Below are 57671 nucleotides of genomic sequence, written 5' to 3' on the forward strand. Positions count from 1 at the left end.
TACGCCGCCGAATACCTGACTAATAACCCGGATGCCACGGACGAAGAAATTGCCGCCAATGCCGGTCCGACTTCCGGTTACTCCGGCGGTTTCCGCTTTGACCAGCTAACCTTTAATGCCGATGTTTCCGGTATCGTCGAAATCGGTTTTGATGAACCCCTCTATGTTTCCTTCGGCGCTGAATACCGGGAAGAAAACTATGAAATCGTCGCCGGTGAAGAAGCCTCTTACGCCTGTGGCCTTGCCAATAGCGATACCTCTTTCGCCTCGGTTATCGATCCAGATACCTTTGCCGAGTGTGGTTTTCAGGCCTACCCCGGCCTCAGACCCGATGCCTCAGGCGAGGCCGACCGCGACAGTTATGCCTTTTACCTGGATTTAGAGCTCCAGTTGACCGAACAATGGAATGTCGGCACCGCCTTTCGCTATGAAGACTTTTCCGATGCCGGCGATGACTTAGTCGCGAAACTGTCCAGCCGCTATGACTTTAGCGACGATTTCGCCCTGCGCGGCGCCGTCTCTACCGGCTTTAGGGCGCCGTCGTTGCAGCAAAGCGCCTATACCGCCTACACCACTAACTTAGGCGCCGGAGGGGTGTTATCTCCTTCATTCACCGCCACCGCAGGCTCCCCCTTCCCTTCGGCGCTTGGCGTAGACGGTTTGGATCTGGAAACATCAGAAAGCATCAGCTTAGGAGCGGTCTTTAATATTAACGATGAGATTTCTGTCACCTTAGACGGTTACCATATCGAAATAGAAGACAGGATCACCTTAGGCAGCATGTTGTCTCCTGAAGATGTTGCTTTTAACCAGGCCGCCGTCGATGCCTTAGCAGCAACAGGCGCAGATCAGGCGAACTATTTTGCCAACTCGGTCAATTCCACCACCAAAGGACTGGATTTGATCATCACCTATAACACAGATATCGCAGACGGCAGCCTGGCGGTCACCCTCGCCGGGAATATCAATGAAACTGAGATCGACAGCGTGAATGCCCCCGACGGTATTCCCAAGTCAGTAGCGCTGGATGATTTGCAACGCAGTTTCCTCACCGACGGCCAACCGCAAGAGCGTGCCACCCTGACCTTTGATTATTCACGGGATAAATGGGGCGCTATTGTCCGGGCGAACTACTATGGCGAAACCGATGTGATTTATTTCGGTAACGACCATATCGGATTGCCGGATTCAATATTGGTGAACGACACCTTCAAAGATACCAGTGTGGTGGAATCTGCGGTATTGATCGATATTAACTTCGATTACCAGATTAATGATAACTTCACCCTGGCCGCCGGCATCAATAACCTGTTTGATGTGACCCCGGATGAACTGGGGGAAAATGAAGCATTAGACTTTATCACCAACCAGGCATTTAAATATCCGGTGCGTGCCCTGCCCTACGGCTTTGACGGTATGAGTTATTATGCCCGGGTCAACTTCAGCTTTTAAGTGCTAGCAGCCATGTAAAACCAAGATTCAGCCAGGTCTTTTCCTGGCTGAATACCCTCCGGTCATACAGACTTTTGATTCTCATTTTAAATTACTTTTTTGAATGTAAAACAACAAGAAAATGAATTAATCTTTTCCTGTCGTAAACGTTATATTGGTGAGCGGAACAATACCGAAAAATAAAGATAATAAATGACCATGTACCGAGACTTTGATTTAGCCAGCTTAGAGCGGGAATACTCGCCCAGCAGCTGTATTGATGATATCAACCTGTATATCAAGCAATACATAGACTTAAGCCAGGCGGCAACAACAAAAGCACAAAAAGAGCAAAAACTGATCGCCGATATCCCCTATGGCCTGCTGCCGGATGAACGCCTGGATCTCTATTTGCCCACCCGAAAAAATCATAAAAAACTCTTTGTTTATATTCATGGCGGTTACTGGCAAGAGCTGAGCAAGGCCGAGTCTTCTTTTGCTGCCAGCAACTTCCAGCAACAAGGCTACAGCTTTGCCGCCGTTAATTACACCCTGGCCCCGGATGCCAGCCTCAGTGAAATCGTAAACCAAAACCGTAAAGCCATTGCCTACCTGATAACGTCGGCCGCCGAATTTGGTTATGAAGCGGATGAAATCTATCTGTGCGGCAGCTCAGCCGGCGCCCATCTGGCGATGATGATGTTATATACCCGCTGGCAGGATTTCATTCCCCAAAATCAACTGCCGCCGGGGGGCTTGCCGGAAAATCCCATCAAGGGCATATGCGCCGTCAGCGGCATTTATGATCTGACCCCTATTGCCGAAACCTACATCAATGAACCGCTGCAATTAACCGAGGCGGAAATCGAGCACAACAGTCCGTTATTTCACCTGCCAACCACCAAAATACCGGTGATCTTTGCCTACGGCGAGCAGGAAACGTCAGAATTTAAAAGGCAAAGCCATGAGATGTGTCAAAAGCTCGAACAGGCAGGCTTTCCCGTCACCCTAAAGGAAGTCAGCAAACGCAATCACTTCGATGTTATTTTGGACTTAGCGGACAGCAACAGCTGGTTATGTCGGCAGGTTTTTGCCCAGATGCAACTTGAGTCCCCGCTTAACGCAACGGCTGAAAGCATGGAGACTTAACTAACGTTGCAGGATTTTTGTCAGTAATTTTACCGGGCTATCTAAGTGCGGCTGTTTAACATACACCAGATGCCAGTATATTTTCACCCCTAATTTACCGAGGCGAACGGTTTGAATCTGCCCTTCGCCGTCAAGGGCATTGGTCCCCGTCTTACCGGCAAGGTGGGGCTCAATCAGGTTTTTCGACATTATGGTGACGCCGATATTCGCCTTTACCAGCTCCACTATCGCTTCATTAAAGCCCACCTGCAGCACTTTACGCGGCATGATATTTTCCGGCTGGAAAAAAAGCTCATATTCACGATCTTTTTCCGGTACAACAGAGTTGGTGATATAGGTTTCATCAACAAAGTCCTGCGCCGTTAAAAATGCCTGCCCGGCTTTGCTGTGTTTAGCCGACAAACAGGCCAGCAATTCGTCTTCGAGCAGAAACTCGCTGCCATAAAGGTTATTGTCCAGCGTCAGCTGCTGATTGGCGCTGGAGACGATGGCAATATCCACTTCCCCGTGAAATAACGCCGTTAACGGCTGTTTCGCGGCATTGGCGGTGATCTCCAGTTCAATGCCCGGCAAATGTTCGCTAAACTGGCGCATCACATCCGGCAGCCAGCGAAACGAGGCATAATGGGGCAAACCTAGACGTAATACCAGCTCGATGCCGCTGCTCAGCCTGGCAATGTCATGCTCGGCACGCGCCAGTTCTTCAAGAATTTTTTTCGCCGAATGCAGCAGGCGCTCACCGACGGTAGTAATGATCAACTTGCGGCCGCGGCGGTTAAATAACTTGGTCTTTAACCGCCGCTCGGCTTCACGGATACGGTTAGATAAGGCCGGCTGAGTAATAAACAGGCTCTCGGCCGCCTCTTTCACCGTTTCCGCCTGCGCTATGGTACAGATCATTTTCAGGTGGCTGATATTGAGCTGGCTTTTGCTAAAATCCATTAAAAACCCGTTAAAAGCATGAAAAAAACTACCTTAATCAAGCGATTCATGTCATGCAACTAAATTTCAAGGTTTAGCTATTATCACAGACAAGTATGACCGCCGGGTTATAAATGGGTGCGCAATTCAAATAACTCAGGGAAAAAGCTGATATCCAGGGCTTTTTTCAAAAACTCCACCCCGGAAGAGCCGCCGGTGCCCATCTTGTTGCCGATAATGCGCTGTACGGTATACATATGTTTAAACCGCCACTGCTGGAAAGCATCTTCAATATCAATGAGCTTTTCCGCCAGCTCATACAAATCGAAATGTTGCTCGGCATTTTGGTAAACATGAATCCAGGCTTTTAACACCGACTCATTACGGCTATAAGGCTGGCTGAAATCCCTGTCGGTGACCGCCGGATCGATTGCCATGCCGTTTTGGCTCAGTAAAATCAACACCTCATCATATAAGCTGGGTTTATGTAAAATATCAGACAGCTCCTGATGTACTTGCGGCTTGCTTTCATGCACCTGCAAAAACGAGGCATTTTTATTGCCCAATAAAAACTCCATTTTCCGGTAACCGTATGACTGGAACCCGGAAGAGTGCCCCAGGGCATCACGGAATTTCAGGTAATCCACCGGGGTTAAGGTGGAGAGCACATTCCACGACTGGGTCAGCTGATTTAAGATATGTTTAACCCGGGAAATCACCTTAAAGGCATGGCTGTAATTCGCCTCTTTGAGGTTATTGACCGCCGCCGTCAATTCATGTCCCGCTAGTTTCAGCCATAACTCGCTGGCCTGGTGGATAACAATAAACAGCATTTCATCGTGCTCACCGGTAAGCGGTGTTTGCGCCGATAAGATCTGATCAAGATTGAGATAATCCCCGTAAGACATATCATCATTAAAATCAGTATGAATGGAGCCTTCAAACTCCCTCTGGTTGTAATGGGGGCAACTCATGCTTTGACTTCCTTTTTCTTCGATAAGGTTGGTGATAGACCAGGTGATAAGGGATTAGATACCGTTTCAGGTAAGATGTTCGCCGTTAATTTTTCTTGTGCTAACTGATATAACAGCCGGTAAGTACAGTCCGCTTGCCAGTTCTGCTCGATATCCGGTAAATTCATGACCTCATCCATAATTTCTTTTTGCACTTCCCCTATGGCCAGTGCCTGGGCATAGGGCAGTTCGGGTGAGAAAGTTACCATAGAATACAAGGGGATCCAAAGCTCGGGATGCATTTCACTGAATTTGGCTTCTATTTTTTTCCTCAGCAAAAACCTGGCATCGCCGGCTAAATCACTCATTTCCACGAAATTACGTTTCGCCAGCTCGATAATGGCATCGCAATTTTCCTTACGCGCCTGCTGATAGGCGGGCAAGATCTCCCCCCAGTGATGTTGATGTTCTTCTACCAGCTCGGCTAAAACCCGGCAGTCCTCAAAACCGCAATTCATGCCCTGACCGTAAAAAGGCACCATGGCATGGGCGGCATCGCCGATAAGCGCAACTTTATCCCGGATCACCCAGGGATCTATATGCACCAGACACAGCGGCGACGGCGCTTTTGCCATAAAAGTCGCCACCGGATCTATTAATAAAGGCATGGCATCGGGAAAATATTCCCGGAAAAAATGACTGACCTTAACTTCATCATCCAGGGACTGAAAAGATAATTCCCCCTGCAAGTCCATAAACAAGGTACAAGTAAAAGAGCCATCGGGATTGGGCAAAGCAATCAGCATAAAGTTTTTCCGTGGCCAGATATGCAGGGCATTTTTCTCCATCATAAAACTGCCGTCGCTGTTTGCCGGGATCGTCAGTTCGATATAGGTCTGCGGCATATAATCCAGGCTGTAGCTGATCCGCTCTCCGGGCAGCTCCTGTGCCAGGCGCCTGACCTTGGAAAAGGTGCCGTCGGCGCCAAAGATCAATTCACGGTGATAATCAACACTCTCCTTCCCTGAAATATCAAAAGAGCAGGTGCCACTGTCAAAATCAAGCCCGGTAAGTTTATGCTCGAAATGTACCTCCACTCCGGCTTGCTGCTCTGCCAGGGTGATCAGCTGCTCATTGATACCGGCACGGGAGACCGACCAGATGGCCTGGTTGTCCCGGCCATAAGGCTGCCGGGTCAGGCTGCCGTCTAGTGCATGTATCATGCGACAGGTCATCGGGATGGCCTGCGCCCGTATCTCCTCATCCAACCCTATGGCTTTTAGGGCAAGCCAGCCGCGATCCGACAACGCCAGGTTAATGGATTTTCCCTGATAAAGCGCCTTGCTACGTGAGTCAGGCCTGGATTCAAACAAATCGATTTTATAACCTTTCCTGGCCAACATCACCGCCAGCAGCGACCCGACAGGACCGGCGCCGACAATAGCAATATCTTCTTTTACCTGATTTGTCATCTTTATCGCCCCCTAGTGATGGCTTTGTGAAAGTAAATTTCTTAAGGTTTCACCGAAACGATAGACATCTTCAAAGCTGTTATACAAAGGTGTCGGCGATAAACGAATAACATCCGGCTCACGGAAATCTGCAATCACCCCTGCTTGGGTTAAAGCTTCAAAGAATTTTTTATCACTGCCGATAAGCTTTATCGACAGCTGGCAACCGCGCTTTTCTGGCTCTGTAGGAGTAATAATTTGCAGCTGGTAGTCGGGAAACATGGCCACAACCTGATTGAAAATATATTCCAGGTAAGCGGTGAGTTTCAGGCTTTTTTCCCTCAGTCGTGCCATACCCGCCTCAGCGAAGATATCCAATGAGGCTTTTAATATCGCCATGCCCATCACGGGTGCATTGCTGATCTGCCAGCCCTCGGCCCCTGTCATCGGCTGAAAATTGTTTTCCATCAGAAAACGGCGTTCTTTATCATGGCCCCACCAGCCGCCGAAACGTTTAATATCGGTATTGTTACCATGGCGGTCATGAACAAAGATCCCGGCCACATTACCGGCGCTGCCGTTAAGGTATTTGTAACTGCACCAGGCGGCAAAATCGACATCCCAGTCGTGCAAATATAAAGGTACATTACCTGCTGCATGGGCGAGATCAAACCCCGCCATGGCCCCCGCCTGATGGGCGGCTTGTGTCAGGGTTTTCATATCAAACAGCTGACCAGTGAAATAGTTGACTCCGCCAAAAAACACTAATGCCAGTTCATCTTTGTGCTCTTCAATGGCCGCAAGGATATCCTCTTCCTGGATCAAAAACTCCCCTTCTCGCGGGGCAATTTCGATAATGGCTTCATCGGGGTCAAAGCCGTGATGTCGCACCTGGGTTTCCAGCAGATAACGATCGGAAGGGAACATTTTCGCTTCACTGATGATTTTAAAGCGTTTGCCGTCAGGCTGATAAAAAGAGACAAACAATAAATGCAGGTTGGTGGTCAGGGAGTTCATGCACACCACTTCAGACTCGTTCGCCCCGACCAGCTCGGCTGAAGCCGGCGTCAGAATTTCATGATAACTGACCCAGGGGTTTTTACCGTGAAAATGTCCTTCAACGCCCCACTTCGCCCACTCATCAAGCTCGCTGTTAATATAGTCTCTGGCAGATTTTGGCTGTAACCCCAAAGAATTGCCGGTAAAATACAGCACTTGCTGGCCGTTTATCACCGGATGATGAAACTGTTGCCGGTAATGGGCCAAGGGGTCGAGTTTGTCCTGCTCCTGGGCAAATGCCAGGGAATTTTCAAATGTCATGGTTATCCTTTTTAGCTCTAATTCTGTTGCTGTTTGCTCACCCTAAGGGGCTTTGTCTTCACCCGGGGTTAACTTTCACTGAAATTACCCGCCGAAGTTAGACACAAAAAAAACTTTCGGCATTATTTGCCAGCAACTTCTGCCGGGTATTGTCGGTTAATCCCGGAGTAGTTTTGATTAACTGCCCCATTTGTTGCTCGCCCAAGGGAAAGGGATAGTCGGTACCGAACATCAAGCGGTCCTCACCCATTTTTTTTATTAAAAATTGCAGGGCATCACCATCGAATACCGCGGTATCTAAATAAAAACGATCCAGGTAATGGCTGGGGGGATGTTCGGACTTTCCGCGGGCAATATCTCTGTGCAGCCAGGCATTTTCCAGCCGCCCCAATAAAAAGGCAAACGAGCCGCCACCATGGGCAAAACAGATTTTTAACTTATCACTTAAACGGTCAAAACCGCCGCCGAGGATCAGGGAAACAATCGACAGCTGGGTTTCAGCCGGCATGCCGACGGTCCAGCCCATCATATAATCTTTGGTGCGCTCACTCGCCATCATGTCCCAGGGGTGAACAAAAACCGCAATATCTTCTTCGGCGCAGTGCTGCAAAAAGGTCAGCACCGCGCTGTCATCCATGTTCTTTAAACCGACGTGATTGCCGATTTGCACCCCGACATGACCATTTTTCTTCGCCCGGCTCACTTCTTCACAGGCGGTATCGGCATCCTGAAGCGGTACCTGGGCCATGGCAAATAATTTTCCCTGACCAGCGGCGCATATCTCCAGGGCGGCATCATTAAATAACTGCGCGCAGTAAAGGGCCTGGGCAACGGGCTTTTCATAAGCAAATAAAATAGGCGTCGCGGAAATAATCTGCTTGTCTACGCCGTCACGTGCCATTTCTTCAAGACGTACCTGGGGGTCCCAGCAAGCAGAATAGATCGGCCGAAATTCCTGCTCTCCCTTCATCAACATCGCCTTGCCATCACCGGCATGTCTGAGCCAGGGCCAGTCGCCACCATGAGGCAAACCGCCGAATTTCAGGGATAAGTCTTCCCAAGATTTTGGAAAAAAATGTGAATGAATATCTACAACTTTCATTATGCGTGTTTCCTTTAAACTTTACTTTCCAGCGTTACCCAACCTTCGGGCGGCTCCTTGCCCGGATGCATTTCACCACACTCGGGACAGGTACGGGCCAGGTCATCCTGATAGAATCCCTGATACAGAGGCGGCAAATCGTCAACAATAGACTCAAGTCGCACCTCTTTACGGTGCACCAGCGCCTGGCAGTTAAAGCAATACCATTCAAAAGCATCCAGCTCGCCGGGGGGCCGTTTCGGCTCTATCACCAAGCCGATACTGCCCGCCATCGGCCGCTGCGGCGAATGACGCACATGTGCCGGCAAGAAAAAAATATCGCCTTCACGGATAAAAACATCCCTGTGCTCACCGTCTTCGATAACTTTTAACACCATATCGCCTTTGAGCTGGTAAAAAAACTCTTCTACCGGATCGTCATGGAAATCGGTACGCTTATTCGGACCGCCGACCACAGTGACCATCATATCGGTATCCTGCCAGATCTGGACATTCCCCACCGGAGGTTTAAGCAGGTGTTTGTGCTCTTCAATCCATTGATGAAAATTAAACGCGGCTAATTTACTCATGATTTGTTCCTTAGCTTTTCTTTCGCTATTTACTGGTGCTACGCCCGGACACTTTCCTGCTCAAGGCTGTTAATCGCTGCCTTTTTTCCCTATGCCGGGCTTATAGGCCACCGCCTTGCATTCAATCAATAAATGCGGGTGAGGCAGCTGGTGTACGGCAACGGTAGTGCGTGTTGGCCCGGTTTCATCAAAATATTCGCCATAAACCTGGTTATAACCACCAAAATCATTCATGTTCACCAAAAAACTGCTGATCTCAACCAAGTCACTTAACTCAGCGCCGACCGAATTGAGGATGTCGCCAATGTTCTCAATTACCGCCCGGGTTTGTGCTTGAATATCCAGGTTTGTGGTGCCCATTTCATCTACGTCAACACCGGCAAAGCTGTTATCCGGTAACCGTGAACTGGTGCCGGAAATAAAGATAAAATCACCGGCGACTTTCACATGGGGAAATGCTCCCCTGGGTTTTGCTTTTCCCGCCACCAATTTAGCTGTTGTGCTCATTTCGTTTATTCATCCTATTGATTGTGATGCTTATTTTTATGCCAATAAGTATTTAGCTTGCTTAATGTTTACAGCAGCAAGTTAATCATCAATTTTTATACAAATATTGCTGGGCTCACTGTAGAAGGCGAGTGAATGCTCTCCCCCTTCCCTGCCAATGCCAGATAATTTAACCCCGCCAAAGGGTGCGCGCAGATCCCGTAAGAACCAGGTGTTCACCCATACCAGGCCAACATCTATTTGTGCCGCCACCCTATGGGCCTGTGCCAGATGTTCGGTCCAGATAGAAGCCGCCAGGCCATAAGAGGTGTTATTGACCCGGTTAATCACTTCATCTTCATCGTCAAAAACCGATACATGACACACGGGACCGAATATCTCTTCCTGGTTTACCCTGGCTTCATCTTCCAGGCCGGTAAGTATGGTCGGCTGAATAAAACAGCCGCTGTCTCTTTCATCGTTGAACACAGGAACACCGCCGCCGGTGACAACCTCGGCTCCTTCATCCCGGGCCAGTTGATAATAGGCCAGGACTTTTTGCTGGTGCACCTTTGAGACCAAGGGGCCCATAAATACATCCTGCTCCAGCGGATAACCGATCTTGATGTTTTCTGCCGCCTGCTTCAGGCCTTCAAGGAAAGGGGGAAATAATGAACGGTGCACATAGACTTTTTCGGTACACAAACAAACCTGACCGCAGTTGGTAAAGGTTGACCGTGCAATGCCGGTAATGGCTTTTTCGAGATCCGCTTCGGCAAAAACGATGGCGGCATTTTTGCCGCCTAATTCAAAAGAAATAGGTTTGACCGTATCCGCCACAGATTTCATGATTTGTTTGCCGGTTGCCGATGCGCCGGTGAAAGTCACCGCATCGATACCGGGGGCCGAGGTGAGTTTGTCGCCAACGGCCTTACCACGTCCCAAAATAAGATTGAAGACGCCTTTGGGCACCCCTACTTCGTCCATTACCTGTGCCAGCAATACTGCGGTAGAGGAGGTTTCTTCAGAAGGTTTTAAGATCACGCAGTTACCACAGGCCAGTGCCGGGGCAACTTTCCAAGTGGCCAGCAATAAAGGGAGATTCCAGGGAGAGATCACCGCCACCACCCCCAGCGGTTTGTTCACGCTGTAATTAAGGGCTTTTTCCCCGTTGGCGGTTTCTGTGATAAAACTCTCACCTCCCTGGTATTTCACCTGGTCGGCAAAAAAGCGAAAATTAGCGGTACCGCGGGGAATATCTATGGTTTTAACCTGAAATAACGACTTACCGGTATCGGCAATTTCCGCATCAATGAACTCCTGCTCACGTTCAGCCATGCGATCCGCAACTTTATGCAGCAAAGCGCTACGTTCATTAACACTTAGCCGCCCCCAGGGGCCTTTGAGTGCCGCGCGTGCACTGCTGATGGCATGGTTGATCATGGCCTCATCGGCTTCAGAAATACCGGCGATGACCTCACCGTTAACCGGGTTGATATTGTCAAAGTATTCGCCGCTATCGACAAATTCACCGTTAATATATGATTGAAGTATATCCATTCTTGCCTGCGCTTATCCGTTATCGGCTTTAATATCATTAGCTTAAGTATTACTTAGCATGGCTGTTCCCTAACTTAACCTGCACTTTCTTAACTAACGTAAAAGCCTAAGTAAAAGTCAGGTTAAAGGGCTTAAAAGCAGCCGTTGATATTTCACTCTATCCCTATTATTTAGATAACAATAATTTTATTAATTTTACTTTTCAATAAAAAAAATGAATGTATATTCAGGGTGCTTAACTTTAAGTTAACTGCCTTAGTCATCTCAAGAGACAGATAAGCCAAAGAGACTGGAATTTTGTTTTTGGCATAAAGCTTAAACAGATAGTCAATCACTTGTTAAAATTGCTTCCCTATCCCGCCTTAACTCGGTAAGCTCGACGCAAATTAAAAAAATAAACCATTAAAAGATGTCCATAAGCAGAGATTCCTTTCATTCACGTATCGGCTTTGTCCTGTCGGCAGCCGGCTCGGCCATAGGCCTGGGTAATATCTGGGGTTTTCCCACCAATGCTGCCAATAACGGCGGCGGCGCCTTTTTATTTGTTTATCTGGTAGTCACCCTGCTGCTGGCATTGCCGGCCCTATTTGCCGAAATTTATATCGGTAACCAGGCACAAAAAAACCCGGTCAGCGCTTTGGGAGAAGCCTGTGCCAACCGTATGCCGCGAGTTGGCCGCACGGTAGGTAAAATAGGCCTGTGCGGCGCGATCATGATGTTAAGTTTTTATACCATAGTTGCCGGCTGGATGCTGGCCCATGCCTTGTCGGCTATCAGCGAATTAGCCGGTTTAGCCGAGCTATCTGCCTGGCTCTCCAGTGACAGCACAGTACGTAATATTATCTTTACCCCGGTATTTATCCTGCTAGGGGCTGCAATTGTTCATCAGGGGGTTCATGGCGGTATCGAAAAGTGGTCGGCCAGGCTAATGCCACTGTTACTGGTGATGCTCATCGGCCTGATTGTCTATATCCTGCAACAAGAAGGCGCAGGACAAGGACTGGCTGTGTACCTGATCCCGGATTTTAGCCAGGTTACCGACCCCAAACTGGTAATTTCTGCCATGGGCCAGGCATTTTTCTCCCTGTCCATCGGGGTCGGCGGCATGATGGTCTATGGCTCCTATATGCAAAAGGACAAAGACTTAGGTAAATTGGTGCTCTCTATCGGCGTGCTGGATACCATGATCGCCTTTTTAGCCGGTTTGTTGATCATTCCGGCGTTATTCGTCGCCCAGCACGCAGGTCATGAAATCTTTAATAACGAAGAGCTGATCGGGGAAGGCCAGCTGATCTTCCAAATTCTGCCGGCGTTATTTAATTCCATGGGCACGGTCGGGTTGATCGTTGCAGCCGGCTTTTTCTCGCTGCTCTCTATTGCCGCCCTGACCTCTACCATCTCTTCCACTGAAGTGCCGGTATCGTACCTGGTAGAAGAAAAAGCCTTATCCCGTAAAAAAGCCACCTGGCTGGTTTCCTTTATTGTCTTATGCAGCAGTATGTTGCTGGTGGCCTTTTTCGATACTTTATTCGGCCTGGTGATCCGGGTATTAACCACAATTTTCCAGCCGCTGAGCTGTTTATTTTATTTCTTCGTGGTCGGCTGGATCTGGAACCGGGGTAATAAACTCACCGATAAAGCCGTGCTGGATAATAATATTTACTTGAAACTCTGGGGTAATTACCTGCGCTTTGTTTGCCCGGTATTGCTAACCATAGTTTTCATCAATGTCGCCTTTATTGCCTGATTGACGGCGGCAAGATAAGTAACCCTTTTTTCACTCAAGTTAAAAAAGGGTTACTCTATTGTCAGTAATTTTTACATCAAAGATATTCCAGAAAACAAAAACAACATAACCATATGTTATGTAAGCCTTTATCTACCTTGGCACACCTTGTGCTAATAGCAGAATATATACAAACCACTTAATCATTATAAAAAGAATTCAAAAACTACCGTCTTTCTCCTTGCTTAAGCATCAGTTGCAGTAACCATTAAGCCAGGGAGCAGATCAAGGATTAGATAAACGCAGGACAGGAGTCAAGCAGGTCGTTCATTTGAACAGAGACTCTTTATGATAAAAATACTTATTAGCGCCATCCTCCTTTGTTTCACCATCACCAGTCAGGCAAGTATCATTACCTTTGATGATTGGCAATATAACAGCGATGATCACATCGACTGGCAGGTAACCATTGACGATGAAAGCCATGAAGATTATTTTACTTTTAACATCAGTATCGGCGAAGTAAACCCCAGCGGTGATATTTTAGGCTTTGCCTTTGACAGCTCGGCTGACTTTAACCTGAGCACAGATCTCATCAATTACTCAACTTATGAGCTGTCTTCATTTGCTAGCGACTCTTTAAGTTGCGGCCGAGGCTGTAATTTCAACGGTGCAATCCGCAACGATTTTGATTATATTTTCCGGGTAGGTCAGCAAGGTTCAGGTAGTGATTATGTCAGCGAATTCTCTTTTGGGCTGGCCAAAAACGGCTTAACTCTGGACGAAAACTTATTTACCCGTGTCGGTATACGGGCACAGTCAGTCGGCAACAACTGCGACAGCAGCAGTTGTAATGGTAGCGTAAAAGACTACTCACAAACTCCGGGTACAGATATCCCTACTCCCCCAAGTGACGACGTAACCCAAGTGCCCGAGCCGGGCACCGCCTTTTTATTCGCCCTGACGTTAATAGGTTTCACGGTAAGAAGACTGAAATAACCCTCATTTATCTACCCGGATGAAATACTTGCAGGCAAGTAAAATCATAACAGCCTGCAAGTAACAAACTCCGCCTTTCTGCAATCCTCTCTGTTGAGCTCACAAATGTCAGCTAAATTTACACACTAAACCTCCAGCCTCCCCGAAAAACACATAATCCAATGATATATAACAATAAAAGCTAACTGGCGTTATTTGTGCTTATGCTAGGCGCGAGATATGTTGACGCTCATACTAACGCTTTACCTGCTAGTGCAGATTAAAGCAAAACACAAATAAGCCGACGCAGGAAAAAGGCTTATAAATTAATAATAAAAACGAATACTCCACCGGGTAAGTCCTCCCGGAGAGTTGAGAAAGGAATCTACATGATAAAAGCACTACTCACCACACTTCTGCTATCTTTTACCGCCATCAGCCATGCCACGGTCATTACCTTCGAAGACTGGCAATATAACAGCGGTTACCAAATCGACTGGCGGGTCAGCATTGACGATGAAAGCAATGACGGCTTTTTTACCTTTAATATCGGCATAGGTACAGCAAACCCGACCGGTGACATTTTAGGTTTTGCTTTTGATACCACGGCCGATTTTGATATTCCTGCCGACCTGGTCAATTACTCCACCTATGATTTTTCAAATTACACCACGGATTCATTAAGCTGCGGTCCCGGTTGTAATTTTAACGGTGCGACCCGCTATAACTTTGACAACCTTTTTAAAGTAGGAGATCAAGGCTCGGGCGGTGACTATGTCACCTTATTTTCTTTCGGGCTGGCAAAAGGCGATCTGATCTTAGATGAAACTTTGTTTACCCGGGTGGCAATACGCGCCCAATCGGTAGGTTATGACTGCGACACCAACAACTGCAACGGCAGCGTTAAAGATATCTCTGAAGATCCGACAGTCCAGCCCCCTGTGTCTGTACCTGAGCCAAGCACCGCTATGTTGCTTGGATTGGCTTTACTGGGCATTTGCGCCAGAAGCAGAAAGCGTCAAAGCATTTAATAATAAAAACCGGCATCAATCTTAGGTGCTGGTTCAAAGATAAAATGGAAAGCGCAACTTCCCTTATTGCGGTTTCCATTTTTGCCCGCCAAGCGGCTCAGTAGCCATCACCTGATTACCTCTGTCTCAATAGCAAAATTCTGACGCTTTTCATGGCACGAATACTGCTAATTTTTTAAAGGAGTTCAAAAGCATTTTGAATGAATTCTGCGTTAGCCTCCATACCAACAGGAAACTAACTTGTAGTAATTAAGTATTAAAAAGGACAGACAATGACGTTAAGAATAATAATAGCCCTAACCACTTTTTTCATTAGCAGCCTCAGCATCCAGGCATCCCAGATAGTCTTTACCGATAACTTTAATTCCGGCGATTTAAGCCACTGGAACGTCCTTGGCGGCCAATGGGGCGTACAAGACGGAACATTACACCAAAGTGCCAGCTCAAGCTATTACACGGCAACCCCGGGACAAGTGATTGCGCTTAACGGGGAATATAGTGATGATTTCATTTTCAGAACGGCGCTGGGAGCACAAGACATCCGGGTCGGTTGGAGCGCTGTAGGGATCGCCTTTAACATCCAGGATGCGTCAAATTTTTATTCTATGCACTTTTTCCCCGGCTGGACCGGCGGCGCTTTTCGCTTTACCCGTTTTATTGATGGCCAGATTTCTTATGTCACCACAAGTGATGCCAATATAGGTTTTACACCGGCCACCGGCAGCAGCTATAGCATGCAGGTCCAAGGCCAGGGTAATGAGTTTACCGCCAGTATCTGGGACAACAGTGACTTTGAATCCTTGCCGGTTTTCGAGCAAAGCTACACTGATGATACCTTTAGCGGCGGTACGGCAGGCCTGTGGAGTCAGGAAGGCAAAGGCTACTTTGATAATGTCGGCGCCGATTTTCTTCCCTCAAGTACCGCTCCGGTGCCTGAGCCGGCAACCGCTATGCTGCTTGGCCTGGCATTAGTAGGGTTTGCCGTCAGAAAGAGAATCGGCAATTAAATCGCTTGCGATAAAACGAAAAGGTAACAGCATAATAAAGCCCAGCCCCAACTATCGACACTTGGGGCTGAAAAATCAAACATCACTGACTGACATTATTACGGCCGTTTTTCTTGGCCCGGTACAGGGCCTCATCGGCAAGCTTAAGCACCCGGTCAAAGTTTTGCTTACTGCCACGCATGGCAACCCCGATAGAAATCGTGATACTGACGGTTTTCATGCCCTTATTTTTACTGCCGTTACGCGCCTGTTTAGTTTGCCGGTTAGGATCGCGGATCACCATTTTGTAGTCCGCTATGCTCTGGCGTAATATTTCCAGTTCAGCCACGGCGTGGGCGGCGGATTTCCCGGGAAAAACCACAGTAAATTCTTCACCGCCATAACGGTAAACCTTACCGCCGCCGCGTACTTTTGACAGTTTTGACGCCACCAACTTTAACACCTGATCGCCGATATCATGGCCATAGGTATCATTGAATTTTTTAAAATGATCAATATCGAGCATGGCCACGGTATATTTACGTCCCAGGGACAAGGCCAGCTGGTTCAGCGCCCGGCGCGAGGGCAAAGCGGTGAGTTCATCCCGGTAGGCGAGAAAATAGGAGTCGATAACCACCACCAGCAGGTAATGACATACCAGTACCGTTAAAATCACCTCCCAGGGCAAGGCAATTAACTGGTAATATTGCACGCACCAGATAATAAAACTGACCAGCAAAGCGCTTAACAGCAAGTTTGCCTTCACCAGGCTTTGCCACAGCAACACCATACTGGCAAGCACCACGGGTACTTCCAGGGACAGCAGCTGGACATAATCGTAAGCGGGATCGGTTTTAGGCACCTGGGCAAGGATCAAATCACTGGCCCATAACCAGACATGGGCTACCAGACCGCACATGGCAATGATCAGCAAACGCCCCGGACCGTGCACGCTAAGCAGGCCGCGATCTTTGATCACGGAAAATAAGGCAAAAACCCCGACTCCGGTTAATAACATCCAGTCTTTGTGGCTTTTTAGCCAGGCGGACCAGGGCAAGGTATATTCTAAACTGAGGTAAAAAACCAGCCATAAGGCGGCCAACAGGGAGAAACGGCTACGGCTGAACTGGGCCGCAAAGATTATGGTAATACCGATCAGCGCATATAAGACATTCACCATAATATGCTGCCACGGCTGCCAAAATGCCTGAAAATGTATCATCAGAGCAAAAACCAGCACAGAGCCGGCAATACTCAATGCGGTAACATTAAAACCTTCTAACTTAAACAACTCACTACCCTACTTCTTTTTAAAGCATCCACTCAAAACAAGAGCGGTTAATCCGGATGGCGTTCTAAACACAGCGCCGGCAATAAATACAGTTATGTTTGCCGGGAGCTTATTCAAATCAAACACAGAATAACAGACTCTCAAGTTAGCAGGCGACCATTTCATGTATTTTCATTAAATTATCTTTGTTTTTATCGCAGAAAATAAAAATTCTCCGATAATTGCCTGTCATGACAAATAAAGCAGCTGTCCCTTTCTTGCTATGACTTATGGGCCAGACTCTGTCCCGGGGCCAACTCAAGTGATGGCTCATGCTGGCCTTCCTGTAAGTCCACCTGCTCTATTTTTTCAAAACGGTTAGTGATCTTATCGGCAGAGGTATGAATTTGTTTAACATCCGATGCCGCCTGATCGATATGTTTCGCCAGGTTGGCAAAGCGGCCCTTAAAGCGGCCAAAATCCTGCGACAACATGGAAAGATGCTGCTGGATCAGGTGAATTTGCTGCCTTGTGGCTTCATCTTTTAATACCGAACGCACGGTAGTTAAAATCGCCATCAAGGTGGTCGGGGATGCCAGCCATACCCGTTTCTTATTGGCAAATTCCACCAGTTCACTTTGGTGGGCATGGATTTCGGCAAAAATCGCCTCCGCCGGAATAAACATAATGGCGCCGTCGGAGGTTTCCCGGTCAATTAAATATTTGTCACTGATATCATTGATGTGTTTTTTAATATCGGCTTTAAACTGGCGCTCCGCCGCTTTGCGCTCGAGCTCCCCCAGTTCGTTGTCCATCATCTTACGGTAGCTTTCCAGCGGGAATTTGGAATCTATCACCACATCCCCGGTCGGCGGCGGTAAAAACAACACGCAATCGGCAATCTTGCCATTGGATAAAGTATGTTGCAGTGAAAAATGCTGCTCAGGCAATACATTCCTAATGAGTGCATTGAGCTGTACCTCACCAAAAGCCCCACGCGAGCGTTTATCCGCCAGCACTTCCTGCAGGCTGACCACATTGGTAGATAATTCGGTAATTTTCTTCTGAGCATCATCGATTAACGCCAGCCTTTGCAAGATATCGTTAAAGGTCTTGGTGGTTTTATCAAAGCCGTCGCTTAAACGTTTTTCCACCTGGACACTGATATCAGCCAGGCGTTTATCGGTGGCGCCGGTCAGCTCATTCATTTTAACCGACATTTGTTCGCTGCTGCTCGCCAGGGTCTTAGACAACTCTTCGCGGTTTTCCCGGGTGGTTTTCGTTAAATGCTCAATCAGCTGATCCACCGCTTTTAGCTGGTTGTGGTTAAACTGCTCTTTTTGCTCATTAAGCGACTGGGATAATTCCTGGAAAAACTGCCGGTTGCTGTATTCCTGTTTGCTGTTTTGCTCACTGATCTGGCGCAGCAGCTTAATGCGTAAATCGGCAATTTGCTGCTCAAAATACACTTTCACCTCTCCCAGTTGTTTCACCTGGTGCTGGTGCGAATACTGGAGTTGTTGCTGAAATTTATCAAAGGCTTTTTCCTGCGCCCGTCCCCATTGCGTCAGCTGGTTGTTTAAGGACTCGGTTCCATTTTCTTGCTGGCTTAACTGCTGCAACAAAGCAATTTGTGCAAGTTTTCGCCACAACAGCAAAAAAGCGATCAGAAAAAGACCAGCGAAAATAAGGAGAAAAATAAACAGGGGATGTTGAAAAAATGGCTCAGGTAAAAGGGAAGTTTCCATATTAGGGCTTTATCACTGTTTTTATTTACAGTTATTAAACCATATATAAGGCTAAGAGGTAACTCCTGTTTGCGATTTTCTTCCCGGTTTGAATAAGTATTGAATAAATAAATGAATTTATCTGATAACAGCTTTGTCCGGGCCAGAAAGATTTTTTAGCCCTCGGCAGATGCCTTAATCAACTGCTCTTTATAAATGCAATTACCCGCCAGCGTATCTTTAATCTCCTGTTTAAAAGCCTGTAACCTGGCTATTTTTTTATCTATTTCCACTTCTTTCTTTTTCAGATAATCATTCATTGCCTGCGGCGGCAGTTTTTTTGACAAAAACAGCCCCGCCAGCTCCTTGATTTCATTGAGGGTAAAGCCCAATTCCTTAGCGTGTTTGAGTAATTTCAACTGTTCGACATGGCCTTGAGAATAATCTTTATAACCGTTGGCTTTACGTTTAATGTCCCCCAACAGACCGATTTTTTCATAAAACCGTATAGTGTCTTTGCTCATACCTGTGCTTTGGCACAATGCCCCTATTTGCATCATTTCCTCTTGACCGTGGAGTATAGTCCAGGGTTTATGATAGGGAAGAGGTGAATTTATGACAATCAAATTTAATGTAAAATGCAAGGATGGCCGGGTGCTGTCTGCCACTCAATATCTCCCGGCAACGGCTGCGAATAACCGCTTTATCATCATTAACTCGGCCCTGGGAATAAAGCAGGACTTTTACCGGGCACTGGCACAATACCTGACCGAACACGGCTGCAGTGTTATCACCTGGGATCCCAGAGGCATAGGCGGTTCACAAAGTGAAAATATCAAAACCGACCCGGCGCAATTAAGGGATTGGGGCAGTTTAGATCTTGATGCCCTACTGCATCATGTCACTGATAATCAATGGGCCCGCTGGCAGGATATCACCCTGATAGGCCACAGCGCCGGCGGTCATCTAACCGGCTTATGCCAGTCGCTTGATAAAATAAAACAGATCATCTTGATCAGCTCCGGCACCTGCAGCTGGAAATTATATCCCTTAAGCCAATGGCCAAAAATGTTGCTGACCTGGTATTTACTGCTACCTGCAGTGGTAAAAACCCTGAATTATCTTCCCGGCAAACTGGGTATAGGCCATGACTTGCCCAAAGGAATAGCCCTGGAATGGCGCAACTGGAGCACAAACCAGGAATATTTATTTTCAGATAAGACGCTAAAGCAAACCTATTATCATGAATATCAAGGAAGTATCCATGCAGTCGGCTTTACTGATGATGTCAGTTTTTCTCCCAGAAAAACCATAGAAGATCTAATAGCACGTTTTCCCAAGGCAAAAAAGCAACTGCAGATATTTCATCCCAGTGAATTCAGGCAAAAGCACATTGGCCACTTTGGCTTTTTCAAACAGGATCAGCAACAGCTCTGGCAGCAAATCATTTTAGAGCAACTGCCCAAGGTGATAGCCGAAGGCAACATAACCGCGGATAACCATGAGCAGCAAAAAGACTCTGCTTAACGCATCTTTTTCTAAGCTGCTGCTATCGAGCAAACAGCAGCTTAACTCCTGGTTAGCGTGCTATGGTGCTCACCTGTTCAAACTCACCACCGATGCCGCAGTTACCTTCGCCGTTTACGCCAATATTAATGCCATCACGTTTGGACTCAAGCGCCGTCTGGTACATGATTTGTGCGGTAGCTTTAGTGTTAAAGTCAATAACAAAGTTCAGGGTTTGGCCGTTACAGCTTTCATCCCTGATATCGATACCGTTAGTGGTATCCAGTTGAAACGTCACCCTGTCGCCTTCGGTAATTAATTCGCTTACCTTACCGTACTGGTAACTTCCCGCCATTGCGGCAGAAGATAAAGACATAGCACAAAGCATAATAACTGACTTGAGTTTCATTAATACATCCTTCTTTTTATAAGTAAATAGAGCTTACGGGCTCAGCCATGATTATATTGAGTTTATTGAGCAGCCGCAAACTAGCTTATTGATATAGCGAGGGTTTTGATAAAAAGCAGATCAGTTTTGCTCTCTTAGGACCGATAAAGATCAACTGAAGTGAGATAAAAGCAGCTCTGGCAGCACAGTAATAGCAACAACTGCGAATAGAGCAAATTTACCCACACAGTTTGGAGAGTCGTGATGAAGCTAAACCAACGTATTGCTTTAGGGGCGATAGGCGGCATTACCCCCTACCTGGTGACTTTGCTGTCAATTGATTTTAAAACAGCCGTAGTCAACTATGAAATTCTCGATTGGGTAGGTCTTATTGTCAGGTGTATCATACTGATTTTCCTGGGAGCTTTTGTTGCCTACCTGCATAAAACCGAAAACGAACCCTTTAAAGTTTTCCAACTGGGATTGGCGGCGCCGGCTTTATTGGCAACCTTTATCAATGGCGGCATCGGTAGCAATGAAAGCCTCCCCGTATCCCCGCTGGCAAATCAATACTCAATCTCTATTTTCCCGCAAGCTTTTGCCGCCAACCCCTCAGCGGAAAGCACCAAGAAAAAACAATATCAAAATGAGCAGATGCTAAAAGAGCCCAAGATCAGCGGCTGGTCACGGTTTCTAAGGGGAGTTGCCGGAACAAAGCTGCAAACGTCGCAGCAGAACAGCTACTTTGTTATTGTTGGCTCACACAATAGCTACAAACAGGCAAAAGCACAGGCCAAAAGCCTGGAAAAGAAAAATTATAAGGCCAAAGTATATAACCCCCAGGGCTTTGCTAAACCTTATGCCGTGGCCATTGCCAGTAATATCTCTAAAAAAGAAGCTTTGCAGCTCAGGAACAAAGCTATCGCTGATGGTTTAACAGCAGAGAGTTATATTTGGTCATACGGCAAATAAGGCTCATAGCCTGAACTTACTATCAAGGATTGTTTATGGAAACGCCCTGAAGCTTGCCATGCCCGGTTTGCCGGTCATAATCTTCATCCTGGCGATGATGGCTATTGATTATTGCTGTTATTGCCTTATTGACGGCAGTATCGAGTGCCTGGCAATGGCTAAAGCCATTAAAATTTAATAACGCCTGTTCAACCGCTGTTGCCGCCTGAATGCCTATTTTTGTATGGCCCTGCTCATGATTAAGCAAGGCTTGATAATAACTGTCGAAGGCATCCCTTACTTTTGGCTTAACGCTGAACTCAGGCGCAATTGCCGGCATGGTATAAAGGACTTTCAAGGTGATTTCATTCTTTGTTATATGGCAAAGGTCATCACTTTTTTTTCGGTAATATTGCCATGCAACCTGCCATAAGGTGCGTCCGTCAAATCTGCTGCCTTGGTTGATGAGCGGAGTTCTTTGTTTAATTTCGCTGCGAATGTCTTCCTTTGATACAGGATAAATATCGTAAAATTCAAAGCGCTCCTCTATTGCCGGCTTTGCCTGGACAACATTTACAAAAAGCCAAAAAAGCAACATAAACCTGACGTTCAAATTAATCCCTTTGATATTGGTGGGCTAAAAACCCGGGTTGGCAACATAAACTAAAAACAACCCGAAAATAAAAGCCCCGACACCGGCCCCCCTGAAGACAGGTCTAAATTTTTTTGCCGACCAGACGGCGAAATTACGATGTTTCTCTGAGCCATAAATAACCAAGCCAAAAGCAACCGCGATAAGTAAAGTGCCCAGGCCAAGTATTAACTTTGGATATAAGCTTACCTGGTGATAACTTATCAAAAAACCTCCACCAACCAGTCGGCTAATCACTTCGAACCAGTGAAAATAAGGCTTTTGGCTAAACTTTACAATGCCGTCAGACCAATACTGGGGGCTGGCAACCATCACGCTACTTAACAACATCAATAACAAGCCAAATCCCGCGATAAAGTACATCAATGACTCCCAAGCTCGCAGCGCAAAACGCTAAGTTACACCTTAGTAACCTAAAAGCCTATAGTTTTTCTGCTATTTGAACTATCTGCCTGGTATTATTGCCATGTTAAATTGCCCGAGCATAAAACACCTCCCGAAGTTCAAGCTTTTTAAAACACGGCTTCCTCCGTGAAACCGCGCGGTTTAGCCAAACTCAAAGGTATTAATGGGCATGACCATGGTCTGATTTAAAATTCGCAGGCTCAGCCACTTCCATCACTTGTCCCTGCTTGCTAATGGTAAAATACAGGGTCTGATGGGACTCGGTATTGACCCCTTTGATAATGTAAACGTCGCCGCTTTGTTCAAGTAAGGTAAAATTCTCTTTTGTAACCTTATTCCATGACTTATCTATTTTGCCAACAGCCATACCGTGATCTTTAAAGGTCAGCATTTTGGCCGAGGTTTGCGCAATGGTAACCGCTTTGTCTGCGCTTACCTGACCATGTCCGCCGGTATGGGCAAAGACAGAGCCTGAAATGGAAATTGTAGCGATGAGTATTAACTTTAATAACATTTTCACTGGTTTATCCTTATAAATGGTGTCGTTAATTTTTGTTAGTGAAGTTTATTTCAGCCCTTCAATGACATAATCGCCATCGAAAAGCAGTTGAATTTGCATGTCTTTTGAAGAAGTGTTTTTCCAGTACCAGCCATGGGAGCCGTCAAAGGGTGCGGTAAAACTGCCCTTCATTTCAGGCAAAGTAGCAATGGCATAACTTTCAAAGTATCCGCTGGTATCCCCGGCGGGTTCACCGTGAAGGTCGACATAAACCTCACCGCCGTCAGTCAGCCATTCATAATTCACCTTCTTGAACTGCTTCACCGACAATTTGTACTCTATGCCCTTACCCGCAGGTACAGTCAACACCACAGAGTTTTGTTCACCCGGGGCCTTTTCACTTGAACCTTGCGCGCCGGTATTGGCAGCAGCCTGGTTATCATTAAAAACCGTCAGGCCAAGCTGCTTGCCGACACCGGTCGGGTCCAGGTTGTATTCTGCGGGTAAAATAAAGAATACAAGGGCAAGTATGGCGGTGCTAAAGGCGATAACTGACGCTTTAATAAGGGAGCGGCTTTCTTGATTTGATTCCATAAATAAATATCTCTTAGTTTTTGGTTACTGATTTTTCGTTGTTAGTTTTTGGTTATAAAGGGGTAATTAGTTAATGAAGTATCCGGTTAACTGCATACCGACCAGCATAAAGCCGGCGCTCATCAAGGCGGTGTTGGTGGTTTTGGCAAACCTGTTGAAGCTTTCGTGCTTGCGCCAGTAATTGATGGTCAACAAAATAAACAGCAACGCCATAAACTGCCCCAGTTCCACGCCAACGTTGAATGCCAGCAGGTTGGCCACCAGGCCTTCCCCCGGCAGCTGAAATTCCTGAATCTTGGTTGCCAAACCAAATCCGTGGAATAAACCGAAAATAAGCACCGCCGCTTTGGGATTAGGTTGTTTGCCAAAAAAGTGTTTAAAGCCGCCTAAATTATCAAAGCCTTTATAAACCACCGACAAACCAATAATGGCATCTATCAGATAGGCATTAATCTGGACATTGGCGAGTACGCCGGTCATCAGGGTGACACTGTGGCCGATAGTGAACATACTGACATAAAGTAAAACGTCCCGACTGCGGTGAAGGAAAAATAATACCCCCACCAGGAAAAGCAGATGATCATATCCGGTCACCATATGTTTCGCGCCGATATACATGAAGGGAATGATCTGTACACCTGAGTTCGTTTCTAAAAAATTACGGGTACTGCTATCCACCCCGTGGGCAAAGGCTTCTATTGAAGCCATTGCCATCAGCAGCATTAACGGATACAGCAAATAGCTGAGTTTAAATTTTACTGACATTTATATTTGTCCTTGTGATTGAAGTGTTGATGTATTCAGGTGCTCCGCCTGCCGTGCTGCTTTACCATGAAGCAAACGGTACAGTGCCGGCAGCACAAACAAAGTTAAAATAGTGGAAGAAATGACACCGCCGATCACCACAGTCGCTAACGGGCGTTGTACTTCAGAGCCAATGCCGGTGTTTATCGCCATAGGAATAAAGCCCAAAGAAGCTACCAGGGCGGTAGTCAGTACCGGCCTTAAGCGGGTCAGCGCTCCTTTGATAATGGCCTCATCCAAGCCTATCTTGTCTTTACGCAGCTCGCGGATAAAGGACACCATTACCAGGCCGTTTAAGATGGCGATCCCCGACAGGGCAATAAAGCCAACGGCAGCAGATATAGAAAAAGGAATATCCCTTAATATCAGGGCAAAAATGCCGCCGGTAAGGGCCAAAGGCACACCGGTGAAAATAATCATGGCATCCTTAAAGGATGACAGGGCAAGCAATAACAGGCCGATGATCAATAATAAAGTGACCGGCACAACTATGCTCAGGCGCTTCGATGCCGACTCTAGTTTTTGGTAGGTACCGCCGTATTCCACCCAATAACCGGACGGTAACAATACCTTATCATCGATAGCCGATTTAATGTCATTAACAAAACTGCCGAGATCCCGGCCGCGCACATTGGCGGTCACCACCACGCGGCGTTTGCCGTTTTCCCGGTTTACCTGGTTGGCACCGGCAATCAGCTCAATGCGGGCAACTTCCTGTAAGGGGACAAAGCCACCTGTGCTTAAATGGATCGGCAACTGGTTAAGGTTTCGCACATCACTTCTTTGCTGCTCGGGCAGCCTGACAACAATGTCAAAGCGTCTGTCCCCCTGATAGAACTTGCCAACGGATTCACCGCCTAAGGCAATGGCTACCTGCTGCTGCAAGTCTGCTTTTGACAAGGCATAAGCCGCCAGTCGTTCATCTTTAGGGAGCAGGGTTAATATCGGCAAGCCCGTGGTTTGCTCTACCTGTACATCGGCAATACCGTCAACACCGACAATGGCCGATTCGATTTCTTTGCCAAGACCTGCCAGGGTATCAAAATCATCACCAAAAACCTTGATCGCCAGCTCGGCACGCACCCCGGCCAATAACTCGTTAAAGCGCATTTGAATGGGTTGCAAAAACTCATAGCGGTTACCCGGTACCGGGGTCACCAGGGCTTCAAGCTCGCGCACCAGCTCTGCCTTAAGTTTATCCGGGTCGGGCCACTCTTGCCGTGGTTTGATAATAATAAAATTATCGGCAACACTCGGCGGTACCGCATCGGTTGCCACGTCGGCGGTACCGACTTTGGCAAATACCCGTTCAACTTCAGGTAGCTGCTGGATACGGGCCTCCAGTGCTTTTTGCATCTCAATGGACTGGCTTAACGAAGTGCCGGGTATGCGCAGCGCGTGCATAGCGATATCCCCCTCGTCAAGGTTAGGCACAAACTCACTGCCCATTTTAGTCGCCATAAAACCGGCGCTGGAGACCAGCATTACGGCAACGGCAATAATCAAGTAGCGTCCTTTAAGGGCAAAGATCAGTACCGGCTTATAAAATGCCTCGCACGCCTTCATGATGATATTCTCTTTTTCAAGGACAGGGCCTTTAAACATCAAGGCAATGGCGGCCGGGACAAAAGTAATCGACAGTATCATGGCGCTTACCAGGGCGATCACCACAGTAATGGCCATAGGATGGAACATTTTTCCTTCTACCCCGGAAAGGGCGAAAATAGGCAGGTAAACCGCGGTGATAATAAAGACCCCGAATAATGCCGGGCGTATCACTTCCCTGGTGGCGTCAAACACTAACGACAAGCGTTCATTTAGCGGCAACACCTTGCTCTTGTTGCTCTGGGATGCCTGGCTTAAACGGCGCATACAGTTTTCAACAATAATAATGGCGCCATCCACCAAAAGGCCAAAATCGAGTGCGCCTAAACTCATCAAGTTGGCACTGACCCCGGCTTGTACCATGCCGGTTACCGTCATCAACATGGCAAAGGGAATAACCGCCGCCGTTAATAATGCCGCCCTGAAGTTACCCAGTAACAGGAACAGGATAACAATCACCAGGATCGCCCCTTCCGTCAGGTTGGTTTCCACGGTAGTTAAGGTTTTATTGACCAGTTTGGTCCTGTCATAAACGGCGGTGGCCACTATGCCTTGCGGCAGACTTTTATTAACTTCCTTAAGCCTTTCCCCGACATCCTTGGCCACCTTCTGGCTATTCTCACCGATAAGCATAAACACGGTACTCATCACCACTTCCCGGCCATTTTGCGTGGCGGCGCCGGATCTCAGCTCTTTGCCTTCTTTCACCTCGGCAACATCTTTTACCTTTAAACCCAGTCCTGTTTTCGTGGCAATCGGCACATTGGCCAATTGCTCAAGATCGGCTAACTGCCCGGGCAAACGCACCAGCCACTGAGCGCCGTTTCGTTCGATAAAACCCGCTCCCCGGTTTTGGTTGTGCTCGCCGACGGCGCGGATCACATCCTGCTGGCTTAAGCCATGGGCGAGTAATTTTTCCGGTTTGATGGCAATAAGAATTTCTCTTTTGAAGCCGCCGATTGGATTGACTTCGACAACCCCTTCCACCTGCATCAGCTGGGGACGGATGATCCAGTCATGCACAGTACGCAGATCGGTAGGCGTGATCAAACTGCCATCTTCATTGGTAGCGCCGGGCACGGAGTCGACGGTAAACATAAAGATCTCCCCCAAGCCGGTTGAAATTGGTCCCAGCTCAGGCTCTATACCTTTTGGCAGATCCGCTTTTGCCCCGTTGAGTTTTTCCCCCACCAGCTGGCGGGCAAAATAAACATCGGTGTCGTCGGTAAAAATGGCCACTACCTGAGACAAACCATAGCGGGACACAGAGCGGGTATTGACCAAACCAGGTACACCCGCCAATGCCGTTTCCAGCGGGAAAGTCACCCTTTGTTCAACTTCCAGCGGCGTATAACCGGGCGCTTCGGTATTAATCACTACCTGGACATTGGTAATGTCAGGCACGGCATCAATAGGCAACTTGGTAAAATTCCAGGCCCCCAAAGCCGCAAGCGCCAGCACAAATATCAGGATAAGCTTACTGCGCTGTATCGAAAATTTTAAAATAGCTTCTAACATAGGGCTTCCTTAGTGATCGTGCGAGGCGCCCGATTTGTCGATATCGGCTTTAATGAGATAACTGTTCTGGGCCACATACTCAGTACCTTGAGGCAAGCCCCCCAGTACTTCTACCCAGGGACCGGCTTCCCGGCCAAGTTCCAGCATTCTGACTTCGTATTGCTGCCCGACTTTGGCATACACTACGGTGAAATCCCGAAACGCCTGTAATCCGGTAGACTTAACCGCCAGCGGCACAGGGTAACTGGCCAGAGAAATCTCGGCGCTGACAAACTGGCCGACACTGAGTGCGCCGTTGGTATTATTCACTTCTGCCCTGAAAATTTTCGCCTGCTGGCGGTTAAGGGCGAACAAGGCATCAAACAATTGCGAGTTAATCACCTGCTCGCTGCCGGGAATGAAAATTTTGACCGGGGCGCCCAGCTTGACTTTGGCTTTATCCATAGGGAAAACGCCAAGCTCGGCAATCAGTTTACTGGTGTCTGTGATAGTCAATAAGGTTCTGCCATTAGCTTGTTCACCAACGGCAATATTCTGCGCCGTGATCACACCACTCACAGGGGCGTAAACAGGGTAAGTTTGCAGGCTTTCATTGCTTTCTATGGTAAACAATACCTGGCCTTTTTTGACATGCTGCCCTAATACCGCAGCGAGTTTTTTCACTTCTCCCGGGTAACGGGCGCTGACATCACGGGTCGCATTTGGGGCAAGTTTGAGTTCGCCGAACACTTTTAAGATTTCATTGAACATCTGGCTGCCGGCCGTTTCGGTTTTTATATTCATCACCTGCGCCATTTCATCGCTAATGGCGGTACGGCCTTCAAAGTTGTCATAAGACCATGAATAGCTTTTACCTTTATGGCTGGCGCTTAAGGTAACAACAAAAGAATGAGGTTCATAGATTTCCATATCGCCGCGCAGGTAATCATTTTCAACAAAGAAATTAATATCGTCGATAACATCCCCCAACCGGGTTAATTTAACATTCACCTCAACGTCTTGTGCGGCAATTTTTTTACCGGCCTTTGTCGCGAAAATCCTGAACTCGGGAGGAACCCCGTCTTCAAAAATAGCCAGTTCGATGGCAAAATCACCATCACGTAACATACGGCCATTGTTTGGTCCTTTTTCCACGGCTTCTTTTACCGCCTCAGGATTAAATTGGGCAAACACACCCTGGCTGCTCAGTGCGCCGCTCAAGGCTAATTGACCGATAAGCATAGCGCTCACTATTGATTTAAGTTTCATATTTGTCTCGCTTTCTCTGACTAACAGTGCATTAGTGTGAAATGGATGCACCGGTTAAGCGCTCCAGTTCAATCTTATTTAAATGAATATTGGTATAGGCGGTTATCAGTTCAGTCTGAGCCGCAAGCAACTCCTGCTGTACCGCGTACCAGTCTGTGTAGCTATAGCTGCCAGTGCGATAGGCCTGACCTGCTTTTACACTCGCCAGCTCCAAGGTGGGTATGGTTTCTGACCCCAGCCCCTGAATAACGTGCCGGTTGTGCTTAAGCTTATGAGTTAGCAACAGCAAGCGGGTAGAGGTCTCCTGATACCAGGCATCCGCTTGTGCCTGTTGTTCATTCTGCTGTGCCTGCAATGCCAATATTTTTCCCTGATTGCGGTTTTCACTGCCAAAAGGAATCGAGATACCGGCGGTAAAGGCAAAGTCATCAAGCTGCTCATTGCGTTTAAACCCTGTATTGATTTTCCAGGCAGGTTTTTCTGTCGCTTTGGCCAGGCTGATCTCTGATTGTGCAAGACGCTGCCTGGCAGCAAAAGCTTTTAATCTCGGATGGTTTTTGAGTTTTTTATCAGCAGCATTTAGCGCTTCAATTGAAGGGATATCTTGCAAGCTGCCGTTAATTTGAATATTTGCATCCCCCTGCCATTGCGCGACTAAGCGGGCCCGGCTCGCTTTGATCTCATGATTAAGATCTTCCACCACCAAAGCTTTTTGCGAAAGCGCTGCTTTTGCCCGCAGCTGATCAACAAGATTTGATTTTCCCGCCTTCACCCTGACGGTGATATTCTCCAGCACTTTTTTCGCTTGCGCCTCGGCCAGTTTAGCCAGTTTTAATTGCTCTTTTTGAGCAAGTAACGTGATAAAGATACCAGCAGTTTCAGCGGCTAAATCCAAGGCTTCCCCCTGACGGGCAAGTTCACTGGTCTGTGCTTGTTCACCTGCCACCTTTACCCGCGATTTTATGATTTCATCTTCAAGCAACCAGGAAATACTCAGCGTGGTTTGCATTGCCGACAAGCCGGAATAATTACCGGTTCCGATCACATCTTCAACATCCAGGTTAATATTCATAGGGGTCGAGATACCCGCTTGCTGCACCATGCCCTTTACCGCCTCGCTCTGATAGGCATATTTTTTTAACTGCGGATGCTGAGCCAGCGTAAGCCTGATGGCATCATTAAGGGATAGACTTGTTTGCGCAAAAGCACCGGATGAGACAGCAACTAACCCCAACAGGACCAGTTTCATCTTGGCTTTAAACCGATTGCTAGTCGGTTTTTTTCTTATGTAGCTACGAATGGGCATAGCACCTCTTCCTTAGATCAAATTAAGGGATAATATTGTAAATCCGATCGCCGATCGGTTTTTCGGTTAAAAATAAACAGCCGCCGGCTGTTATGGTTTACCTGAATTCAGGCTATATCTATTAGTGGCTAAAGATTGTTTCCATCAGGTGGTGAACGCTGTCAATGGCAGATAAACTGGCAGCAATAATAAGCACAATAAATATCAGGGTTAGCAGCTTATTTACCGGCTTTAACTCCAGCTGGCCAAGCAGAAAAAATACCCGCTGCTCTAAGACATCGGCGCCAAAATTGGCTACCAGCTCATTATTCACCAGCGGCGCTTCGGCAGCATTTAACCGGGCGACTTTGACCAAAGTCGCCGCTACCATAGTCGATGAAATATTCTCCTCACTTAAAACCGCGTTATCTGCCGCCTGCTCCATGGCCAGTGTCATATGAAGTTTTAACCTCGCCGTCAGTGAGGGAAGAAAAAATGTCGCCAAAATACTGAACAGCCATTTTTTTAACGGATCATTACGTTTGGCATGGGCTTTTTCATGTCCCAAAATAACCGCCTGCTCCTGCACTGTTGTCGCTTTAAGCATGCCAGAGGTGATATAACAATGTTTAGTCAAAAAGCCACTGGTAAAGGCGCAGGCTTGCGGCAGCTCCAACTCATATACCTGGTGCCCTATTTTCCTGGCAAAGCCGGATAAAAGCGACAATTCATTTTTATGCTTTAGCAAAAGACTGACTTTGCGGATCAGCACATAAGCAATCCCGAGTAAGGCCAAAAGCAAGGTAATGCTGTGCCAGCTAAAAACAGCATAGACATCCATATGATGCCAGTGGGCATAAGCCGTGCTCCAGCTAAAAGGATCCAGGCTACTGAATTTATATAAAAAATAACCAGAAACCAGCACAGCCACGCACCAGGGAATCACCACCAGTAACCATAAAATGTTTTTGCGCGGCTCAACCTCCATACCAAGAAATCGCTGGTCTAAAACAGAAATAATCAGGGATACGGCAAGATTGGCAATAAAAAAAGTGATCACTGCAATAGCAAGTGTATTGAGCCAAATAGCCAATGCCCCCTCAATCATTACTTACTTTCCTGCCCTAGCTTAAGACGTTGCTGTTCAATCAGGCTCTCTAATTTAAGCAGCTGCTCTTCGTTAAACTCTTTTGAAATGGAAGAAAAGGCAGCCACTAAGCTACTGTCGTCTTCGGTAATGAAATCACTGGTCACCGACTTGATTAACTGGCCGATAAGTTCATGTCTTTCTACTTTCGCCTGATAGACAAATGCATGCCCCTCTTTATGGCGCGTTAATAAATCTTTTTTATACAAGCGATCCAGGGTACTTTGAATGGTATTTAAACTACCGCCACGCGTTTTTTCAAAATGGCCAAAGACCTGCTTCACGTCGGCAGAGTCGTTTTGCCAAAGGTATTGCAGCACCAGTTTTTCCAGCTCACCAAGTTTCATGAAGTTACCTCTTTTGTCATAAAATTTTGCCAGAGTAAATAAAAACCGACCGACAATAGGTTTATTGTTTACCATATAAAACCGACTGTCAATAGGTTTTATATTTATACATAATATCAAGCTATTAACACTAATAAATCTTAAAAGTTATTCTCCGCAACAATAACAAGCTTGAATAAGCTTACATCGGTAATACACAAATACTCACATCAAAAACATTGATCACCACCAGTTTGTCACGGCAAAGACGTCGACAATTTTTACAAACCGGTATGCTCTCATACCGGTCACGACTCACTTCGACAATCCCGGGGAAAAAATAATAATTGTTAATCAAAAGTAATCATTAAGTACCCCCAAAAAATCACTTCAGTAGCTCATTAAAAAATAAGATGAGTTTCTCTCGGGCGAAATATTTGTAAATAAGCCTGCCAATATTTGATTTACATTTATCTGAAACCAGCTGGTTGTAAATTCAATCTTGGTACACAAAATGCTGAACTAGCCGCGCCCACTTTTAGCGGTAGTTAGTGGACTAAAATCGTATTTTCACATTGTCGCAGTTTGGTATTACAAAGTGAATCAAGCGGGATTGCATCAGTATCTGCATCTCCCTTTTAGAAATTTTTGTAGTAGGAAAAACTAATGAAAAAGATAATGAAATTTATTATTTTGGTTTTATCTTTTAACCTTTGGGTAAATCTTGCCTGGGCTTGTGGTCATCCGCCACCACCACCACCGGTACCTGATCCTCCTCCTCCTGAAGTCTGGATGATAGACCATGGCATCGACCCGACCACAGGAATGAGCAATATGTGGTTTGGGGTTGAGATTGACCCGGAACTCTTTCCCATCACCGAACCCACAGTGTGCACCTGTGGCATAGGTCTTGGCGGAGCAAACCTGCCTTTTGTTCCTTCTCTTAATGTTACCAGCGCCATGCTTGCGGTAACCAATATGATGACACATGAAGTCGAACGTGTGGATGGCTTTGACTTTGAACCCGACTCCGCCATAGCCGGCAACTCAGCCGGCAATGCCCTGATACCGGGCCAGCAGTGGAACGGCTTTTCAGCGCTGGTGACAAATTTTGTCCAGCCAATATTAGAGGATAACGAAGTATTAAAGCTTTGGTTTAACCTTGAAATTGATCCCGATGACATCGAAACCTTACATGAAGCCACCGACGGTCAGCTGCTGGGCTTTAGCATAGGCGGCTCTCCAGACGATCCGGAGCACCAGCCCCAGCAATTTATTGGCCACAAAACTTCAGTGCCAGAGCCCGCCTCTGCGCTCCTGTTGGCCATGGGACTTGTGTTATTTGTTGCAGGCCGGAAAAAGCGGCTCAGCTAATCACTTATTAAGTCAATAAAAAAGGCAGCTATGTTGCCTTTTTTAACCAATCCGCCTGATATTCCAGCTCAAATTTGTTAGAGGAATAACAATGACAAACAAATGTAACTTTAGCCGCTATGAAAGTAACTTACGGTTAGCAGTATTAAAAAAATGTCTGCTGATCTCTCTTGTCATCTTAGCATTATTGCTCCTGGCCATGTTTAAAGCTTCGGCAACCGTTATAGAAGTTTTGCCAAAACTGGAGCAGATGATCGAGAACCAGCAATTGCCTCAAGACAATAACAACCAGCTACAGTTGGGGGCTGTAACTGCTCTGATGGTAGATAAACAATATCAGGAAGCAATAACACTTTTACAGCAACACCAAAAGCAATATCCCGCCAACAAAAGCGTGTGTTACCTGCTGGCTTTATCCTACGTGGGCCAGGAAAATTGGCAAAAGGCCGACTTGGCAAGCCAGGAGTGCATAAAAATAGATAACAGATGGCCGGTCATATATAGCTTAAGAGGCCCGATACTCTCGGCCCTCGGCAAAAAGAAACAAGCCCTGCAACAGTATAATTTTGTTATCGCCCTAACACCTGATGAACCCGGCAGCTATCTGCAAAGAGCCAAATTCCTTTATGCAAACCGAAAAAATGACAAACAAGCCCTGAATAAAGCAACAAAAGATATCGCTAAATACCTCCAGCTTAACGGTGATGCCAGCAATAGTTATGGCTTGCAAGGCCTGGTTCATTTGGCTTTAAACCAACCCCGCCAGGCAAAACCCTATTTACTTAAAACAATAAAAGCTCAGCCCGGAAACCTGACGATACTCGCCGAACTCTTACCCCTTTATTATCAGGAAGGCAAAACAAACCAGGCAAAGGAGTTACTCCTTAGCAGTAGTAAATCCTTCAATAAACTGGATAAGAAAAAAAGCAGCCTGTTCCAATATTTACAGGCAAAACACGCCATAGCTACCAAAGAAAAAAACAAGGTGGAAGGTTATTTTCAGGCTGCACTTAAGCTCAAGCCGGATAATTTGGCGGCGCGCAAAGCACTTATCTACTGGCTCGACAAACAGGAAAGATTGCCCGAAACTATTCCCCTGGCGAAAAAAGGCCTAGTTTTTTCACCCAAAGACAGTTATTTCACCTCCTACTTAGCCTGGGCCCTGACAGATGAAGGCACAGATTTAGCTCAGGCACAAAGTTGGATAGACAAAGCCAAAGCCTTAACACCTGGTAACGTGTTTCTCAGCGATACCCAGGCCTGGCTGGATGTACAACAAGGCAATTACCAGCAGGCACTAAAACACATTCAACCCAGCATCAGTTACGCACCGCAGGTGCCTGAAATTGCCTATCACCTCGGGGTGATCCACTATAACCTTGGGTCAAAAAATAAAGCCATCGAGTATTTGCAGCTGGCCCTGAAATTACCCGAGTCATTTAACGGCAGAACCCAGGCCAAAGCCCTGTTAAATAACTTAACGAGCAGCAGTTAACTTAACACTGCGACAACATACTTTTTATAAACAATCGCCGGCAGGGTATATCACTCCCTGCCAAATCAAACGATATGATTGAATGTCATGTAAAGCTGAGCATTTTCCCGGTGACTTACGCTAAACCCGGCTCTTTGATAGGTTTTTAAGGCACTTGTATTATCTTCAAAAACGCTCAGCACCAAAGACCGGGCGTGAAAGCTGTTCAAACGTTGCTTGGCCAGTGACAATAATTTTGCTCCCACCCCGGTGCGCCGGTGCGCCGCAGCAACATACATCTGGATGATCTCAACAGTGCCGGGAGACGAAACAATCAGGCCACATAGCCCCACTAACTCACTTTCATGAAAAGCCCCAAGCATTAAACCTTTCGGGCTAGCGTTTTCTATTAATTGTTCAAAATAGAGTTTGCCAGTTTGCATTTCTCTTTCATAATTTGAACCAAAGCATTCAGGATGAAGTTTTAAACTTTCAAGCCGTACTCTGCGGTAATCAAGGCTGTCTTTCGCCGTTAACACTCTACAACTGATATCCGTCATTTCTTCTTAAATTTCCCTTTACCTTGCTGATGTGAAAAATGATCCGTTAACTTATCAAAGGCATCACACTTTAAACAACAATAAATGACCTTATCCGGAAAATGTCGACCAATTCCCGGCTTCTGGCTAAATGCTAAAAACACCGCTCTGCCGCCGTTCAACAATATTAACTCTGCTAGACTAGTAACAAGCATTTTGGAATGCCTGCCAAAATGGCCGCCAAGGGAGTTCTCTCTTCAACCTAAAAGGAATTTGTTATGTCACGCTTAGTTACTTATTTCAACAACGGCAGTATTGAACTAAATCATGCCGTCAACCAGCCTTATACCGATATCAACCTGGCTTTTTTACTGCCCAATGCAGACAACCCCCTCGATCTTGAACTGGCCGGGGCAATCGCAGCAAGCCCCTCGACACTGACGCAAACCACTAAACAGGCGATATCCGCCCTGCAGGCAAGTGGTAAAAAGGTTTTATTGTCCTTTGGCGGCGGCACGGTTTCCTCTGAAACTTATCACCAGCTGGCAGGAAACGAAACAGAGTTGGCACAAAATATTGCCTGTTTTATAACCGAAAACCAGTTAAACGGCGTGGATATCGACTTTGAAGATACCGGTGCTTTTACCGGCAGTGCCGGGTATAACGGCGTTGATTTTTTGGTCAATTTAACCAGAGCACTACGAGCAACATTACCCGCCGCTAACTCCCTGATCACCCATGCGCCACAGCCCCCCTATTTAGAGTGCGGCAATCCCATGGGGGGTTATGTACAAGTGATGGCAGAGGCCGGCGAGGATATAGATTGGCTCAATGTTCAGTTTTATAATAACCCGCCCTGGAGCAGTAACCCGCAAGAAATTGTCAGCTCCTATAAAAAATATGCACAGTTACCCGGATTAAATGCAGAAAAATTATTGATAGGTTTGCCCGTTACCGAACATGATGCCGGCAGCGGCTATATGCCGGTAGATGAGATAATTTCTGATGTCATCCAGCCGGTGCAAGCAAACGGCGCTTTAGGCGGCATGATGAACTGGCAATTTTCCAGTGATAAAGGCGGCGCCTGGACCGAACAAATTGGCGCGGCGATAGGTTTGTAAAGCGCCCATTATCGGGGCCGGGTTTGTTAAAGCCGGTAAAAAACGGCCCCAGCTGCTTCTGTTTACGGTTACCCGGCACCCGTTCGAACCTTTTCAAACAAGATCACAAAACACTCCGTTTACGGCGCCTTTTATACCTTTATCTTACTTCACCGGAGGAATGGAATATGTGCCGACCGCATGGGCCACCGGCTCCGGCGAATCTCCGGAATAGATGGACACCTCGCCAATCGCCAGTACCTTACCCAGTTTGATTAAGGTGCACTTGGCAATAATGTCTTTTTCAGCCGAAGGTTTGCGCAAAAAGTTAATATTTAAATTTGTGGTTACCGCATGGGCCACCAGGCCAATTTCACTCAAGATGGCCACATATAAAGCCGCATCTGCCAGCTCCATCAACACAGGCCCCGATACCGTACCGCCGGGGCGTAAATGTCCCTGGTTGATCTTTTTCCTTATCGTTGCCGATTTTTCACCGACATTGTCGATAATGAAATCAGCCTGCGGAAAATCCGTTTGAAAAAAATGGGTAAGTTCTGCTTTGGTTGCCATACTCTCTCCTGAAACATGGTTTATCGCTCACTCATCATACCAGTTGGCTAAAATAACTAAACGGTTAATTGCCGTTTGCGCTAAAACCGCTGTAGACTCGCCACTGACCGGCACTTGCCCCCGGTTAGCACAAAGGAGCGCTATCCAAGCGGGCAAGAGAGCAGGAAAGCGTACATTCGCAGGAGCGCCGCTTACCTTAGCAACTCAAAACGCCCCTTACTTTGGTGTTATTCCTTTAACCACATCCTTGCCTGGCGGGCGGGTAAATAGAATTTATGCCAGGTACTGGAAATATTTTGTACATCTGCATTGCCGATAGTATCGCGGTAATTGGCGTGCCACCACAAATTATGGTTAGCGGTATTTACCCAGACATCCTGTCCGCTGCCGCATTTATTAATGCCGACAATACCAACTTCTTCCCGCTGAAACAGCAAAATACAATCATTATTGCTCATTACCTGCATACTGCGTCCCTGGGTGGCATTATGAAATTTCAGCATGCCTTGAATATCGGATCGTTTGTATAAGTCCTGCCAGCGACCGCCGTCATTACTCTCATTGTGATCGGAATAAATCAGGGGTGAACCGCCGTCACGCCCCATAATATAAGCGTTGGCCAGGTACTCATCGGTGGGATCCATAATTTGATAACGAAAGCCGTCATTAGTGGGAATATCATGGGTAATAGAAAAGGTAATTGCCCTGCTGCCTGCTAACGCCTGGCCATAAGCTCCGGGATCCACCAACTGATTCATCGAGCCGCCAAAACCTAAGGCACGACGCAAACTGGCGAACAAGGGAAAATCATAAGCACCATGCTCGGTATCACGTAAGTAGGGCGCCAAAAAATTATCATAACTGCCGTCCCCTGCTCCACCCGAGGTAATGATTTCACCAAAAACATGCACACCGCTGCGAATGTCAGCGCTGAACACCTGGTTAATATGATAACTGCTCATGTGTTTAGCGGCATCGACCCGAAAACCTTTGACCCCTAAAGTTTTAAGCGCCCGCAAGTAGGCTTGCTGCTGGCTCACCACCCAGTTATTGGAATCAAGATCCGGTAAACCGGTATCACCGTTACCGCCGCATAAACGCCAGTATTGCACATGCCCGGGATCGCCCCAGTTGGTAATACAACCGGGGGGATGAAAATCCCCGGCAGCATACTGGTTTTCACTGAGATCACCAAAGAGTTTTATCCCGTTATAATAGGCGCTGTCTGCAGCATAAGTACTTAAAACCGCCGCCCCCGGATAATTCAGATCCGAACGTTGGTACGACTCGTTAGCCATATGGTTAAAAACGATATCGGCATAGGTTTCAACCCCCTGGCTTTGCAAGGCTGCAATCATCTGCTTAAAGTCTGTGGTATCCCCCAAAGGGCTGTGAATGACCCGTAAATCCTGAGGCTGATAACGCGCCCACCACTCATTACCTGCTGATTTATAGGCGGGTGACACCAGCACCTTTTTATAACCTAATGCGGCTATTTCAGAGGCTTTGCCGGCGACATCGTCATAGGTCCAGTTAAAGGCATGCAAGATCGCATCTGCCGAGGCATTATTTGTTGTCAACAGGGCCGCCAGGATAATGCCGGCGCTACCAAGCTGGCGTTTACTCTTTGGGCTGACCGACGGGAATTCCGATTTCTGCTCGTTGTTTTTTTGCATAATATTCTCTTATTGTTTTTTTAAGTGTTGAATTGGCACACCCGCTGTTTTTTTGTACTGGCGGGCATAAAAATGAGCGTAGAACAGGAGGTTTTTAATAGATAGCAGGCTGCATACGTATTCATTTGTTCAACTTTTATGCAGCGGCTGTGATGCCGGTGGCAAGGGTTGTGCAGAAAAAAATTTTTCTGCACATGAGACATAAAAAAACCGCGGTTAAGCGGTTTTTTTAAAAGATGAGTCTTACCGGACCTGCTGCCGGTGCAGGTCTATCACCACAGTGGCCGATATTTTATCGTGTATCGCCTGGCGGTTGGGATCCCAATAAACCTGTAAAAATCCCAGCAAACCGGTGGCAATCCCGGCGCCATATCCCCCGTAGCGGCCGAAGCTGTCCCACATGGACAAAGGCGTGCCGTCAAGTTGCAACACTTTTATACCAAAAAGTTTTTTCCCCGGAGTTTGCCCCTTCCACATAGCGGTAAAGCAGGTGAAATAAAACGCCGCCCAGCCAAAGCCTAGCCCGAGGTCATCAACAATACCTTTAACCAGTTCCAGGATGGAATAGACAGATTTTTCGGCTTTGCTCTCCTGTGCCTTTTTTACCGGCTCAGCAGGTTCGACTACCGCCTCAGGCACAGGTTTTTCCCCGGTATTATCAGCACCTCTTCTTGTTTCCTTTGCTCCAACAAACTCTCCTTGATAGAGGGTGAGCAAATTCAATACCAGCTGCTTTTGCTGCGCTTCATTTAAGTCGGTATTGGCAGCCAGGCCGGTTAAACTTTGTTTAAAGAGTTCATCGTTAACGGCCAATTCATGTATAGCTGCGGTCGTCTCACTAAGCTCCCTTTGCCAGCAATCAAGGCTCTGACATTCACTTAAGGCAATGTCTGCACTGCCGGCAAGCACGACAGCACTCATCGCCAGCGACTTATCTTTCGGTACCGGCACACCGCCAATATTGACCAGGGTGGTTTCTTGCTTGCTGGCATCCTTAGTAAATTGACTTTTTTGCTCGTCAAATTGCCCTATCAACTCGGGCAAACTGCCCGCCAGTACAACAAAGAGAATAAAGACCCCGATAAAACGGGCCAGGGAGCGGGTTTTGCGCCATTTTATTTGCCCGCCGGCCTGAGCCTGTTTTTTGCTGCCTAAACGGTAGAGCATCACGGAAACCACCAATGCCAGTATTTCCCCCGGCATGACACTTAATGCGCCCACCAGCAAGAAATCCAGGGCGATCGCCAGCAGACGCTTTTTCGGTGTCGCCAGCGGCAAACCAAATAAAGAATGATCCATTTTAAAGGCAAAAGGCGTTAATACCTGCCGGGTTTCACTGTCGGTCATGGCATGCGTACCGGCAAGCTGCAGGTTTGCTTCCCCGTCGGGTTGTTGTTCTTGTTCTTGTTTCATAGATGAAGTTTTATCGACTGTATTTAATTTGCCCGTTTAACCGTGTCGGTGTGCTAAGCCGGTGACAATAACATCAGCCGGGCCTGGCAATACTCACCTGTGATTAAAGCAGTTCCTTGATCCCTTCGGTCAAACCTTCCAGGGTGAGGGGAAACATTTTGTCTTTAGTGATCTCCTGCATGATCTGTATCGAGGCATGATAAGGCCAGTGCGCCTGCGGCTGCGGATTTAGCCAGATACTGTGGTCAAAATGATCCAATATCCGCTGCATCCAGACACTGCCCGCTTCCTGGTTCCAGTGCTCGACACTGCCGCCGGGATAAGTGATTTCATAAGGGCCCATAGTGGCATCACCGACAAAAATCACCTTGTAATCCCTACTATAGGTATGCAGCAACTGATGTAAGTCCATACCCTCGTTATAACGCCTGGCATTATCTTTCCATACCTGCTCGTACACACAGTTATGGAAATAGAAAAACTCCAGGTGTTTAAACTCGGTATGCACCGCGGAAAACAGCTGTTCGCAGACCTTGATATGATCGTCCATAGAGCCGCCGACATCAAAAAACATCAACACCTTAACCGCATTATGGCGCTCGGGTTTCATCTTGATATCCAGGTAACCGGCATTTCTGGCGGTAGCGGCAATGGTATCGTCCAGGGCAAGTTCTTCCCCGGCGCCGGTGCGGGCAAACTGGCGTAATTTCCTTAACGCCACCTTGATATTACGGGTGCCGATTTCCACCTGGTTATCCAGATTACGGAACTGGCGTTTATCCCAGATCTTCACCGCGCGGCGATGACGCGAGCCGTCCTGCCCTATCCTGACCCCTTCCGGGTTATAACCATAGGCGCCAAATGGCGAGGTACCGCCGGTCCCTATCCATTTATTGCCCCCCTGGTGGCGTTTTTCCTGCTCTTTCAAGCGCTTCGCCAGGGTTTCCATGATTTTATCCAGGCCGCCGAGGGCTTCAATTTTCGCTTTTTCTTCTTCGCTGAGCTGCTTTTCAAACTGCTTTCTCAGCCAGTCTTCGGGTACGCCGCTTAAGTCCAGCTCCAGCGAAGAAACCCCTTTGAAATAATCGGCAAAGGCCCGGTCAAATTTATCGAAATAACTTTCGTCCTTGACCAAAAGAGTACGGCTGAGCAGGTAGAATTCTTCCATATCGGCAAACACCACCCGCTGCTCCAGCGCGCGGATCAAATCCAGCAGTTCCCGGATGGTACAAGGCACCTTGTAGTCCCGTACCTTACAAAAAAAATCAATCAGCACCTTTTATTCCCCATAAAAAGACCGGCTTTCGCGTTTGCTTGTTTTAGCTGCCGGCATCTATCGGCCGCCGCGCTGCATAAAAGCCAGTTTTTCGAATAAGTGCACGTCCTGTTCGTTTTTCAGCAAAGCGCCATGTAGCGGCGGGATCACTTTTTTCGTTCTGCTTTCCTGTAAAACTTCCGGGTCGATATCTTCCGCCAGCAGCAGTTTTAGCCAGTCAATCAGCTCAGAGGTGGACGGTTTTTTCTTTAACCCCGGGATTTCCCGTAAATCAAAAAACAGCGCCAGCGCTTCATCAAGTAACTTCTGTTTGATTTGCGGAAAATGCACATCGACAATTTGCTTCATTTCCTGTGCTTCCGGGAAGCGGATATAGTGGAAGAAACAGCGGCGCAGGAAGGCATCCGGCAGCTCTTTTTCATTGTTGGAAGTGATGATGATCACCGGTCTCTGTTTTGCTACCACCTTTTCCTGGGTCTCGTAAACGAAGAACTCCATTTTATCGAGCTCTAGCAGCAAATCATTGGGGAACTCTATATCCGCCTTATCAATTTCATCAATCAACAGTACCGGGCGCTGATCGGCGGTAAAGGCATGCCATAACTTGCCCTTGACGATATAGTTACCGATATCTTTTACTTTTTCATCACCTAGCTGACTGTCACGCAATCTGGAAACTGCATCATATTCATACAGGCCCTGCTGCGCCTTGGTGGTTGATTTGATATGCCAGGGAATTAATTGGGTACCTAAACTCTCGGCCAGTTCCTGTGCCAGCAAGGTTTTTCCCGTGCCCGGCTCCCCTTTAATTAATAACGGCCGCTCCAGGGCAATTGCCGCATTTACCGCAAGTTGTAAGTCTTTTGAGGCAATATAATTTGTTGTACCATTAAATGAAGTCATTAAGTTTCCAATTGATTTGTACTATAACAATCTTTAGTTATTCCATTTTCGTATATATGATATAACTAAATGTCACTTCTTTTTCTGCTATAAATGGCTAATCTTAACGAGTAAATAAAAATAATCCACAGGATTTAATAATGTCAGCAATATTCACAGATAATTCTACCTCTATAGGTAACACCCCCCTGGTTAAACTGAACCGGGTAACAGGTGGCAACGTATACGCAAAAATTGAAGCAAGAAACCCGAGCTTCAGCGTTAAATGCCGTATCGGCGCCAGCATGGTGTGGGACGCGGAAGAGAAAGGTTTACTCGGCCCGGGCAAAGAGATCATTGAGCCTACCAGCGGCAATACCGGGATCGCTTTAGCCTTTGTTGCTGCAGCCCGTGGCTACGGCATTACCTTGACCATGCCAAATACCATGAGTTTAGAACGCCGTAAGTTACTGACCGCCCTGGGCGCTAAAGTAGAGCTAACCGAAGGCGCCAAAGGCATGAAAGGCGCCATCGAAAAAGCGCAGGAAATTAAAGACTCCAACCCGGATAAATATGTTTTATTGGGTCAGTTCGAAAACCCTGCCAACCCTAAAATCCACGAAGAAACCACAGGCCCGGAAATCTGGAAAGATACCGAAGGCAAGGTTGATATCTTTGTGGCGGGTGTCGGTACCGGCGGTACCATTACCGGTGTCAGCCGTTATATTAAACTGACAGAAGGTAAGAAGATTCTTTCTGTTGCCGTTGAACCGACAGATTCTCCGGTGATCAGCCAGACTCTGGCGGGTCAGGAAGTTAAACCGGGCCCTCATAAAATCCAGGGCATAGGTGCAGGCTTTATCCCGGGCAACCTGGATCTGGAAATGATCGACCAGGTTGAACAGGTAAGCAATGACGATGCCATGGCAATGGCCCACCGCTTAATGAAGGAAGAAGGCATTCTCGCCGGTATTTCTTCAGGCGCCGCCGTAGTTGCCGCCAAACGCCTGGCCGAACTGCCGGAAAATGCCGATAAAAATATTGTCGTTATTTTACCAAGCTCTGCCGAGCGTTATCTGTCCAGCCCGCTGTTTAGCGACAGCTTCAGCGATAAAGAACTGGTACAGTAAAACTGCCGGTCTTACCGCGAAAATAAATAGCAGATACAAAACTCAAAAGGCGCTTTAGGCGCCTTTTTTCGTATATAAAACATAGCAATTACGTCTACAGTTGCGCTATGATGGAACCAAGATCCCGGTATATTGTTTATTAAACAGATGATGAAGTTTCTTAGTTTTCTACTCCTTGGTTTTGCCTTTTTGCTCAGTGGCTGTAGTGAAGACGCCAACGTTATTGAAGTTGAACATCCTGAAAAAGTCACCGTTGCCTTTTTTGAAGCCCTGTATAACGAAAAAAATATCGAAAAAGCCGCCTCCGCCTGCAGCCCTGCCCTGGCCCGCATTATTCGTCATTACCGCTCCCCCCAGGCCGTGGCCCGACATATGTTTAATATGTCTTATGATAAGGTTGAAATAAAACCCGATGACAGTGGCGTCAAGGTTCGGGAACAATTTAAAAACAAAGCAGTGATTACCGTTTATTTCGACGGTTATTACCAGGAAAATCGTATCAAGGATGTCAAACGCCTGTCACTGATCCAACAAGATAATAAATGGTTCATAGATAAAATCCTTAAAGACCCGTTTTAATCATCATCTGCCTGTTCACTTTTATATCTCCGGACACAGACAAACCTCTGTGTTCCGCCCAAAATCAAACATTCCCTCTATAAACAAGTTCCTAAGCAGCAAATGCACCGCGATAAAAGTAAATTATTTTCCTTAATTCGTCATATTAAGGGTATATTTTATCTTCCAGTTATGGTTAATTTAACACTCTGATAACAAGTATTTCTCTGGAGGTCTTTAATGTTTTACAGCAAGTTAAAAGAAGAACTTAGTCAGACAAAGCAAGAAGTCGAGACGCTGCAAGCGATAATAGCCTCAATCAATGAGCATGTCGCCACCATAGAATTTAATACCCAGGGAGAAATTTTAACGGCAAACCAGCATTTTCTCGATGCCAGCGGTTATAGCCTCAAGGAAATAATTGGTAAACACCATGCCGTCATGTGTTGTCCCGGTTACAGCAACTCGGATGAATATAAGCAGTTTTGGCGCGCCTTAAATGAAGGCCAGCCGATACAGGGGACTTTTGAGCGTAGAAATAAGGCGGGGAAAATGCTTTGGCTCGAAGCCACTTATTTTCCCATCAAGGTTAATGGTGTTACGGTCAAGGTGATGAAAATCGCTTCCGATGTCACCGACAGTAAAATTCAAAGCCAGAGCAAGGAAAGCGTCTTAACCGCCCTGGATCGCTCACTGGCGACCATAGAATTTGACGCCTGCGGCAACATCTTAAACGCCAACCAAAACTTCCTCACTACGGTCGGCTATTCACTGGAGGAAATCAAAGGCAAACACCACAAGATATTCTGCGATGACTGTTTTTATCAGGAAAACCCTACCTTCTGGGAAGATCTCGCCCGCGGTAGTTTTAAATCCGGGCAATTCTCCCGGAAAAACAAACATGGCGAGACCATCTGGCTCGAGGCCACTTATAATCCCATTCCCGGCGACGACGGCAAAATAGAAAGGGTCATTAAATTTGCTACCGATATCACCCGGCAAATCACCCAAAACGAAGCCGTTTCCGAAGCCGCCAACATAGCTTACACCACCTCGGTAGAAACCGCTAAAATCGCCCGCCAGGGCTCTGAGTTGCTGGCGGATTCGGTGGAAGTGTCCGTGGGCATATCAGAAAAAGTTAAGGAGACCTCAGGCAAGTTGAATATGCTCAATTCACAATCACAAAGCATAGAGGAAATCGTATTAACGATAAAAAATATCGCCGACCAGACCAATTTACTGGCGCTTAATGCCGCCATCGAAGCGGCCCGGGCGGGGGAGCAAGGGCGGGGATTTGCCGTGGTAGCCGATGAAGTACGCCAGCTGGCCTCGAGAACCAATGAATCCACCAGCGAAATTGCCAATGTGGTCACGGACAATCGCAACCTTACCGACGATGTCACCAGCGCCATGCAAGATGTTGCCAATATTGCCGATGAGGGCATGAATAAAATCTCTGAAGTCTCCACCGTCATGGATGAAATCCATACCGGGGCCGAAAATGTTTCAGAAACCGTGATGCAGTTATCCGCCAACGGCTAACGCAAGGGAAAATACAGTTTTCCCTTTGCCAAAAAAATAAACCTCCACAGAGGGAGGTTTATGCAAAATATCAATAATTGCGCTTTTAGCTGTTAAAGCAGCTGTTACTGACCCAGCACTTTCCCTTCCCTGCGCGGATCAGCGCCGCCAAGCAAGCCTGCTTTTTTCACTTCAATGGCATGAATACCGCTGTTAAGGTCCCGCACACTCACCTGATGCCCTTTGGCTTCCAGTGCTGGTTTTAACTGGGCAATCGATGTACCTTTTTCCAGCGTGGTCACCTTATTGCGGTTAGTAACATGCGGCAGGTTAATCGCCTGCTGCGGATTAAGCTGCCAGTCCAAAACCCCTAAGATGGTTTGGGCAACATAATTAATGATACGGCTGCCGCCGGGGGAGCCGACCACAAGTTTTAGCGAGCCATCGCTATTAAACACCATCATAGGCGCCATAGAGCTGCGGGGACGCTTAAACGGCTCAAGGCGGTTGGCCACCCACTCCCCGTTGATTTTCGGCGCCAGCGAGAAATCCGTAAGCTGGTTATTTAAGATAAAACCTTCCACCATTACTGCCGAGCCAAAGGCCATTTCCACGCTCGTGGTCATGGAAATACCGTTACCGTCTTTATCAACAATAGAAACATGACTGGTAGAGGGACGTTCTATCGCCTGGTCATCCGCCAGTGCCAAAGCGCCGACCGGGTCTCCGGCCTGTGCCTTGCCCATGTCCTGGCCGGCTTTGATCAGCTTGGCCCGCCTCGCCAGGTAACGACGGTCGATCAAACCTTCAACCGGCACATCAACAAAAGCACTGTCGGCAAGGAAGCGATCACGGTCGGCAAAAGCCAGGCGCGAGCTTTGGGTAAACAAATGCACCGCCTGGAGATCTCCCGGCTGATATTGGCTGAGATTAAAAGACTCCAGCTGTCCCAGGATCTGCACCACGCTGATACCACCTGAGCTTGGCGGCCCCATGCCGCAAACCTTGTAGCTGCGATAAGGTCCGCATACCGCAGGCAATTGTTTTGCCTGATAGTTTTTCATATCCGAAAGGCTTAACCGTCCCGGGGCAATAGGAGATTTCTGCACCGCATCCACAATTTTTTTAGCTATCCAGCCCTGGTAGAAAGGTTTGATGCCTTCTTTGGCCAAACTGCGGTAGACCGCCGCCAGTTTAGGATTCTTTAATACCGTACCCGCTTTTACCGGCTGGTTATTCGGAAAGAAATAGCCGCTGATCTCCGGCAGTTTGCTGATCCCCGGGTTATATTGCATGGTCACCAGTTTTTCCAGGCGCGGAGAGACAACAAAACCCTCTTCAGCCAGCTTGATGGCATCAGTAAACAGCACTTCCCAGGGCAACTTACCGTATTGCTGATGGGCCTTTTTAAACGCTTTTAACACCCCGGGCACCCCGACAGAGCGGCCGCCAACAACAGCATCTATCCAGCGCACAGGCTTACCTGAAGCGTCTAAAAACATCTCCTGGCTGGCTTTTTCCGGCGCGGTTTCCCGACCGTCGAAGGTGGTCAGCAGTGCTTTACTTTTATCCCAATGCAAAATAAAGGCGCCGCCGCCGATCCCCGAAGACTGGGGTTCAACCAGGGTTAATACCAGCTGGACCGCGATGGCGGCATCAACCGCACTGCCCCCCTGCTTTAAAATATTAAAACCCGCTTCACTGGCATAAGGGTTAGCGGCAGCCACCATAAAGTCTTTAGCGCTGACCCCCTGCTTGGCAACAAGCCCGGTGGCCGCTTCCGGCTCCCGGTCTTCAATTTTGAAAGGGGGAGTTTCTTTGGCTGCCACTGTGCCGGCAAATAATAAGGTGCTCAGGCAAAGGCCGGTGATGATTCTGGACATAGTTTTCCTTAGTTAATAGCCGGGGCTATTCATGCTCTTGTTGTCTGGCGGATGAACCCGGTTCAGTCCTGCCGGGATGAAAGGATAACTGAAACTGGTTAAATTTCACAAACTGTTCGAGTAAATCCCGGTATTTTTGTGGTTGTTGCTCCATTATCCCTAAAGCATAACAGCAGGCTTCCAGGGTAGATAAGGCATTTTTTTTCGCTGTTTTTCGGATCTGGTAACGTCCGGTCAAATCCCCGGGCAGGCAAAAGTGGGGGATCTGGTGTAGCACTTTTGACAGCATATACATGCGGTAGGCCTTCTTCCAGGTACCGTCGAGTAAGATAATACAGCTTTTACCTGAGGCTGCCTGGTGCGCAGGGCATTGCCCGCTGCCCAGTTCAAGCGCATCTTCACCGGGATAAAGCAAATAGATATTATCCCGGTAACGCTCAAGCAGCTCGTTTAACCCTTCATGCCCAGAAAAGTCTTCCCCTACCAGCACGGTACAGGATTTCAGCGAACCGGCAAGCAAAGGCAAAGTGCCCTTGGTCTGGCCAACTTCGCTTGGATGCTGGAGCACCACTACATGAGGCACATTATCCACGTCTGTCATCAAGTGACAAATACAGGCTTTTTCGGGACGCTGACACTGGCAGCAATATTGACGGGACATAGTTAACGCTAATAAAATTTAAGACAATAAAGCCGGGTATTTTACGCCTTAATTGCCGCCTTGATAAGTGGGCTTGCACATTTCATGCATCCAAACACTCGGGAGAGGCTAGTTCAGACATTTGTTAAGACATTTGTTATCATCCCAGCATCATGAATTTATCCCAATTTTTTCGATGTTAAAGCTCTCTTTATTTGCCAATTTTAAGCAAAGCTTATTACTGCCCCTGACAGTGGCACTGTTAGCCGTTATCGCTTATTTTCTCGATATTTTTGTTAACGGCACTTTAAGTGAAACCCTGGTTTACCATAGAAGCGCCATCAGCCAGGGCGAACTATGGCGTCTGCTTAGCGGTCACTTTTTCCATACCAATGGTTACCATTTATTACTCAATCTCGCAGCCATCGCCTTGTTATTTGGCTTACATGGCCGCTATTACCGCTTTAGCTCTTACCTGATATTATTTTTCCTTTCGGCATTCACTACCAGTACCGGCATTTATTATTTTGCTCCCGAACTAACACAATATGTTGGTTTGTCCGGGGTCTTGCACGGTGTTTTTCTCTGGGGCGCCCTGATGGACATTAAGCATCAGGATAAAACCGGTTACCTGTTATTGATCGGCATTTGCGTAAAAGTTGCCCATGAACAGCTTTACGGCGCCAGTGAGGACGTTATCAATTTAATCGATGCCAATGTCGCCATTGATGCCCACTTATGGGGGGCAATCTCGGGGTTAATTTTTGGCCTTTATTGCTGGTTCAGCAAAAAAAACACGGCCGACATTAAGGGGCAAATAAAAGGAAATAATTGATTTCCATGTCTATTCTTATAGTCATTTACTAAAGCCGATGACGAGAGGAAGCATGATATACAGCCAAAAAGCCCCGGGAATGATACTCTTGCTCAGCCTGTTTGTACTCTTAAGCACGGCATGTTCCAGCCGCTATGGCGACACGGATTTATCCAAGCGCCAGGTGCTGACCATGAGCAACCCCCAGTTAACCATAAAGCGCAGCACCCCGTTAACCTGGTACTCAGACCTGGCGCTACACAGCGCCATCACCCCGGGTGAGGAAGCCGGTGAAATGCTCAGTTATATCCAGGGACTCATTTCAGATACCTTAGTTAACAAAGGCTTTAATTTAATCGCGCAACCGCCCGTTTCCCAGTATCAGTTGGTGGCCGTTGCCATGCTGGGAAATAATCCCGCCAACCAAAAGATTTTAGAATTATTTAAATTATTCCCGGGCCTGGCAGAAAAAGAGGATTATCAGCAAGGCACACTGCTGGTGGCAATTGTTGATGTGAACCGGAAAAAAGCCGCCTGGCGCGGTTCGGTGCAAATGTTTGTCGACCCCAGCCTGCCCAAAGCGCTGCGCCTGGAGCGTATCAACGGCGCAGTTGCCCGGTTGTTGCAACACCTTAAACCCCATGCCTGATCAAGACCCCCTCCCCGGGGAATGGTATTCAAGCAGGCGATAATAACGATCTCCCTTCTCAGGTACAAAACCGGGGGAAGATCGGCTGTTTATCCCTGATGGCAGGATAGCGGCTATGGCGCTGCTGTCGTTTAAAAAAGTAGAAGAACTGCCGCCAGCTCCGATTTCCCCGCGCTCACCTAGAATCCCTGGTTGCCGCAAGCCAGGCATCTGCTGCTCTACTGGCGCTAAATTTTGCGCAAAGTTACGAAAAGCTTCACCGGCAGGAGCATATGCCGCCACTTCAGATCTGCTCTCCTTAACACTCATCGCAGCTACCGGGACACTTCTCCCCTGGGGGAAACTCATCAGGGTGTACCACCCCAGCAATATCATCAGGGATAATACCAAAAAACAAGCCAGATATAAGTAGCGGCCAGGAAACGGTTTAGCCTGCATATATTCTCCGCCTTTATCAGGGCGAGTATCACGGTCAACCAGCATCTGCCCGGAAAGCAATTCCTGATCGCCATGAAGTTCAAGCAAGGCTTTGGTACGCGGATTTTCCAAAGTCATCACCGGCGCCACCAGTTTATAACCGACTTTTCTGACGGTGGCGATATATTTGGGATGGCAGGCATTATCGTTAAAGGCGCGGCGCAGGGTCGACATTACCCGGTTGAGGGCATCCTGGGTTACCACCTGATTTGGCCAGAACTGGCTAAATAATTCTTCCCGGGTCACGACAATTCCCGGGCGGGCGGCAAGGTACTGCAACACCATCATGGCCTTAGGCTCAACACTCACCCGACGTTTTCCCCGCCATGCCAGGTTCTGCACACAATCAATGCGCCAGTCATCAAATAAAAATAAGTCGGGTAAAACAGCGTCCATATTTTTTAATCGTTATTATTTATTATTTTCCATATTGCATACTGTATACCGTATAAAATTTCAGCGCAAGTTGCCCATAAAAAAAGCCGCTCAAAAGAGCGGCCGAAATGAGCAGAAGACTCAAAAAATCAACTAACCAAAGTAGGAAAAGAGATGCTAAAAAAACATTTTTAGCTAAACACATATTGTCCATTAACCCGGCTGCAATGCATGCCTTCGCATCCAGGGGCAAAGTTCACACCAGCCAGGTTAATGCACCCGGCTAAGATAACCCACTTCGCCACAGGCAAACTAATGATGAAAGCTGATATTAACTGATATTAACCGATATCAGCTAAGGTTTGCTGATGAAAGCTTACAATATAACCCCATGATTTGACTTATTTTTATGACTTGATAATTATCTTGCCCAAGAAAAGCCAGCACATTTAGCCAATAAGAGGCAGCTCGCTGGTATGGCGACAGCGCTTTTTAAAAAACCTTACAACAGCAATAACAAAGAAGGACGATTAAAAAATGAAAAACAAAAAATGGCTATCAAGCTCCCTGCTGATGCTGGTCATGCCGTCATTACCCGTATTAGCGGCAGAAGCGACCTTCAGCGCTTTATCCTCAACACCTGACCCGGATTTCCTCAGGCAGGCAGATGATCAACCAGGCAGGCATATTTGCGGTGTCGACGACAACGGCCAGGACTGGCCTGAGCTGCTTGAGACACTGACACAAGAACTCAAGGCAAACCGCCAGGCACGCAAACTTGCCGACGGTTTAAAAAGCCCGCTCACCGCCAGACAAGCCCTTAACCAAGCAGCAGAAAATAATATTATCGCCCGCGGTGAAGGCCTCAAAGATCGCTATTATATTCCCGTGGTCGTGCATGTTTATGGCCAGAGATACAATTGCGACGATGCCGCCGGCTACTGTTTAACCGATGAAAAAATCATCGAGGCCTTAAATCTAACCAATGCCGACTTTCAGGGGTTAAACACCCAGGACGGACCTATCCATGAGCATTTTCAGTCTATCCGCGACAACCTCAACATAGAATTTGTCCTCGCGGCAAAAACACCCGGCGGCGAGCCCAGTAACGGCATAGTCCGTTATGAGCACGAGCAAACCGGCTACGGCGGCACCCGGGTCAACAGCCAGGTAGCGAACGACGCCTGGGACAACTATAAATACCTCAACATCTATATCATGCAGGATCTCTACGGTAGCGGTACCCTCAACAATTCCGGTGTTGCCTGGTACCCGGATGTTGCTATGTCTGATGCCGGTATCGCCCGCGTGGTATATAACGGCGATTATCTCGGGGTCAATACCAATGAAAACTTTCGCTCGGTACTCACCCATGAATTTGGCCACTGGCTCAATCTGATCCATACCTTCAGCGGCAATGCCTGTTCAATAGACGGTGAAGCCTTTTGCCGCTTAAGCGGTGATCGCAGCTGTGATACCCCGCAAATGGAAAATTCCTATTTACGTGATAACGAAGCCAACTGTATCGGCCAGGCCACCAATACCGAAAACTTTATGCATTATTCCGACAACTATGCCATGTTTACCGCCGAGCAAGTCTCCCGGATGAAGGCGGCTTTACATGGCGATGCGCGCAGGAGTATCTGGTCAAACAGCAACTTGATTGCCACCGGCTTAGCACAATATACCAGCAGCGAGCAGCCGGTGTGGGACGGCACAGGTGCAGACCAGGCATTTGACCCGCAAGGTAAAACTGTTATTTTCCAGCAGACAGATCTTAGCGCCGAACAAGACGATATCAGCCGCTTCGAGCTTGCAGTGCCCGAAGGTACCCAGGCGCTGGCATTTTACCTGGATGGCTACAGCCAGGATCCCGATCTTTACCTGTCAAAGGGATCCGAGCCAACGGCGGATGAAAATGGCAACTGGGATGCCGACTATATTTCATTTAACGCCAGCGGCGCCCCTGAGATCGCCCTGACAACAACACCGGTGAACGCCCCCGATTACCATGGCGCCATTCATGCCTACAGCAGTTATTCCTCGGCGCAGCTGAGAGTATTCAGCCTTGAAGATGCCACCCTATGCGACGGCTGCAGCCGGGTATTTTTACATCATGAAAAAGAACTGGCGGCACAAGCAGGCGATCCGGTAAAAAATTATCGCTTTAATGTACCCGAAGATGCCGAGCAGGTAGTTATAGTGATCAATGACGTATTAAGGGGCAACCCGGATCTCTATGTCAGTCAGAATATTCCTTTTGCTTCAACTACGGCCGAATCAGATAATACGGTTACCCCGGGTGAAACGATTAACCGCCAGGATGCCCACTGCCAGCCTCAGGCGGCAAAATATGGCGTCGAATATTGCGAGTTTGACAGCGGCGGCAGTTTCTATGTGCAAATAGATACCGCCAGCAGCTACAGCCAAAATACCCTGCAGGTGTATTATCAAACATCCGGCTCCACCGATTTATTGCCCTATGCAAAAATTGCCCATCAGGGCGCTAAGCTGGTGGACAATGTCATCACCTTCAACGGTGAAAACTCATACGATACCGATGGCAATATCCAGGAATATTTCTGGCAGTTCGGCGACGGTGAAGTGAGCGAACAGGCATCACCACAGCATAGCTATGCCGAAACGGGCACGTATACCGTATCCCTGATGGTTACCGATAACCGCGGCAACAGCGCCACCGAATCCCTCACCCTGAATATCCACTTATCCGGTGACTGGGATCTGGACGGCGATATTGATATGGCCGACATCCGCAGTTTGATGACGGCGATACAACAGGGGCAGGATATCCCTTCCCAGTTTGATGCCAACCGGGACGGACAGTTCGATGTCACCGATGTGCGCGCACTACAGGCCCGTTGCAGCTACGACAGATGCGCGCTGCAAGCGCCGGCGCCTTAGTTGCGCCCCTTGACCATCAACCCTTAAGCCAAAAATGGCGGGATACGGCACAACATTCAGCAGCGGCTTGTTTAGCAACCAGGCGCTGCCGTTAACCCCTTTACCGCCAGAAAATAAGACGTACCGATAACAATAACGAATAACAGGAAATCATCATGAAAAAACTTTTTATTTTACTCACGTTTTTAACGGGATTTACTGCCCATGCAGGTTTGATCGATATTGAGTTGAGCACAAATCAACTGCTTCAGGGAGAAAGCCTGGAGATACAATTAAACGCCCACGATTTTGCCGGGTTCGACTATTTTGACCTTGATTTTACATTCGACAGCTCGATATTTTCGCTGGATCTAACTTCTCTTGTTACAGACCTGGCTCCGTTTGGTTTTGTCAGCTCGCAAACCACCAGCGGGCTGGCCATCAGTTTTATAGATTTTTCAGCAAACAGCGGTGACTTTTTGCTGGCGGGCTTTACCTTAACCGCCTTAAACCCGGGCAGCTCAAGTTTCTCTTTCGAGCCAAGTGGCAACTTCTATGCCCCGGGCACTTCGTCACCGTTAACGGGGATCGACTTTAGCGCCACGGCCTCTGCAGAAGTGGCGGCACAAGTGCCTGAACCGGCGGGCAGTGCCCTGCTGTTATTGGCCTTAAGCGGACTGCTGTTATTGCGCCGTTCTCAAAGAAACTAATTGATAAAGCATTGCTTTTTATGATGAAAAAGCGACAACCGGATGTAACCATATAACGGATAACAGCCGATCATAAACCTTGGATAATTGGTCGGCTTGATTGAACCACTCGGCAGGTACTGGACGAAATAATATAATTGCTTTAAGTTAGCACTAGGGCTCCCCGGCGGTTAAAGCGGCATGAAAATAAAGTTTTTTATTTTTTTACTGGTCGGCCTGTTGCTGCCCACGACCGTCGCGGCGAAAGCAGGCACAGCCAAATTATTGATCGTGACCGAGCACATGCCTCCCTTTCAAATGAAAATTGACAATGAGCTCACAGGTTTTACCACAGATGTCATACGTGCCGCCCTTGCCCTGACTCCCTATAAGTATCAACTGGCCTTATATCCCTGGAGCCGCTCCTACAATATCGCCAGTAAAAAAGAAAATGCCTGTATTTATTCCATTGCCCGGACAAAAGAAAGGGAAAAGCTCTTTCAATGGACAACGCCGATCTCCATCACCAACAGTAGTTTTGTCGGTTTAGCTGCCAATAAATCTATTTCCTTAAACAGTCTCGAGGATGCAAAAAAATATCATACCGCGGTACTTAAGGATGACTTTACCCAGCAACACCTGCTCAAACACGGCTTTATCGTCAACAAAAACCTGTTTATTGTTGATAACCCCGACTCCTTCCTTAAGTTGTTAATCACCCGAAACCATATCGACCTGATACTGACCGATGATATTACCCTGAGCTATCGGGCCAAATATAATCAGATTGACCCTGGGGTCTTTCAGGAATATTTCCGTATTAATCATGCACCGATAAAATTTTATCTCGCCTGCAGCAATAAAACCGCTCCCGATATTATCGCCACCCTGTCGGCAGCCATTAACAGCATTAAAAGCAATGGCCGCTTCCGGCAAATCGCCGAAAAATGGCGTTATCACAATATCGAAGCAGTCCTGAAACAAAACTAATAAAACGACTGACACTCAGCCTTATTGCCTTGCTCCAGGACTTGGCAGCAAATTTATGATTTACGCCTAAACCAGACTGGCAAGCATATCTTCGGAGTAAGCGGTCAGCGCTTCACCACCACGCACCTTAGCCACATAATCCGGGTTGGCAATAAAAGGCCGGCCAATGGCAATTAAGTCGAATTTATCCTCACCGATGGCGGCACTGGCACTGTCTGCACTATAGCTGCCGACACCGACCAAGGTTTTGCGGTAATTGGCACGCACATAACTCGAAGCCCGGCCACCAAGGTAATCAAATTCCATACTGTCATCGAAAATGCCAATATGTAAAAAGGCCAGATCCCTTTGCTCAAGCTCAGCCAGCAGAAGGTCAAATACGTCGCGGTCCCGGCTGTCACCGGCCATATTAAAATAAGCCCCCGGGCTGATACGCAATGCGGTTCTGTCGCTGCCGATACGGCTGGTGATGGCATCAACAACTTCCAGGGCAAACCGGGTCATGTTTTCAGGGCTGCCGCCATATTCATCGCTGCGGCGGTTGCTGTCATGATGTAAAAACTGGTCGATTAAATAACCGTTCGCCCCGTGAATTTCGACGCCGTCAAAACCGGCGTCGATAGCATTGGCCGCCGCCTGGGCATAATCTTTTACCAGCTGGGCAATTTCCTGATGGTTAACCGCTTTCGGGGTCTGATAAACCAGGTCACGCATTCTCGGCACTGTGCCTTCCACGCCTACGGCAGAAGGTGCCAAGACCTCAGTGCCGCCAAAAAAGTGGGGATGGGCTACCCGGCCGGTATGCCATAACTGGGCAAAAATTTTACCGCCATTTTTATGTACCGCCTCGGTCACTTTTGACCAGCCGCGGATTTGCTCGGGCGTAAATAACCCCGGGGTATTAGGATAACCCTGACCATCGGGGCGGATAATGACCGCTTCGGAAATGATCAGCCCGGCCTCGGCACGGCGGCCGTAATAATCTGCCATGGCTTGCGTTGGCACTAAATCATCATCCGCCATACAACGGGTCAATGGTGCCATCAGGATACGGTTATTGAGCTCAATGGTGTCATTAAGGGCATAAGGGTGAAATAAATTGTCTGTCATAGCCATCTCTCTTTCTTGAATATACGTTCAAGATACGCTTTCTTGAACGCATATTCAAGTATTATTTTTGAATGCCTGTTCAAATTCAAGTACAATAACCGGGAATGTTATTAACCCTCCCCTTGTTTCTCATATGAGCAGCGGGGAGTAATGCCGGAAACAATGGACAAGAATGACCCATGAGAAATGCCGAGTTTGATCGCGAACACGTATTAAGAGCAGCCATGCATGCCTTTATGAATAAAGGTTACGCTAAAACCAGCATGCAGGATTTGACCAAAGCCACGGGCTTGCATCCGGGATCCATTTATTGTGCCTTTGATAATAAACGGGGTTTATTGCTGGCGGCATTAGATCAATATCAGCAAGACAGAACAACAGAGCTGCAAGGCTTTTTCTCCGGCAAAGGGCCGGTTTTATCTCAGCTAAAAAACTATCTGGACAGCATAGTCGGCGAATGTTTACTCACCGGCGTACCCCAGGCATGTTTATTGACTAAGGCGCTGAGCGAAATTGCCAGCCAGGACGAAGAAATACAAGCCATGATCACCGCCAACCTCAGCGGCTGGCAACAGGCGCTCACGGATAAGTTCAGCCTGGCACAAGCAAACGGCGAGCTCAGCAGCCAAAGGGATAGCGCACATCTGGGACGTTTTTTTGTGATGGGCATTTATGGCCTGCGCACTTTTGCCCAAACCTCGCCGGAGCCGGCAATTTTACAACAACTGGCAGATCAGCTGTTTCAAGACGTTTGCGCTTAAAACAGCAGCCGGGGCCGTTTTCCTGTGAACATATCCCGGCGACTCCTCCAAAAATGAACGGGCTTTAAACTTCTGCGCCGGCGATGGTTTCACTTTCATTCTGCGCAGCCTTTAGCCAGAGCTGATAGGCCGGTAAGTTCAGCATATGCTCCATATATTGCCTGACATCTGCCGGCACCGAAATCTGATAGCTGTGAAAACGTGAAACCACAGGCATAAACATGGCATCGGCAATAGAGAATCGACCAAACAAAAAGTGAGCTTGTTCCCCGCTGCTATTGCCATTAAGCGACAAACATTGCTGCCATATTTCAATAATACGCCCAACATCTGCCTTTACCCCATCACTAAGCTCAAGTGCAGCCGGCTCACGACGGCAGTTCATCGGCAGACAGGAACGAAGCTGGGTAAACCCCGCATGCATTTCGGCGCAAACCGCCCTCGCCCGGGCACGTTGGCCAATGTCTTCCGGCCAGGCTACAGAGTCTAAATATTGCTCATTAATATACTCGCAGATCGCCAGTGAATCCCATACGGTTAAAGAGCCATCAAGCAAAACCGGTACTTTATAATTGGGGCAAAAAGGCGCCATTTGTGCGTGCATATCAGCTGCAGCTAGGCTGATCAGCTGCTCTTCGAAAGGCAGCTGGAAATATTGCAGTAACAACCAGGGCCTTAATGACCAGGAAGAGTAGTTCTTATTGCCGATAACTAATTTCATCATCTTGTTATTTTTTGTGAAAATTTTTCTTACTTTAAATAATTTGCCACGATAAATCAGCCATTAATCAAGCAGGTGCAAAATATAATGAAAATACCCGGCATAAGCACCAGTAACGACCAGCTTACTTGCCGGGTATTAAACAGCGAATAAACTTGCTCCCCGTTATTTAAACAGTGCTAACTTAACGGTTTCAATGGCCTGGTACGGAGGAAACATCGCGGTGATCGAACTTGCAGTAAAGTCTGCTTCAAACGAGTAATAAGGTCCGCTCGGCGCTTTAATCTGCTGTAAGGCTTTTAAAATCTCAGACGGATCCTCAACCTGGGCAGAATAATTTTCCAACGTCAGCTGACAGTTTTGCTCGCTTTCATATGGCGGTACTTCCCGGGTTATTTGGGTACAATTTAAACGTCCCTGAACCAGGTAAGCCGGACCGGTTTGCGCTTGTATTTTGCGCGATGCCGCCAGGATTTCTTTCGTGGGAATATAAGCCGCCACGATAATTTCAGCTTTATCGTTCACTTGATAAGGCGGCACTTCCTGACTGATTGAAG

Annotated in this window: 54 protein-coding genes (2 of these 54 running past the window's edge); 20 read left to right on the forward strand and 34 right to left on the reverse strand. The window is 47.5% G+C overall.

Annotation, left to right across the window (positions count from 1 at the left end; translation table 11 throughout):
* Positions 1–1452, forward strand: the 3' portion of a protein-coding gene (locus tag QL234_RS15980; protein WP_281558817.1) for a TonB-dependent receptor. The gene continues 1089 nt to the left of window position 1, outside the view; only the last 1452 of its 2541 coding nucleotides appear in the window; the start codon falls outside the window, past its left edge; it ends in the stop codon at positions 1450–1452.
* 192 nt (positions 1453–1644) lie between these two features.
* Complete coding sequence (locus QL234_RS15985) at positions 1645–2580, forward strand: alpha/beta hydrolase (RefSeq protein ID WP_281558818.1); 936 nt, start codon at positions 1645–1647, stop codon at positions 2578–2580.
* On the opposite strand, the gene QL234_RS15990 is transcribed toward QL234_RS15985, so the two are convergent.
* From QL234_RS15990 to QL234_RS16025, 8 genes are all read right to left on the reverse strand, one after another.
* Positions 2581–3522: a LysR family transcriptional regulator gene (locus QL234_RS15990; protein ID WP_281558819.1), complete on the reverse strand. Its 942-nt coding sequence runs from the start codon at positions 3520–3522 to the stop codon at positions 2581–2583.
* A gap of 107 nt (positions 3523–3629) precedes the next feature.
* On the reverse strand, positions 3630–4475 hold the full coding sequence (kynA, locus tag QL234_RS15995; RefSeq protein WP_281558820.1) for a tryptophan 2,3-dioxygenase: 846 nt from the start codon (positions 4473–4475) through the stop codon (positions 3630–3632).
* Positions 4472–5926 (reverse strand): NAD(P)/FAD-dependent oxidoreductase, encoded by a 1455-nt coding sequence (locus QL234_RS16000; RefSeq protein WP_281558821.1) that lies wholly within the window; start codon positions 5924–5926, stop codon positions 4472–4474. Before QL234_RS16000 ends, kynA begins: the two co-directional genes overlap by 4 nt.
* Positions 5927–5938: 12 nt before the next feature.
* The gene (gene kynU / locus QL234_RS16005) at positions 5939–7225 is read right to left on the reverse strand and encodes a kynureninase (protein ID WP_281558822.1); all 1287 of its coding nucleotides are present in this window, start codon (positions 7223–7225) and stop codon (positions 5939–5941) included.
* Between the two features lie 97 nt (positions 7226–7322).
* The gene (locus QL234_RS16010) at positions 7323–8327 is read right to left on the reverse strand and encodes an amidohydrolase family protein (protein ID WP_281558823.1); all 1005 of its coding nucleotides are present in this window, start codon (positions 8325–8327) and stop codon (positions 7323–7325) included.
* A gap of 14 nt (positions 8328–8341) precedes the next feature.
* Positions 8342–8896 carry a 3-hydroxyanthranilate 3,4-dioxygenase gene (locus QL234_RS16015; protein WP_281558824.1) on the reverse strand — a complete coding sequence of 185 codons (555 nt, stop codon included), beginning with the start codon at positions 8894–8896 and terminating at the stop codon, positions 8342–8344.
* Positions 8897–8965: 69 nt separating this feature from the next.
* Positions 8966–9403 carry a RidA family protein gene (locus QL234_RS16020; RefSeq protein WP_281558825.1) on the reverse strand — a complete coding sequence of 146 codons (438 nt, stop codon included), beginning with the start codon at positions 9401–9403 and terminating at the stop codon, positions 8966–8968.
* 81 nt (positions 9404–9484) lie between these two features.
* Positions 9485–10942 carry a 2-hydroxymuconic semialdehyde dehydrogenase gene (locus QL234_RS16025; protein ID WP_281558826.1) on the reverse strand — a complete coding sequence of 486 codons (1458 nt, stop codon included), beginning with the start codon at positions 10940–10942 and terminating at the stop codon, positions 9485–9487.
* A gap of 409 nt (positions 10943–11351) precedes the next feature.
* Between QL234_RS16025 and QL234_RS16030 the strand changes: the two genes are divergently transcribed.
* From QL234_RS16030 to QL234_RS16045, 4 genes are all read left to right on the forward strand, one after another.
* A complete protein-coding gene (locus QL234_RS16030) occupies positions 11352–12689 on the forward strand; it encodes a sodium-dependent transporter (protein ID WP_281558827.1) in 1338 nt (445 codons plus the stop codon).
* Positions 12690–13016: 327 nt separating this feature from the next.
* Positions 13017–13667: a PEP-CTERM sorting domain-containing protein gene (locus QL234_RS16035; protein ID WP_281558828.1), complete on the forward strand. Its 651-nt coding sequence runs from the start codon at positions 13017–13019 to the stop codon at positions 13665–13667.
* Positions 13668–14035: 368 nt separating this feature from the next.
* Positions 14036–14677, forward strand: coding sequence for a PEP-CTERM sorting domain-containing protein (locus tag QL234_RS16040; RefSeq protein ID WP_281558829.1), 642 nt, complete (start codon positions 14036–14038; stop codon positions 14675–14677).
* 272 nt (positions 14678–14949) lie between these two features.
* The gene (locus tag QL234_RS16045; RefSeq protein ID WP_281558830.1) at positions 14950–15684 is read left to right on the forward strand and encodes a PEP-CTERM sorting domain-containing protein; all 735 of its coding nucleotides are present in this window, start codon (positions 14950–14952) and stop codon (positions 15682–15684) included.
* Positions 15685–15766: 82 nt separating this feature from the next.
* On the opposite strand, the gene QL234_RS16050 is transcribed toward QL234_RS16045, so the two are convergent.
* The 3 genes from QL234_RS16050 to QL234_RS16060 all read right to left on the reverse strand — a co-directional run bounded on the left by QL234_RS16050 (position 15767) and on the right by QL234_RS16060 (position 19220).
* A complete protein-coding gene (locus QL234_RS16050; protein ID WP_281558831.1) occupies positions 15767–16954 on the reverse strand; it encodes a diguanylate cyclase in 1188 nt (395 codons plus the stop codon).
* A gap of 260 nt (positions 16955–17214) precedes the next feature.
* Positions 17215–18681, reverse strand: coding sequence for a DNA recombination protein RmuC (locus QL234_RS16055; RefSeq protein ID WP_281558832.1), 1467 nt, complete (start codon positions 18679–18681; stop codon positions 17215–17217).
* A gap of 155 nt (positions 18682–18836) precedes the next feature.
* Positions 18837–19220, reverse strand: a complete 384-nt coding sequence (locus QL234_RS16060) for a MerR family transcriptional regulator (protein ID WP_348650721.1) — start codon at positions 19218–19220, stop codon at positions 18837–18839.
* A 55-nt stretch (positions 19221–19275) separates the two neighbouring features.
* Between QL234_RS16060 and QL234_RS16065 the strand changes: the two genes are divergently transcribed.
* The gene (locus tag QL234_RS16065) at positions 19276–20187 is read left to right on the forward strand and encodes an alpha/beta fold hydrolase (RefSeq protein ID WP_281558833.1); all 912 of its coding nucleotides are present in this window, start codon (positions 19276–19278) and stop codon (positions 20185–20187) included.
* 52 nt (positions 20188–20239) lie between these two features.
* On the opposite strand, the gene QL234_RS16070 is transcribed toward QL234_RS16065, so the two are convergent.
* On the reverse strand, positions 20240–20575 hold the full coding sequence (locus tag QL234_RS16070) for a hypothetical protein (protein WP_281558834.1): 336 nt from the start codon (positions 20573–20575) through the stop codon (positions 20240–20242).
* Positions 20576–20818: 243 nt separating this feature from the next.
* Here QL234_RS16070 and QL234_RS16075 point away from each other — a divergent pair, with 243 nt between their 5' ends.
* A complete protein-coding gene (locus QL234_RS16075) occupies positions 20819–21526 on the forward strand; it encodes a hypothetical protein (protein WP_281558835.1) in 708 nt (235 codons plus the stop codon).
* A gap of 22 nt (positions 21527–21548) precedes the next feature.
* Here the strand turns inward: QL234_RS16075 and QL234_RS16080 are convergent, their stop codons facing one another.
* The 10 genes from QL234_RS16080 to QL234_RS16125 form a co-directional block, all read right to left on the reverse strand.
* Positions 21549–22118, reverse strand: coding sequence for a DUF922 domain-containing protein (locus tag QL234_RS16080; protein WP_281558836.1), 570 nt, complete (start codon positions 22116–22118; stop codon positions 21549–21551).
* 24 nt (positions 22119–22142) lie between these two features.
* A complete protein-coding gene (locus tag QL234_RS16085) occupies positions 22143–22520 on the reverse strand; it encodes a hypothetical protein (protein WP_281558837.1) in 378 nt (125 codons plus the stop codon).
* A gap of 202 nt (positions 22521–22722) precedes the next feature.
* The gene (locus QL234_RS16090) at positions 22723–23076 is read right to left on the reverse strand and encodes a DUF6488 family protein (protein WP_281559014.1); all 354 of its coding nucleotides are present in this window, start codon (positions 23074–23076) and stop codon (positions 22723–22725) included.
* Between the two features lie 51 nt (positions 23077–23127).
* Positions 23128–23655: a hypothetical protein gene (locus tag QL234_RS16095; protein ID WP_281558838.1), complete on the reverse strand. Its 528-nt coding sequence runs from the start codon at positions 23653–23655 to the stop codon at positions 23128–23130.
* A 66-nt stretch (positions 23656–23721) separates the two neighbouring features.
* The gene (locus tag QL234_RS16100; RefSeq protein WP_281558839.1) at positions 23722–24420 is read right to left on the reverse strand and encodes a HupE/UreJ family protein; all 699 of its coding nucleotides are present in this window, start codon (positions 24418–24420) and stop codon (positions 23722–23724) included.
* Positions 24421–27582 (reverse strand): CusA/CzcA family heavy metal efflux RND transporter, encoded by a 3162-nt coding sequence (locus QL234_RS16105; protein ID WP_281558840.1) that lies wholly within the window; start codon positions 27580–27582, stop codon positions 24421–24423.
* A gap of 9 nt (positions 27583–27591) precedes the next feature.
* Positions 27592–28830, reverse strand: coding sequence for an efflux RND transporter periplasmic adaptor subunit (locus QL234_RS16110; protein WP_281558841.1), 1239 nt, complete (start codon positions 28828–28830; stop codon positions 27592–27594).
* A gap of 31 nt (positions 28831–28861) precedes the next feature.
* Positions 28862–30079, reverse strand: a complete 1218-nt coding sequence (locus QL234_RS16115) for a TolC family protein (RefSeq protein ID WP_281558842.1) — start codon at positions 30077–30079, stop codon at positions 28862–28864.
* A gap of 178 nt (positions 30080–30257) precedes the next feature.
* A complete protein-coding gene (locus QL234_RS16120; RefSeq protein ID WP_281558843.1) occupies positions 30258–31223 on the reverse strand; it encodes a M56 family metallopeptidase in 966 nt (321 codons plus the stop codon).
* On the reverse strand, positions 31223–31609 hold the full coding sequence (locus tag QL234_RS16125) for a BlaI/MecI/CopY family transcriptional regulator (RefSeq protein WP_281558844.1): 387 nt from the start codon (positions 31607–31609) through the stop codon (positions 31223–31225). Before QL234_RS16125 ends, QL234_RS16120 begins: the two co-directional genes overlap by 1 nt.
* Positions 31610–32254: 645 nt before the next feature.
* Between QL234_RS16125 and QL234_RS16130 the strand changes: the two genes are divergently transcribed.
* Together QL234_RS16130 and QL234_RS16135 are read left to right on the forward strand one after the other, a co-directional pair.
* Entirely contained in the window at positions 32255–32962 is a 708-nt protein-coding gene (locus QL234_RS16130) for a PEP-CTERM sorting domain-containing protein (protein WP_281558845.1), read from the forward strand.
* Between the two features lie 91 nt (positions 32963–33053).
* A complete protein-coding gene (locus QL234_RS16135) occupies positions 33054–34457 on the forward strand; it encodes a tetratricopeptide repeat protein (RefSeq protein ID WP_281558846.1) in 1404 nt (467 codons plus the stop codon).
* 65 nt (positions 34458–34522) lie between these two features.
* Here the strand turns inward: QL234_RS16135 and QL234_RS16140 are convergent, their stop codons facing one another.
* Positions 34523–34996, reverse strand: coding sequence for a GNAT family N-acetyltransferase (locus QL234_RS16140; RefSeq protein ID WP_281558847.1), 474 nt, complete (start codon positions 34994–34996; stop codon positions 34523–34525).
* A 257-nt stretch (positions 34997–35253) separates the two neighbouring features.
* Between QL234_RS16140 and QL234_RS16145 the strand changes: the two genes are divergently transcribed.
* Entirely contained in the window at positions 35254–36096 is an 843-nt protein-coding gene (locus QL234_RS16145) for a glycosyl hydrolase family 18 protein (RefSeq protein WP_281558848.1), read from the forward strand.
* Positions 36097–36240: 144 nt separating this feature from the next.
* Here the strand turns inward: QL234_RS16145 and QL234_RS16150 are convergent, their stop codons facing one another.
* From QL234_RS16150 to QL234_RS16170, 5 genes are all read right to left on the reverse strand, one after another.
* On the reverse strand, positions 36241–36648 hold the full coding sequence (locus QL234_RS16150) for a PaaI family thioesterase (protein ID WP_281558849.1): 408 nt from the start codon (positions 36646–36648) through the stop codon (positions 36241–36243).
* Between the two features lie 227 nt (positions 36649–36875).
* Complete coding sequence (locus QL234_RS16155) at positions 36876–38324, reverse strand: alpha-amylase family protein (protein ID WP_281558850.1); 1449 nt, start codon at positions 38322–38324, stop codon at positions 36876–36878.
* A 243-nt stretch (positions 38325–38567) separates the two neighbouring features.
* A complete protein-coding gene (locus tag QL234_RS16160) occupies positions 38568–39737 on the reverse strand; it encodes an RDD family protein (protein WP_281558851.1) in 1170 nt (389 codons plus the stop codon).
* A gap of 103 nt (positions 39738–39840) precedes the next feature.
* Positions 39841–41013 (reverse strand): VWA domain-containing protein, encoded by a 1173-nt coding sequence (locus tag QL234_RS16165; RefSeq protein WP_281558852.1) that lies wholly within the window; start codon positions 41011–41013, stop codon positions 39841–39843.
* Between the two features lie 57 nt (positions 41014–41070).
* Positions 41071–41916, reverse strand: coding sequence for a MoxR family ATPase (locus QL234_RS16170; protein ID WP_281558853.1), 846 nt, complete (start codon positions 41914–41916; stop codon positions 41071–41073).
* Between the two features lie 140 nt (positions 41917–42056).
* Between QL234_RS16170 and cysK the strand changes: the two genes are divergently transcribed.
* From cysK to QL234_RS16185, 3 genes are all read left to right on the forward strand, one after another.
* Complete coding sequence (gene cysK / locus QL234_RS16175) at positions 42057–43025, forward strand: cysteine synthase A (RefSeq protein WP_044833513.1); 969 nt, start codon at positions 42057–42059, stop codon at positions 43023–43025.
* A gap of 147 nt (positions 43026–43172) precedes the next feature.
* A complete protein-coding gene (locus tag QL234_RS16180; protein ID WP_281558854.1) occupies positions 43173–43604 on the forward strand; it encodes a hypothetical protein in 432 nt (143 codons plus the stop codon).
* Positions 43605–43823: 219 nt separating this feature from the next.
* The gene (locus tag QL234_RS16185) at positions 43824–45125 is read left to right on the forward strand and encodes a PAS domain-containing methyl-accepting chemotaxis protein (RefSeq protein WP_281558855.1); all 1302 of its coding nucleotides are present in this window, start codon (positions 43824–43826) and stop codon (positions 45123–45125) included.
* 104 nt (positions 45126–45229) lie between these two features.
* Here the strand turns inward: QL234_RS16185 and ggt are convergent, their stop codons facing one another.
* Together ggt and QL234_RS16195 are read right to left on the reverse strand one after the other, a co-directional pair.
* Complete coding sequence (gene ggt, locus QL234_RS16190; protein ID WP_281558856.1) at positions 45230–46987, reverse strand: gamma-glutamyltransferase; 1758 nt, start codon at positions 46985–46987, stop codon at positions 45230–45232.
* Positions 46988–47012: 25 nt separating this feature from the next.
* Positions 47013–47648 (reverse strand): tRNA-uridine aminocarboxypropyltransferase, encoded by a 636-nt coding sequence (locus tag QL234_RS16195; protein ID WP_281558857.1) that lies wholly within the window; start codon positions 47646–47648, stop codon positions 47013–47015.
* Positions 47649–47823: 175 nt separating this feature from the next.
* Here QL234_RS16195 and rrtA point away from each other — a divergent pair, with 175 nt between their 5' ends.
* Together rrtA and QL234_RS16205 are read left to right on the forward strand one after the other, a co-directional pair.
* Positions 47824–48462 (forward strand): rhombosortase, encoded by a 639-nt coding sequence (gene rrtA, locus QL234_RS16200; protein WP_281558858.1) that lies wholly within the window; start codon positions 47824–47826, stop codon positions 48460–48462.
* A 52-nt stretch (positions 48463–48514) separates the two neighbouring features.
* Positions 48515–49090, forward strand: a complete 576-nt coding sequence (locus QL234_RS16205; protein ID WP_281558859.1) for a DUF4136 domain-containing protein — start codon at positions 48515–48517, stop codon at positions 49088–49090.
* Here the strand turns inward: QL234_RS16205 and QL234_RS16210 are convergent, their stop codons facing one another.
* Entirely contained in the window at positions 49091–49963 is an 873-nt protein-coding gene (locus QL234_RS16210; RefSeq protein WP_281558860.1) for a winged helix-turn-helix domain-containing protein, read from the reverse strand. It abuts the gene before it with no gap.
* A gap of 516 nt (positions 49964–50479) precedes the next feature.
* On the opposite strand from QL234_RS16210, the gene QL234_RS16215 reads away from it, so the two are divergent.
* The 3 genes from QL234_RS16215 to QL234_RS16225 all read left to right on the forward strand — a co-directional run bounded on the left by QL234_RS16215 (position 50480) and on the right by QL234_RS16225 (position 54522).
* Positions 50480–52864 (forward strand): M43 family zinc metalloprotease, encoded by a 2385-nt coding sequence (locus tag QL234_RS16215; RefSeq protein WP_281558861.1) that lies wholly within the window; start codon positions 50480–50482, stop codon positions 52862–52864.
* A gap of 155 nt (positions 52865–53019) precedes the next feature.
* Positions 53020–53553: a PEP-CTERM sorting domain-containing protein gene (locus QL234_RS16220; RefSeq protein WP_281558862.1), complete on the forward strand. Its 534-nt coding sequence runs from the start codon at positions 53020–53022 to the stop codon at positions 53551–53553.
* A 180-nt stretch (positions 53554–53733) separates the two neighbouring features.
* Positions 53734–54522, forward strand: coding sequence for a transporter substrate-binding domain-containing protein (locus tag QL234_RS16225; RefSeq protein ID WP_281558863.1), 789 nt, complete (start codon positions 53734–53736; stop codon positions 54520–54522).
* A gap of 66 nt (positions 54523–54588) precedes the next feature.
* Here the strand turns inward: QL234_RS16225 and QL234_RS16230 are convergent, their stop codons facing one another.
* Positions 54589–55632, reverse strand: a complete 1044-nt coding sequence (locus QL234_RS16230; protein WP_281558864.1) for an alkene reductase — start codon at positions 55630–55632, stop codon at positions 54589–54591.
* A 179-nt stretch (positions 55633–55811) separates the two neighbouring features.
* Between QL234_RS16230 and QL234_RS16235 the strand changes: the two genes are divergently transcribed.
* Positions 55812–56393, forward strand: coding sequence for a TetR/AcrR family transcriptional regulator (locus QL234_RS16235; RefSeq protein WP_281558865.1), 582 nt, complete (start codon positions 55812–55814; stop codon positions 56391–56393).
* 64 nt (positions 56394–56457) lie between these two features.
* Here the strand turns inward: QL234_RS16235 and QL234_RS16240 are convergent, their stop codons facing one another.
* Complete coding sequence (locus QL234_RS16240) at positions 56458–57117, reverse strand: glutathione S-transferase family protein (RefSeq protein WP_281558866.1); 660 nt, start codon at positions 57115–57117, stop codon at positions 56458–56460.
* Positions 57118–57279: 162 nt separating this feature from the next.
* Positions 57280–57671, reverse strand: the 3' portion of a protein-coding gene (locus QL234_RS16245) for a hypothetical protein (protein ID WP_281558867.1). It continues 343 nt past the right edge of the window; the window shows 392 of its 735 coding nt (coding positions 344–735); its start codon lies off the right edge, out of view; its stop codon occupies positions 57280–57282.

Origin of the sequence: Thalassomonas sp. RHCl1, from assembly GCF_947387555.1 — a bacterium.
Lineage (GTDB): Bacteria > Pseudomonadota > Gammaproteobacteria > Enterobacterales > Alteromonadaceae > Thalassomonas.

Coding starts and splice junctions, on each gene's coding strand:
- cysK (WP_044833513.1), top strand. CDS start 42,057: ATGTCAGCAATATTCACAGATAATTCTACCTCTATAGGTAACACCCCC.
- kynU (WP_281558822.1), bottom strand. CDS start 7,225: ATGACATTTGAAAATTCCCTGGCATTTGCCCAGGAGCAGGACAAACTC.
- QL234_RS16160 (WP_281558851.1), bottom strand. CDS start 39,737: ATGAAACAAGAACAAGAACAACAACCCGACGGGGAAGCAAACCTGCAG.
- QL234_RS16235 (WP_281558865.1), top strand. CDS start 55,812: ATGAGAAATGCCGAGTTTGATCGCGAACACGTATTAAGAGCAGCCATG.
- QL234_RS16060 (WP_348650721.1), bottom strand. CDS start 19,220: ATGATGCAAATAGGGGCATTGTGCCAAAGCACAGGTATGAGCAAAGAC.
- QL234_RS16215 (WP_281558861.1), top strand. CDS start 50,480: ATGAAAAACAAAAAATGGCTATCAAGCTCCCTGCTGATGCTGGTCATG.
- QL234_RS16070 (WP_281558834.1), bottom strand. CDS start 20,575: ATGAAACTCAAGTCAGTTATTATGCTTTGTGCTATGTCTTTATCTTCT.
- QL234_RS16185 (WP_281558855.1), top strand. CDS start 43,824: ATGTTTTACAGCAAGTTAAAAGAAGAACTTAGTCAGACAAAGCAAGAA.
- QL234_RS16020 (WP_281558825.1), bottom strand. CDS start 9,403: ATGAGCACAACAGCTAAATTGGTGGCGGGAAAAGCAAAACCCAGGGGA.
- QL234_RS16210 (WP_281558860.1), bottom strand. CDS start 49,963: ATGGACGCTGTTTTACCCGACTTATTTTTATTTGATGACTGGCGCATT.
- QL234_RS16115 (WP_281558842.1), bottom strand. CDS start 30,079: ATGAAACTGGTCCTGTTGGGGTTAGTTGCTGTCTCATCCGGTGCTTTT.
- QL234_RS16130 (WP_281558845.1), top strand. CDS start 32,255: ATGAAAAAGATAATGAAATTTATTATTTTGGTTTTATCTTTTAACCTT.
- ggt (WP_281558856.1), bottom strand. CDS start 46,987: ATGTCCAGAATCATCACCGGCCTTTGCCTGAGCACCTTATTATTTGCC.
- QL234_RS16035 (WP_281558828.1), top strand. CDS start 13,017: ATGATAAAAATACTTATTAGCGCCATCCTCCTTTGTTTCACCATCACC.
- QL234_RS16000 (WP_281558821.1), bottom strand. CDS start 5,926: ATGACAAATCAGGTAAAAGAAGATATTGCTATTGTCGGCGCCGGTCCT.
- QL234_RS16015 (WP_281558824.1), bottom strand. CDS start 8,896: ATGAGTAAATTAGCCGCGTTTAATTTTCATCAATGGATTGAAGAGCAC.
- QL234_RS16170 (WP_281558853.1), bottom strand. CDS start 41,916: ATGACTTCATTTAATGGTACAACAAATTATATTGCCTCAAAAGACTTA.
- QL234_RS15985 (WP_281558818.1), top strand. CDS start 1,645: ATGACCATGTACCGAGACTTTGATTTAGCCAGCTTAGAGCGGGAATAC.
- QL234_RS16205 (WP_281558859.1), top strand. CDS start 48,515: ATGATATACAGCCAAAAAGCCCCGGGAATGATACTCTTGCTCAGCCTG.
- QL234_RS16195 (WP_281558857.1), bottom strand. CDS start 47,648: ATGTCCCGTCAATATTGCTGCCAGTGTCAGCGTCCCGAAAAAGCCTGT.
- kynA (WP_281558820.1), bottom strand. CDS start 4,475: ATGAGTTGCCCCCATTACAACCAGAGGGAGTTTGAAGGCTCCATTCAT.
- QL234_RS16065 (WP_281558833.1), top strand. CDS start 19,276: ATGACAATCAAATTTAATGTAAAATGCAAGGATGGCCGGGTGCTGTCT.
- rrtA (WP_281558858.1), top strand. CDS start 47,824: ATGTTAAAGCTCTCTTTATTTGCCAATTTTAAGCAAAGCTTATTACTG.
- QL234_RS16040 (WP_281558829.1), top strand. CDS start 14,036: ATGATAAAAGCACTACTCACCACACTTCTGCTATCTTTTACCGCCATC.
- QL234_RS16225 (WP_281558863.1), top strand. CDS start 53,734: ATGAAAATAAAGTTTTTTATTTTTTTACTGGTCGGCCTGTTGCTGCCC.
- QL234_RS16030 (WP_281558827.1), top strand. CDS start 11,352: ATGTCCATAAGCAGAGATTCCTTTCATTCACGTATCGGCTTTGTCCTG.
- QL234_RS16095 (WP_281558838.1), bottom strand. CDS start 23,655: ATGGAATCAAATCAAGAAAGCCGCTCCCTTATTAAAGCGTCAGTTATC.
- QL234_RS16055 (WP_281558832.1), bottom strand. CDS start 18,681: ATGGAAACTTCCCTTTTACCTGAGCCATTTTTTCAACATCCCCTGTTT.
- QL234_RS16105 (WP_281558840.1), bottom strand. CDS start 27,582: ATGTTAGAAGCTATTTTAAAATTTTCGATACAGCGCAGTAAGCTTATC.
- QL234_RS16220 (WP_281558862.1), top strand. CDS start 53,020: ATGAAAAAACTTTTTATTTTACTCACGTTTTTAACGGGATTTACTGCC.
- QL234_RS16240 (WP_281558866.1), bottom strand. CDS start 57,117: ATGATGAAATTAGTTATCGGCAATAAGAACTACTCTTCCTGGTCATTA.
- QL234_RS16140 (WP_281558847.1), bottom strand. CDS start 34,996: ATGACGGATATCAGTTGTAGAGTGTTAACGGCGAAAGACAGCCTTGAT.
- QL234_RS15990 (WP_281558819.1), bottom strand. CDS start 3,522: ATGGATTTTAGCAAAAGCCAGCTCAATATCAGCCACCTGAAAATGATC.
- QL234_RS16010 (WP_281558823.1), bottom strand. CDS start 8,327: ATGAAAGTTGTAGATATTCATTCACATTTTTTTCCAAAATCTTGGGAA.
- QL234_RS16135 (WP_281558846.1), top strand. CDS start 33,054: ATGACAAACAAATGTAACTTTAGCCGCTATGAAAGTAACTTACGGTTA.
- QL234_RS16125 (WP_281558844.1), bottom strand. CDS start 31,609: ATGAAACTTGGTGAGCTGGAAAAACTGGTGCTGCAATACCTTTGGCAA.
- QL234_RS16075 (WP_281558835.1), top strand. CDS start 20,819: ATGAAGCTAAACCAACGTATTGCTTTAGGGGCGATAGGCGGCATTACC.
- QL234_RS16155 (WP_281558850.1), bottom strand. CDS start 38,324: ATGCAAAAAAACAACGAGCAGAAATCGGAATTCCCGTCGGTCAGCCCA.
- QL234_RS16110 (WP_281558841.1), bottom strand. CDS start 28,830: ATGAAACTTAAATCAATAGTGAGCGCTATGCTTATCGGTCAATTAGCC.
- QL234_RS16090 (WP_281559014.1), bottom strand. CDS start 23,076: ATGTTATTAAAGTTAATACTCATCGCTACAATTTCCATTTCAGGCTCT.
- QL234_RS16180 (WP_281558854.1), top strand. CDS start 43,173: ATGATGAAGTTTCTTAGTTTTCTACTCCTTGGTTTTGCCTTTTTGCTC.
- QL234_RS16100 (WP_281558839.1), bottom strand. CDS start 24,420: ATGTCAGTAAAATTTAAACTCAGCTATTTGCTGTATCCGTTAATGCTG.
- QL234_RS16145 (WP_281558848.1), top strand. CDS start 35,254: ATGTCACGCTTAGTTACTTATTTCAACAACGGCAGTATTGAACTAAAT.
- QL234_RS16085 (WP_281558837.1), bottom strand. CDS start 22,520: ATGTACTTTATCGCGGGATTTGGCTTGTTATTGATGTTGTTAAGTAGC.
- QL234_RS16230 (WP_281558864.1), bottom strand. CDS start 55,632: ATGACAGACAATTTATTTCACCCTTATGCCCTTAATGACACCATTGAG.
- QL234_RS16045 (WP_281558830.1), top strand. CDS start 14,950: ATGACGTTAAGAATAATAATAGCCCTAACCACTTTTTTCATTAGCAGC.
- QL234_RS16150 (WP_281558849.1), bottom strand. CDS start 36,648: ATGGCAACCAAAGCAGAACTTACCCATTTTTTTCAAACGGATTTTCCG.
- QL234_RS16120 (WP_281558843.1), bottom strand. CDS start 31,223: ATGATTGAGGGGGCATTGGCTATTTGGCTCAATACACTTGCTATTGCA.
- QL234_RS16025 (WP_281558826.1), bottom strand. CDS start 10,942: ATGGATATACTTCAATCATATATTAACGGTGAATTTGTCGATAGCGGC.